This is a genomic window from Longispora albida DSM 44784 (assembly GCF_000379825.1).
In the GTDB taxonomy this organism is placed as follows: Bacteria; Actinomycetota; Actinomycetes; order Mycobacteriales; family Micromonosporaceae; genus Longispora; species Longispora albida.
Map to the genome: position 1 here is coordinate 1 of NZ_KB903821.1, position 56,615 is coordinate 56,615.

The window sequence follows — 56,615 nt, forward strand, 5'->3', positions numbered from 1 at the left end:
GAAAAAACTTTCCACCCCCAGCCATGCAGCCAGAAGTCGTATCCGGTATTAGCCACCGTTTCCGATGGTTATCCCGAAGTGAAGGGCAGGTTGCTCACGTGTTACTCACCCGTTCGCCGCTCGAGTACCCCGAAAGGCCTTTCCGCTCGACTTGCATGTGTTAAGCACGCCGCCAGCGTTCGTCCTGAGCCAGGATCAAACTCTCCAATAAGAATTCAATACCCGGCGATCAGACCGCTGACATCACTCAATGTGTTGCCATTGTCCGTATCACCAAAGGAATCCCGCCCTGAACAAATGCCAGGGCCGGGGTATCAATAACTTGGCACTAACTTTCAGACACCCTGTTGAGTTCTCAAAGAACAAAAACACACCATCGATGACCTTGAAGGCCACTTCTGGGGCTTATTTATGGCGACCTGCTCGGCCTCGCGATCACTTCCGTGACTCGCTTGCCCGTCTCGCTGGCGCCTCGGATTACTCTACCCGGTCGGTCTCGCTCCGCCAAATCGGCCTGTCAGCCGCCTTGCGGGCACCACCCGGGACCCGATCCCTCCGGCGAACCAGCCGGACCAGGTCACCAGCGCTTCCTGGTGGCTTCCCGGCTGTCCGCCTTGCGGCTTCTTTCCGTTCTGCCCCGTTCCTCGCTGGCAGAGAGAACATTACGTGGCCCCTGGCGGGGACTGCAAATCGGGGTCCCGTGTCCCCGGTCACCCAAGTGCCCGTTTCGGGAAACCTGCAGGTCATCGACTGTTTCCCGAAACGAGTGAGGCGGGGCGCCATGGCCCCGCCTCACCAGTTGATCACTGTTGGTTACTTCTTGCGTGCGGCCCGCTTCTTCGCGGGTGCCTTCGCCGCCACCGCAGCGGGTGTCGCCCCGAGCATGGGCTTGAGGAAGGAGCCGGTGTGGCTCTCCTCCACCGTGGCCACGTACTCCGGGGTGCCCTCCGCGACGACGTTGCCGCCCCGGCTGCCGCCCTCCGGGCCCATGTCGATCAGCCAGTCGGACGTCTTGATGACGTCGAGGTTGTGCTCGATGACGATGACCGTGTTGCCCTTGTCGACCAGGCTGTGCAGGACGAGGAGGAGCTTGCGGACGTCCTCGAAGTGCAGGCCGGTGGTTGGTTCGTCGAGGACGTAGACCGTGCGGCCGGTCGAGCGCTTCTGCAGCTCGGAGGCCAGCTTCACGCGCTGGGCCTCGCCGCCGGAGAGGGTGGGGGCGCTCTGGCCGAGGCGTACGTAGCCGAGGCCGACGTCGACGAGGGTCTTCAGGTGACGGTGGATCGCGGGGATCGGCTCGAAGAACTCCGCGCCCTCCTCGATCGACATGTTGAGCACGTCGGCGATCGTCTTGCCCTTGTAGTGGACTTCGAGGGTCTCGCGGTTGTAGCGGTCCCCCTTGCAGACCTCGCAGGGTACGTAGACGTCGGGGAGGAAGTTCATTTCGATCTTGAGGGTGCCGTCGCCTGCGCACGCCTCGCAGCGGCCGCCCTTGACGTTGAAGGAGAAGCGGCCGGGGGTGTAGCCGCGGACCTTCGCCTCCGTGGTCTCCGCGAAGAGCTTGCGGACGTGGTCGAACACGCCGGTGTAGGTGGCCGGGTTGGACCGGGGGGTGCGGCCGATCGGTGACTGGTCGACGCCGACGACCTTGTCGACGTGCTCGAGGCCGGTGATCCGGTTGTGCCTGCCCGGTACGAGGCGGGCGCCGTTGATCTGGTTGGCCAGGACGGCGTAGAGGATGTCGTTGACCAGGGTCGACTTGCCGGAGCCGGAGACGCCGGTCACCGAGACGAACTGGCCGAGCGGGAACGAGACGTCCAGGCCGCGGAGGTTGTGCTCGCGGGCGCCCTTGACGACGAGCTCGCGGCCCGGGGTACGGGGGCGGCGGATCTCGGGGATCGGGATCGCGGTGCGGCCGGAGATGTACGCGCCGGTCAGGGACTCCTCGTTGGTGAGGAGCTCGCCGACCGGGCCGGAGTGCACGATCTTGCCGCCGTGCTCGCCTGCCCCGGGGCCGATGTCGACGACCCAGTCGGCCGTGCGGATCGTGTCCTCGTCGTGCTCGACGACGATCAGGGTGTTGCCGAGGTTGCGCAGCCGGACGAGCGTCTCGATCAGGCGGTGGTTGTCGCGCTGGTGGAGGCCGATCGAGGGCTCGTCGAGGACGTAGAGGACGCCGACGAGGCCGGAGCCGATCTGGGTCGCGAGGCGGATGCGCTGGGCCTCGCCGCCGGAGAGGGTGGCCGCGGCCCGGTCGAGGGAGAGGTAGTCGAGGCCGACGTCGAGGAGGAAGGTCAGCCGGGCGGTGATCTCCTTGAGGACCCGCTCGGCGATCATCTTCTGCCGGTCGGAGAGCTCGAGGGTCTTCAGCAGCTCGACGGCCTCGCCGACGGAGAGCGCGCAGAGCTCGGCGATGTTCTTGCCGCCGAGGAGGACGGCGAGGACCTCGGGCTTGAGCCGGGTACCGCCGCAGTCGGGGCAGGGGACGTCGCGCATGTAGCCGGCGAACTTGTCGCGGCTCCACTCCGACTCGGTCTCCTCGTGGCGGCGCTCCAGCCAGGGCAGGACGCCCTCGAAGGTGGCGTAGTAGGAGCGCTCGCGGCCGTACCGGTTCTTCCACTTGACGTGGAGCTGGGTGTCGGCGCCGTACAGGATGGCTTTCTGTGCTCTGGCCGGGAGCGCGCGCCAGGGCTTGTCCATGTCGAAGGACAGCTGCTCGGCGAGGGCTGTGAGCAGGCGCGAGTAGTACTCGGAGGTCTGGCCGCCAGCCCAGGGCTGGATCGCTCCGTCGTTGAGGCTGCGCTCGGAGTCGGGGACGACCAGCTCCGGGTCGACCTCCTTACGGGAGCCGAGGCCGGTGCAGGCCGGGCACGCGCCGTAGGGTGCGTTGAAGGAGAAGGTGCGCGGCTCGAGGGCCTCGATGCTGAGCGGGTGGTCGTTGGGGCAGGCGAAGTGCTCGGAGAAGCGGCGCTCGCGGTTCGGGTCGTCTTCCTGCAGGTCGACGAAGTCGATGAGGACGATGCCGCTGGCCAGGCCGAGGGCCGTCTCGACGGAGTCGGTGAGGCGCTGCTTGGCGCTCTTCTTCACCGCGAGCCGGTCGACGACCACCTCGATGGTGTGCTTCTCCTGCTTCTTCAGGGTGGGCGGCTCGGTGAGGGCGTGGACGACGCCGTCGACGCGGGCCCGGGCATACCCCTTGCCCTGGAGCTCGTGGAAGAGGTCGACGTACTCGCCCTTGCGGCCGCGGATGACCGGGGCGAGGACCTGGAAGCGGGTGCCCTCCGGCATGGCGAGCAGGCGGTCGACGATCTGCTGGGGTGTCTGGCGGCTGATCGCCTCGCCGCAGGTCGGGCAGTGCGGCTCGCCGACCCGGGCGTAGAGGAGGCGGAGGTAGTCGTAGACCTCGGTGATCGTGCCGACGGTCGACCTCGGGTTGCGCGAGGTGGACTTCTGGTCGATCGAGACGGCCGGGGACAGCCCCTCGATGAAGTCGACGTCCGGCTTGTCCATCTGGCCGAGGAACTGCCGGGCGTACGCGGACAGCGACTCGACGTAGCGGCGCTGGCCCTCGGCGAAGATGGTGTCGAACGCGAGGCTGGACTTACCGGAGCCGGACAGGCCGGTGAAGACGATCAGCGCGTCGCGGGGCAGGTCAAGACTGACATCGCGCAGGTTGTGCTCCCGCGCGCCACGGATGATCAATCGTTCCAACACGATGCAACCCTCTGGTTGTTGCCCTCTGGTATTTGCCCCGATACGGGGGTTTTCAGCGCCGGGTAGAGCGCCAGTCCGCCACTGTATCCGTGGCGTCTGACATTTTCCGTCTGGGCAGCTGGCGCGGCACGGACCCGGTGTCCGGCCCGCCGCCCGGCGGCGGTTCGGGTTGCTGGATCTCGAGGACGGCCCCGCCGTGCGGGAGGACGATCAGGCCCTCGTCGGCGAGGGGCTGGATGTCGGTGAACTGGGCGGTGCCGACACCGAGCAGGCCGAGCGTGAAGCCGGGGGTCAGCGGGCCGGGCGGGGCCGCGGTGAGGGCCGGGATGTCCTCGGGGTGCCAGTCGGCCGGGTTGGCCAGGAGGACGGCGTCGAGGTTGGCGGCGAGGGTACGGGAGGCCGAGGGCCAGCGCCACGCGGAACGGCGGGGCAGGACGGTCTCGATCGTGACGGGGCCGTCGGGCCACGTGCGGAGCACCACCCAGTCGCCGACACACGGGAGGGCCTGCGGGGAGCGGGCGCCCCGGGCCAGCATGCCGCCGCCGAGGGTGGCCCGGCTGGTGCCGGTGGCTGTGAAGATCGTGTAGACGCCCTGGTCAGCACGCAGTACCCGGCCGGGCCGCTGGCCACGCCGGTGGTGAGGGCGGTAGGCGGCTGCCAGGTCGGCGCCCCAGCCCAGGGAGACAAGATCAATACTCATCAGGGGATCCACGCTAGGTTCATCGGTCCCCGTGTTCCAGCACATTATTCTCTGTCACATGACCTCTGACCCACTGGCCCTGCTGTCAGACCTCGACCGGGCCACCGCCAGGCTGCTCCGTACCGTCGGCGGCCTGACCGACGCCGACGTCGCCGCGCCGTCGCTGCTGCCCGGCTGGAGCCGTGGCCACGTGCTCGCGCACATCGCCCGGAACGCCGACGGGCTGGGAAATCTGCTCACGTGGGCGTCGAGCGGGGTGGAGACGCCCATGTACCCGGGTGGCAGCCCGCAGCGCGACGCCGACATCGAGGCTGGCGCGCCGAGGCCTGCCGCAGAGCAGCTGGCGGACGTGAAGGCTTCGTCCGAGCGGTTCGCGGAGCTGGCGGACGGTGTGCCCGCCGACGGGTGGGGCGTGATGGTGTGGGGACGTGACGGCAAGCCGTTCCCGGCCGCGACGGCCGTGTGGAAGCGGCTGAAGGAGGTCGAGATCCACCATCTGGACCTGGCTGCCGGGTACGGGGCGCCGGACTGGCCGGAGGCGTTCACGCTGCGGCTGCTGCGGGAGTCGGCTCACGACTTCGGGGTACGGCGGGACGCGCCGCGGATGGTGCTGAACGCCACGGATCTGGGTGCGCAGTTCGCGGCCGGTGACGGCGAGGGCGCTCCGGTGATCAGCGGGCCCGGGCACGCGCTCGCGGAGTGGGTGATCGGGCGCGGGGTACCGAAGGCGCTCACCGGGCAGCAGCTGCCGGCCCTGCCGAGCTGGGGCTGAGCCGCGGTGCAGGTACACGAGGCCGCCGGGCTGACGATCACGAAGGTGTCGGTCGGGCCGATCGACAACAACGTTTTCCTGCTGCGCTGCCGCAGTACCGGGAAACAGCTCATGATCGACGCGGCGGCCGAGCCGGACCGCCTGCTGGAGCTGGTCGGCGATGGCGGGCTGGAGACGGTGGTGACCACGCACCGGCACGCTGACCACTGGCAGGCGCTGGCGGCCGTGGTGGAGGCGACGGGTGCCGTCTCGCTGGCGCATCCGGTGGACGCGCCGGGGCTGCCGGTGCCCGCTGGTGATCCCGGGGAGGTCGTGCGGGTCGGTGAGGTGGAGCTGGAGGTCGTTCATCTCGCCGGTCACACGCCCGGGTCGATCGCGCTGGTCTATCGCGGGCCGGATGGTGACTGCCGGGTGTGGACCGGTGACTCGCTGTTTCCGGGCGGGGTGGGGAACACGCAGGGTGATCCTGAGCGGTTCGCCTCGCTGATCGGGGACGTAGAGACGAAGATCTTTGGCCGGCTGCCGGACGAGACGATTGTCTACCCGGGACACGGGCTGGACACGACGCTGGGGCGCGAGCGCCCGGAGCTGCCGGCCTGGCGGGCCCGGGGCTGGTGAGGTTCCGCCCGGCTCTCCGGTGCGTTCACGGTCTGTGGTGACAAGCAGGGAAGGTTAGGCTAACCTATGCCGCGTGCCTGACCTTCCTTCTGCTGCCGTCGCCAGCCTCCGCGTACCCGGCCGCCCGATGCTGACCGGGAACGGGCTGCGGATCGGGTACGGCGGGCGGACGGTGGTCGAGGGGGCCGGCATCCGCCTGCGGGCCGGAGAGGTCACGGTGCTGCTGGGGCCGAACGGGAGCGGGAAGTCCACACTGCTGCGTACCCTGGCCCGGCTGCACCGCGCTGACGGCGGGACCGTGGTGCTTGAGGACGAAGTGGACGCCCTCGGATTGCCGGCCAGGGAGTTCGCCCGGCAGGTGACGTTGCTGCCGCAGAGCCGGCCGGCGCCGGTGGGCGTGACGGTGCGGGACGTGGTCGGGTATGGCCGGCATCCGTACCGGGGCCGGTGGCGGGGTGGTGACCCTGACGGCGCCCGGGCGATCGAGCGGGCCATGCGGGTCACGGGTGTCGCCGGCATGGCGGAGCGACCGGTCGACGAGCTGTCGGGCGGGGAGGCTCAGCGGGTGTGGCTCGCGGCGTGCCTCGCCCAGGACACCGGCGTCGTGCTGCTGGACGAGCCGACGACGTTCCTGGACCTCAGGTACCAGATAGAGATTCTTGATCTGATGCGCGAGCTGGCCACCGAGCATGGCGTGGCTGTGGGTGTCGTGCTGCACGACCTGAACCAGGCCGCGGCGGTCGCCGACCACGTGGTGCTGCTGTCCGGCGGGGCCGTCGCGGCGGCGGGTACTCCCGCCGAGGTGCTGACGAGCGAGCGGCTGACCGCCGCGTACGGGATCCGGGTCGAGGTCGAGGTCCGTGGTGGGGCCGGGCAGGTGACGTGCCGGCCGGTCGGGCGGCTGGTCTCCGCCGGGTACTGAGTAATTGTCTTTTTTGAGTAGGTAAGGACTAATTTTGAGACGTGTGCTGGGCTTCGCCATGCCCTTTTTCGCTGTGGCCGTGCTGCTGGGCGGCTGCGGGACTTCGGAGAAGAAGGGCGCGGACGCCGCGCCCGCCGGATCCGCCGGGCCGGTGACCGTGACCGACAGCCGGGGCAAGGCCGTGAAACTGGACCGGCCTGCGAGCAAGGTCGTCGCCCTGGAGTGGGCCGAGGCGGAGATGCTGGTCACCCTGGGTGTCCAGCCGTCCGGGGTCGCCGACGTGAAGGGCTTCGCCACCTGGGACACGGCCGTGAAGCTCGCACCGTCCGTCAAGGACGTCGGCACCCGGACCGAGCCCAGCGTCGACTCGATCGCCGCGCTCCAGCCCGACCTGGTGGTAATGGAGGCCGAGCGGGACGCCCCGCTGGTCGGCCAGCTGGAGAAGTTCGTCCCGGTGATCGTCACCAAGGGCAGCGACGCCAGCCGCAACATCGACCGGATGCGTGAGGACTTCACGATGATCGCGACGGCGGTCGGCCGGACGGACGAGGCGAAGAAGGCTCTGGCGGGCTTCGACGCGGCGATCGCCGACGCGAAGAAGAAGATCGCGGCGGCCGGGAAGGCCGGGAGCGCGTTCGCGATCGCCGACGGGTACAAGGAAGGGTCGACCATCTCGATCCGGATGTTCGGGCAGGGGTCCTTCGTCTCGCAGCTCGCGATTCAGGTGGGGCTCAGGAACGCGTGGACGGGCAAGGTCGACGAGGCGTGGGGCCTTGGCGCGTCCGATGTGGAGGGCCTGGGCGTCCTGAAGGGCACTGACCTGGTGTTCCTGTACAACGCCTCGGACGGCAACGACGTCTTCGCCTCCGGGCTGGCCGGAAACCAGATCTGGGAGTCCCTCGGCTTCGTGCAGAAGAAGCAGGTCCGCAAGCTGCCCGACGGGATCTGGACGTTCGGCGGGCCGGACTCCGCCAGGCAGTACATCGAGCAGCTGGTGAAGGTCTACGCGCCTTGAGACCAGGCCGGATCTGGGTGATGAGCGGGGCGGCCGGGATAGTCCTGGCCGCCCTGGCCGCCGTCCACGTGACGCAGGGGACGTCCGGCGTCGGGTTCCTGGATCTGCTGGGGATGGACGACGAGGCCGCACGGGTGCTCGCCGCGTCGCGGCTCCCCCGGCTGCTGGCCGGCGTGCTGGTCGGGTTCGCGCTGGGGGTGGCAGGGGCCGCTTTCCAGTCGCTGGCCCGCAATCCGCTGGCCTCGCCGGACACGCTGGCGGTCAACGCGGGTGCGCACCTCGCGGTGGTCGTCGCGGCTGCCGCCGGAATTTCCCTGCCGGTACTCCCGTCCGGCGGCCTCGCGTTCGTCGGCGGGCTGGGCGCGGCCGGGCTGGTGATGCTGCTGTCGGCCGGCGGGGGCGGCGGGCCCGCCCGGCTCGTCCTCGCCGGGTCGGCCGTCGCGCTGGCCCTGAGCGCGCTGACCACCCTCGTGATGATCCTCTTCGAGCAGTCGACGACCGGGTTGTTCGCCTGGGGCAGCGGAACCCTGGTCCAGAGCGACCTGCGCGGTGTCACCCAGGTCGGGCCGGTGGTGGCGGCCTGCTTCGCGGTACTGCTGGTGCTCGGGCGGCGGCTGGACGTCCTCGGGCTCGGGGACGACTCGGCGGCCGTGATGGGTGTGCCGGTGCGGCGGGTGCGGTTGCAGGTGACGCTGCTGGCCGTGTTGCTGTCGGCTGCCGCTGTGACCGTCGCCGGGCCGATCGGGTTCGCGGGGTTGTGCGCGCCGGTGATCGTACGGCTGGCCGGGCGGGCTGCCGGGCTCGCGGCTGTGCACCGGCACCGGGTGCTGCTGCCGTTGTCAGGTGTGGCCGGGGCGGGGATCGTGCTGGCCGCCGATGTCGTACTGCGCGCTGTGATGGGCGGGCAGGCCGGTGTGGACATTCCGACGGGAGTCGTGACCACGCTCGCCGGTGCTGTCGTGCTGGTCGTGCTGGCGCGGAAGTGGACCGATGCTGGCGGGAACAGCCGCGGGGCCGGGTACGTGGCTGTCGTGCGGTCCCGCAGGTTCTTCGTGAGTGTTGTTGTGGTTTGTGGTGTTGCGCTGTGCGCGGCCGTGTTCGCGGGAATGCTGCTCGGCGACACGATGCTGCTGGCCGGGGACCTGTGGAACTGGCTGCACGGCGAGACCGGCCGCGCTCTGACCTATGTGCTCGATCAGCGGTACCCGAGGGTGCTGGCCGCCGTGCTGTCCGGGGCAGCCCTGGCCGTGGCGGGAACCGTGGTGCAGGCCGTGTGCCGCAACGCCCTCGCCGAGCCGGGACTCCTGGGAATCTCGGCCGGTGCCGGGGCCGGCGCGGTGACGATGCTGACCCTCGTTCCGCTGGCGGGCATCGGGCTGATGTCGGGCGCTGCGGGGCTTGGCGCGCTGGTCGCCTTCGGTGTCGTCTACGGGCTCGCGCGCGGTGTCCGGCGATCGGTGAGCCTGAGCTCCGACCGGCTGGTGCTGGTCGGGGTCGGAGTCTCGGCGGGGTGCGCGGCCCTGACCACGTTCATCATCGCGGCCACCGACCCGTGGAACACGGCCAAGGCGCTGACCTGGCTGTCCGGGTCGACGTACGGGCGGACCGCCGAGCAGGTCCTCCCGGTCGCCCTCGCGCTGCTGCTGGTCGCGCCGCTGGCGTTCGCCGGGCGGCGGGAGCTTGATCTCCTGGCGCTGGACGACGACACACCACGCGTGCTGGGTGTGCCGCTGGACCGGGTACGGCTGGTCGCGCTGCTCGGCGCGGCGCTGCTCACGTCCACTGCCGTCTCGGCGGCGGGAGTCGTGGGATTCGTCGGCCTGGTCGCGCCCCACGCCGCCCGGATGCTCGCCGGGTCGTCCCATGCCCGCGTGCTGCCGGTGGCCGCGCTGCTCGGCGCGATCCTCGTGAGCGTGGCCGACACGTTCGGGCGGACGGTGATCGCTCCGGCCCAGGTACCGGCCGGGCTGGTGACGGCGATGATCGGCACCCCGTACTTCGCCTGGCTGCTGTGGCGGTCGCGGGTGGCGGCGCGCGGGGCCCGGGTGCGGCGCGGGCGGCGGTTCGTGGTTCCGGGCTCCGGGTCCGGTTCTGGTTCTCGTTCTGGTTCTCGGTCTGTGGAGGGGAAGGCATGATTGTTCCTTGGCGGTTCTTCCGGGTCACGGTCGCTCGGCTTGAGGAGCTGAGCCCGTCGTTTCTCCGGGTCACGGTGACGGGCGAGGACCTGGCGTCCTTCGCCGACAACGGGTACGACCAGCGGATCAAGCTGGTCCTGCCGCTGCCGGGCAGCGGGCTGGCACACATGCCGGACGGGCTCGACTGGTTCGAGCAGTGGCGGCGGCTGCCGGACGGGCAGCGCAACCCGGTCCGGACGTACACGGTGCGCGCGGTGCGGCCGGAGGCGTCCGAGGTGGACATCGACATGGTCCTGCACCCCGGCGGCGACGGGCCCGCGATCCGGTGGGCCCGGGAGGCGGCCGCCGGCGGCGAGGTCATGCTGCTGGGGCCGGACGCCGGGTACACGGAGGGGCCGCACGGCGGGATCGACTTCCACCTGCCGGGCGGGACGCGGAAGGTGCTGATCGGCGGGGACGAGACCGCCGTACCGGCCATCGCCGCCATCCTCGAACGCCTGCCGTCCGATGTGGAGGGTGAGGTCGTGCTGGAGGTACCGTTCGCGGCCGACGTGCTCACGCTGGCCGCCCCGGAGGGCGTGCGGATCGGCTGGCACCCGAGGGACGGCGCCGGGCACGGGGAGGCACTCGTGCCGGCGTTCCAGGAGGCGGCCCGGCGGGTGCTGGGGTCCGGGGGCACGCGGGCCGAGGTGCTCGACGTCAACGTGGACGAGGAGATCCTCTGGGAGGTACCGGAGGAGGGCAGCAGCCTCGGCGGCACGGAGTGCTACGCGTGGCTCGCCGGGGAGGCCGGCGCGATCAAGACCCTCCGCAGGTACCTGGTGACGGAACTGGGCGCCGACCGGAGAGCTGTGGCGTTCATGGGCTACTGGCGCATGGGCCGCTCAGAGAACTAGCCATTCCCGGACCAGTACACCTGATTGGTTTTGACCTGCGGGTTTGATCTGACCCGAGGTGGGTCGGCACTACACGGGATACCAGGCGTCTAGTTCTGAGTCTTTGATGGTGAGCTTGCCGCCCGTGGCGTCGACGCGGGCGGCGAGGTCCTCGTGGGCCAGGGTGCCGTTGGTGGTGCCGAGGAGCCTGATCCTGAGGTGGCTGCGGCCGTAGATGAGCTGGGCCTCTGCCGGGCCAGCCGCGAGGGCCGCCTCGACGAGGCGGTAGGCGGAGACGTCGACCTCGGCTGGCAGCCGCCGTGGTTCGCCCTGGGTCGCGAACGTGACGCCGCTCGCCGAGCACAGGGCCGGGATCGCCGCTGCGGTCGGGGCCGGCCCGGAACTCGCTCCGGACGCGCCGGGCTGGCGCAGCACGCCGAGCAGCTCGCGCATCGAGGTCAGTGCCGCCCTGGCTTCGGTCGCCACTTCGGACAGTGCCGCCGGCTCGCCGCTGGTCGCGCGTTCGACGACGGCCGAGGTGTGGGCCAGGACGGAGCCCTGGAGGCCGTAGGCGATGCGGGCTCGTTCCTCCTGGGCGGCGAGCAGCACCGACTCGGCGGCCGCGGCCAGTGACACGGCCTCGCGGCTGACGAGCCTGCGGCGGCGGTGGCCGGCGATCGCCCCGATGATCCATATGATCAGGAGCGGGACGAAGTAGAACACAGCGCCTTCCAGCGCGACCACGGCCGGGAGCAGGTCCTTCTCCGGCCAGGGCTGGAAGAGGTACGCGCCGAAGATGGTCCCCGCGCTCAGCCCCAGTGCGCACAGCACCGCGCCGAGCCAGGTGAGCCAGACAGGCCGGGCGTAGGCGGCCAGGGCGTACACGGCGAAGGCCTCGGGGAGCGCTGCCATCGTGAACAGCCAGAAGCTGCCCGGGGTGATCAGGCCGAGTGCCATCAGGCCCAGCCACAGCAGCGCGGCCCCCGTGACCGCGCAGGCGGCCAGCCACGGGTACCGCCGCCGCCACAGCATCGGCAGCGCCCTCAGGAGCACGACCAGCGTGAGCAGCACACCCTGCGTCCAGGAGTAGACGACGTCGGGGGCCTGGGGGTCCTGCTGGGAGCCGACGATCATCAGGGCCGGCCAGAGCGCCGCGAACGACGCGAGGGCGATGTCCACGATCCGGTCGTCGCGGATCCGCCGCCACGGCCCGACGGGCGGCGGGGGCGGCGGGTCACCGGCCGGGCAGGGCAGCACGGCCCGCACCCGCCAGCCGCCGCCCGGCTGCGCGCCGGCCGCGAACTCCCCGCCGACGGCCATCACGCGCTCGCGCATGCCGGCCAGGCCACGGCCGCCGCCGAGCCCGGCTCCGGACGCCGTGCCCCGGCCGTTGTCCACGGTGATCTCGACGGCTTCCGGCCGGTACTCCAGCCTGACCAGCACCTGGGCGCCCTCGGCGTACCGGAGCGCGTTGGTGAGCGCCTCCTGGACGATCCGGTGCCCGGCTGCCGCGACCTCCCCCGGTACCTGCCGCTCGCCACCGACCTCGACCGTCACGAGCTGCCCGAGCCTGGCGAAGCCCTGGGCCAGCTCGCGGACCGCGCCGAGGGTGGCTGGCCCGTCGTCCTCCCCCACGTCCATGACCTCGACGAGCCTGCGGAGCGAGCCGAGGGTCTCCAGGCCCGTCGACGCCGCGAAGCTGAGCGCCTGGGGAGCCAGGGCCGGCACCCGCTCGGCGGCCTGGGCGTGCACGACGATCGTGCTGAGGTGGTGCGCGGAGATGTCGTGGAGTTCGCGGGCGAGGCGCCTGCGTTCCTCAGCGACCGCGTAGTGATGGTCGGCCTCCGCGCGGCCGAGCTGGGCGGCGACGGCCTCCCGCTGGGCCCGCCAGCGCCGCCGCACCCGCCCCAGCCCCCACACCAGGGCGTAGCAGCAGATCGAGAACAGTATCGACACGACGACCATCTGGAGGCCGATGTCCTGGAGCACGCACTGGATGGTCGTCTGGGTCAGGAAGATGCCCAGGGTCGCCGGGCCGGAGATCCGGACCGGACGGTGCACGGTGACCGAGAACAGCGCGATCGAGTCCGCGGCGCTGATGACGGCCAGGACCTCGGGCTGGGGAGCCGCGAGGTTCGCGACGAGGGTCAGCGGGGGCATGGTCGCCAGGACAGCCAGCGGGGCGACCCGCCGGAAGGCGAGAGCGGTGCAGGCCGCGGCGACGGCGAGGATCAGCACGGCCGCTTCGGTGATTGTGACGGGTTTGCCCGTCAGCCAGGGCCAGCCGGGCCAGACGGCGAGCTGCGCCAGGCACAGCGCGGCCGGCAGCCACAGGTCCCGGATCGGCGGTCGCACTGGCCGACGGTACCTGGTGACGTCCAGCCGCGCTGTCGTAAAAAGTTCAGCGCGGACGTGGCGGCCGTCACTGCGCGCAACCGTCCACACCGGACTACGAATAGACGAACCTGATCGCGGCGGCTGTTCCGGCCGCGATCACCAGCACCAGCAGGAAGGGCGCTCTGGCCAGCAGGGCGGCCGCCGCTGCCAGCAGCCCGCCGGCCCGGGCCGGGTCGAAGGCCAGCTCGCCACGCTCGGTCACTGTCTGTATCGCGATCAGCGCGGCGAGCAGCGCGACCGGGATGGCCGCCGCGAACCTGCCCACGGCCGGCCGGTCCAGCAGTCCCCTCGGCGCGGACAGCCCGGCCAGCTTCAGCGCGTAGCAGCCAATCCCCAGGACCAGGATCGAAACCCAGACACTCATTTCGTACCCTCACCGCCCAGCACCGTCGCGCCCACGGCGGCAGCCGCAGCCAGCAGCACCGGTACCCCGGACGGCAGGAACGGCGTCGCCGCCAGCGCGATCACCACCCCGGCCAGCGCCGTCCACCGGGCCCGCCAGCTCTCGGCCAGCCGCGGCCACAGGATCGCCAGGAACGCGGCCGGGGCGACCACGTCGAGCCCGAGCGCCGCCGGGTCGGCGAGGCTGCCGGTACCGAGGGCCCCGATCAGCGTCGTCAGGTTCCACAGCACGTAGAGGGTGGCGAAGGAGGTCCAGAAGCCGGCCCGGGCCGCGCCCCGGTCGGGCTGGCCGACCGCGATGGCCGTCGTCTCGTCGATCACGCCCTGGGCCGCGAGGAGCCTGCGCGGGCCGCGTTCGCCGAGGACGCCGGCCAGGCGCAGGCCGTAGAGGGCGTTGCGCCCGCTGAGCAGCAGCGCTCCGGCCGTGCCCGCCAGCAGGTTGCCGCCGGAGGCGATCACGCCGGCCAGGGCGAACTGGGAGGCGCCCGTGAACGCCAGCAGGCTCAGCGCGCAGGCCTGCCACACGGTCAGCCCCGACGTCACGGCCGTCGCCCCGAAGGCCAGCCCCGAGATCCCGACCGCGAAGCCGAGGCTCAGTGCCTGCCGGATCGCCGCCCGCCGGGTCTCCGTCGTATCCATGTCAGTCACGTCTTGCATGCGGCCGACGCTATGGGGCCGGCCCGGCTAGTTCTTGAACGTTCTTGCGCTCAGAGGATCGCTCACAGCCCGGAACTCCGCCGGTACTCCCCCGGCGGCACGCCCAGGTACTTCCGGAAGTGCCGGGTCAGGTGCGCCTGGTCGGCGAACCCGACCTCCGCAGCCACCTCAGCCGGACGCCGCCCGGCAGCGAGCAGCCCCCGGGCCCGCCGGACGCGTTCCTGCACGAGGTACGTGTGCGGGGGCAGCCCCGTCGCCGCCCGGAAGGCCCGGTGCAGCGCGTGCGGCCCGAGCCCGACCTCGCCGGCCAGCTCGGTGAGGGACGGCGGCTCGGCGATCCGCTCGTGCAGCAGCTCCCGGGCCCGCGCCACGGCCAGCGGGGCCGCGCGCCGCGGGGAGGACAGGCCCGCGTGCCGGGTCAGCACCGCGACCAGCAGCGCGTGCAGCGCCGAGGACGCGGCCAGGTCATCGCCGACCTCCGCCGCCCGGCTCGCCGTCCGCAGCAGCTGGTACCCGGCGGGGTCGGCCAGGATCGCCTCCGGGAACCACGGGGTACCGCCCCGCCAGCCCAGCTCCCGGGCGACGGCCGTCACGGCCTCGACGCTCGGGTAGATCGACCGGTACCGCCAGCCTTCCGGTACCCCGGCGTGGCCGGTGTGCGGGATCTCCGGGTTGACGAGGACGAGGGCGCCGGGGCCTGCCCGGTACGTGCGGCCCTCCGCCGTCCACTCCTCGACGCCGGCGCTGATCGCCGCGAAGGCGTACTCGGCGTGCGCGTGCAGGGTGAAGCTGTGCCGGACGAAGCGGGCGCGCAGCAGCTCGACGCCCGGTAGTGCCGGGTGCCGCCAGTACGTGGCCAGGTCCGCGCTCATCCTCTGATGAATAGCACTACTCCGACGCCGGCCGCCCACAGCATCGTGAGCAGGAAGCCGATCCAGGCGACCGGGGTCAGCATCGAGGCCGCCAGGACCAGGGTCACCCAGCCCAGCCACAGCGGCAGGACCCGGGTGTACAGAATGGCCAGCCCGGACGCTGCGAGCAGCAGGAACCCGCCGCCCACAAGCATGTAGAACAGCTCGTTGCCGAGCACGGTGAGGACCTGGGTGGCCTCGGGGGTGACCTTGCCGGCCGTGTCCGCGGCCGCGTAGGCCAGGCTCGCGAGGAGCAGCAGCGCTGTGGCCATGATCAGGGCGCCGGCGAACGCGATCGCGGCGAGCCGCCCGTCGCCGCCCTCAGCCCGGGACACGGTATGCCGGAGGCTCCCCGCGAACCAGACCAGTGCCAGTGCGCCCAGGCCCACCAGGTACGAGCCCGTGAGCTGGCTGGTGCGCTCCTCCGTCCAGAACCGGACGATCTCCTCCGGCGGGTCGTCGACTCCGGCTGTGTCACCCGAGACGAAGAAAGCCACGTAGACCAGCACGGCGAACACGACGCCGGCCAGCGGGGCGAGCCGGGCGATCCGCGCGGGTAGCTCAGGCATGGCAGCCCCCTTTCCGAGGACCACGCGCCAGGGCGCCGAGAACGAGTCCCAGCCTACTCGCACCCTTCCCATTGGTACCAAATGATGGGTTTTGACCGATCTAGCGGCCCGGAGCCGAGTGAGAATCGGCACCCGGCACCTGCCCGGCGGAGGGAACCAGGGACGATATACCCATGCCACTGCGCTCCGATCTCCGTAACTTCGCGATCATCGCCCACGTCGACCACGGCAAGACGACCCTGGTTGACGCCATGCTCAAGCAGGCGGGCGCGTTCCACGCCCGCGCAGAGGTCGCAGACCGGGTCATGGACTCCGGCGACCTCGAGCGGGAGAAGGGCATCACGATCCTCGCCAAGAACACCGCGGTGGCCTACACCTCCCCGGACGGCGAGCAGTTCACGCTCAACATCATCGACACGCCGGGCCACGCCGACTTCGGTGGCGAGGTCGAGCGGGGCCTGACGATGGTCGACGGGGTGGTGCTGCTCGTCGACGCGTCCGAGGGCCCGCTGCCGCAGACCCGGTTCGTGCTGCGCAAGGCGCTCGCGGCGAAGATGCCGATCGTTCTCGTGATCAACAAGGTGGACCGGCCAGACTCCCGGATCAAGGAGGTCGTGGACGACACCTACGAGCTGTTCCTCGACCTCGACGCGACCGAGGACCAGATCGAGTTCCCGATCGTCTACGCCTGCGCCCGCGACGGCATCGCCTCGCTGAACCAGCCGGCCGACGGCACCGTCCCGTCCGACTCGGACTCCCTCGCGCCGCTGTTCACCACGCTGCTGGAGACCATCCCGGCCCCCTCCTACGACGAGGGTGCCCCGCTCCAGGCGCACGTGACCAACCTGGACGCCTCGCCGTTCCTCGGCCGCCTGGCGCTGTGCCGGGTGAAGCAGGGCACGATCAAGAAGGGCCAGACGGTCGCCTGGTGCAAGACGGACGGCTCGAAGGAGAACGTCCGCATCACCGAGCTGCTGATGACCGAGGGCCTCGAGCGCAAGCCGGCCGAGGAGGCCGGCCCCGGTGACATCATCGCCATCGCCGGCATCGCCGACATCATGATCGGCGAGACCCTGGCCGACTCCGAGAACCCGGTCGCGCTCCCGCTGATCACGGTGGACGAGCCCGCCATCTCGATGACCATCGGCACCAACACCTCCCCGATGGTCGGCAAGGCCAAGGGTTCGAAGGTCACCGCCCGCATGGTCAAGGACCGGCTCGACAAGGAGCTGATCGGCAACGTCTCGCTCCGCGTCCTGCCCACCGAGCGCCCCGACGCGTGGGAGGTGCAGGGCCGTGGCGAGCTGGCGCTGGCCATCCTCGTCGAGCAGATGCGCCGCGAGTCCTACGAGCTGACCGTCGGCAAGCCGCAGGTGGTCACCAAGAACATCGACGGCAAGGTGCACGAGCCGGTCGAGCGGCTGACGATCGACGCGCCCGAGGAGTACATGGGCGCGATCACCCAGCTGCTCGCGACCCGCAAGGGCCGGATGGAGCACTACACCAACCACAACACCGGCTGGCTGCGGATGGAGTGGCTGGTCCCGGCGCGTGGCCTGATCGGCTTCCGCACGGAGTTCCTGACCGAGACCCGGGGCACCGGCATCGCGCACCACGTGTTCGAGAAGTACGAGCCGTGGTTCGGCGAGCTGCGCACCCGTAACAACGGCTCGCTGGTCGCCGACCGGTCCGGCGTGGTCACGGCGTTCGCCATGACGAACCTCCAGGAGCGCGGCTCGCTGTTCGTCGAGCCGACGATGGAGGTGTACGAGGGCATGATCGTCGGGGAGAACTCGCGTTCCGACGACATGGACGTCAACATCACCAAGGAGAAGAAGCTCACCAACATGCGGTCGTCCACCGCGGACGAGACCGAGAAGCTGGTGCCGCCGCGCAAGCTGTCCCTCGAGCAGTCCCTGGAGTTCTGCCGCGAGGACGAGTGCGTCGAGGTCACGCCGACCGCCGTCCGCATCCGCAAGGTGAACCTCTCCGCGACCGAGCGCGCCCGCGCCACGGCCCGCCGCAAGCACCAGTAACACCCAGCGTTCGTCTCACGTCAGGCCCGGTGGTCCGCCGCCGGGCCTGACGTTTTTGTTTTGTCTGGTACGCCGTGATCCCGGCTCCGGCTGCCGTGCGGCATGCCCGGGCTGGGCGCTGCGCGGACCCTCCCGGCGCGGCTGATCGCGGGGTATGGTCGCGGGCGTGACGATCACCGAGGTCCGCCTGCATCGGCTCAGCACACCACTGCACACCCCGTTCGTGACTTCCCTGCGCACCGCGACCGAGATCCGCTCCCTCGTGGTCGAGCTGGTCGACTCCGACGGCTTCCGGGGGTACGGGGAGGCGCCGGAGGTGTGGCGGGTGACCGGGGCTTCGATCGAGGGCGCGGAGGCGTGCGTCCGGCTGCTCACCCCGATCCTGACCGGCGCGGACCCCGAGGACCTGGTCGCGCTGCTCGGCCGGGTACAGCGCGCTGTCGTCGGCAACGAGTCGGCGAAGGCCGCTGTGGACATCGCCCTGCACGACCTGGCGGCGCGGCGCCTCGGCGTACCGCTGGCCCGGCTGCTGGGCGGCACGACCCTGCGCGTGCCGACCGACGTCACGCTGGCGGCCGGTGAGCCCGGCGGGCTCGCCGAGGCCGCCGCCGCCCGGGTCAAGGAAGGCTTCACGGTCATCAAGGTCAAGGTCGGCACAGACGCCGCCGGGGACCTGGCCCGGGTAAGGGCCGTCCGCGAGGCCGCCCCGCAGGCGACGATCCGGCTCGACGCGAACCAGGGCTGGACCCCGCGCGAGGCCGTCCGGGTCATCGGGGCCATCGAGGACGCCGGCCTCGGAGTCGAACTCGTCGAGCAGCCGACCCCGGCCCACGACATCGAGGGCCTCGCGTGGGTGTCGGAGCGCGTCAGCCTGCCGGTGATGGCCGACGAGAGCGTCTTCGGCATCCGCGACCTCGTCGAAGTGATCCGCCGCCGCGCCGCCGACCTCGTCAACGTGAAACTCGCCAAGTGCGGCGGCCTCGCCCCGGCGCGTACCCTGCTGGAACTGGCCAGGGCACAGGACATGGGAACCGTGGTCGGGTCCATGATGGAGGGTCAGATCGGCGTGGGCGCGGCCGCCAGCCTCGTCGCCGCGTACGGGACCAGTGCCGTCAGCGATCTCGACGCGGCCTGGTGGCTGGCGGAGTCCCCGCTCGGCGGCGGTCTGAGGTATGACGGCGCGACGGTCGTGCTGCCGGCCGAGCCTGGCCTCGGTGTGGAAGGGATCTGGTAACTGTGGTGCTGTCCATCTACGGGGCGCGGCTCGGCGAACGCCCGTTCCTCGCGAGCAACGAGCACGTCACGCACAACGCGGCGAGCACCATGAAAGCCGCCGTCCTCGCCGCCCTGTACCGCAGCGGCACCGACCTCGACGCCGAAGTACCGGTCAGCAACGGTTTCCGCTCGGCCCTCGACGGCGAGATCTTCGACAGCACCCCTGGCTACGACTCCGACCCCGAGGTGTGGTCCAAACTGGACGGCACGGCCACGCTGCGCTGGCTGGCGTACCGGATGGTGATCTGCTCTTCGAACTTCGCCACGAACCTCTGCCTGGACCACGTCTCCCTCAACGAGGTGGCAGACGTCTGGCGGCAGGCGGGCGCCGAGCACAGCGTGACCCGGCGCGGCATCGAGGACTACCGCGCCCACGACGCCGGCATCATCAACGAGGTGACCGCCGCCGACCTGGCGAAGCTGTTCCTGTCCCTCGAACCGGAACTGCTGGACATCATGACGGCCAACGAGCACCGGGCCGACCTGGCCTCCGGGCTGCCGGAGGGCACCCGGATCTCGTTCAAGAACGGCTGGATCAAGGGCTGCCGGCACAGCGCGGGCATCGTCTACCCGCCGGACGCCCCGCCGTACGTCCTGGCCATCTGCTACACCGGCCCACTGGCCAGCGGGAACTCCACCGAGGACCCGGCGGCCCGGCTGCTCGGCCGCCTCTCCAGGGCCGTCTGGGACCGCCGCCACAAGCTGTAGTCCATGATCGTGGGACCCCTCATGTCGCTATAGCGACATGAGGGGTCCCACGCCCTAGCCCAGCAGGTTCGCCCGGAGTGCTCCGATGTCGACACCGAGCCCGTCCGTCACGTACACCTCGATGTCACCTGCCGCCTCGAAGGCAGCCTCCAGATAGGACGCCCTGGCCTCGATCAGCGGCGCGAAGAGCTCGACGTCGAGGCCCAGCCGGGTCAGCAGCTGCCGGGCGCCGGCCACGGCCTCGTTCGTGCGGAGATAGTCGGCGAAGACGGTCTCTCGGTCCACGCCGAGCGCCGTGAGCGTCAGCGCGGCCAGCCAGCCCGTCCGGTCCTTGCCTGCCGTGCAGTGGAACAGGACGGGCAGTCCCGCCGGGTCGGCCAGCATCCCCAGCGCGGCCCCGAACTGCTGACGCGCCCGCTGATCCGTGGCGAACCAGCGGTACATGTCGAGCATGATGCGCTCACCCCGCCCGTCCCGCAGCAACGCCGACGGGTCGCCGTTACCTGCGGCTGTCGCCATCATCGAGTAGATGTCGAGAGTCTCGTCGTAGACGGGCAGCGGGCACAGCCGCAGGCCGGGCGGCAGCCGGTCGGCGCCCAGCAGCTCGACCTCCGGCATGCCCCGCAGGTCGATGACCGACACGAGCGACAGGCCTGCCATCGTGACCAGGTCCTCGTCCGTCAGCCGGGCCAGCGCGTCGGCCCGCCACACCCTGCCGGTCAGCACCCGCACCCCGCCTGCGGCCCGGTGCCCGCCCAGGTCGCGGGCGTTGCGTACCCCAGTCAGCGCAGTCATGCCCCCATCGTGCCGGAACCAGCGGCTATCTTTGGCTCGTACCGGCATACCAGCCGCCCCATACCCCCTTTCCGTCAGGAGGAACCAAGCATGCGTGAGGCAGTGGTCGCAGTCGGGGTGGCAACCCTGTGGACGGCCCCGGAAGCGCCCCGGCCCGTGGACGCACCGGCCCTCGGCACCCCGGCCCATCCCCGCCACTGGCTCAACGCCATGACCTCCGGCGACCGCGCCGGGCTCAACGGCCGTACCCTCACCCAGATCCCGCTCGGCGAGGCCGTCCTCGTCGAGGAGGAACGCGAGGGCTGGAGCCGGGTGCTCGTGCCCAGCCAGGCCAGCGAGCTCGACGAGCGCGGATACCCGGGCTGGCTGCCGAGCGCCCAGCTGACGGGCGCGTCCGCCGTACCCGGCGACGCGTACATTGTGGACGCGACCAGCACCGCGCTGCGCGACGAGCCCAGCGGGGACGTGGCACTGCCCGCCGTCGTCCTCGGTACCCGGCTCGTCGCGGCCGGGCCGGTCGTGCGGGGCTGGGTGCCGGTGCACGTGCCCGGCCAGGCCGAGCCGCTGTTCGCCCGGCTCCGGGACCTGCGGGCTGCCGCGGCCGGCGCCGGTACGCCGCTGGCGGTGGCGGAGCGGCTCCTCGACGTGCCGTACATCTGGGGCGGCGTCTCCGCGTACGGCATCGACTGCTCCGGGCTCGTGCACCTCGCCTACGCCCGGACCGGCCAGCAGGTCCCCCGCGACGCCGCCGAGCAGCAGGCAGCGGCCACCCCGGTCGCCCTCGGCACCGAGCAGCCCGGCGACCTGTACTTCTTCGCCCGGCCCGGCCAGCCCGTGCACCACGTCGGCTTCGTGCTCGGCGAGCGCCGGATGCTGCACGCCTGCTACACGGGCGGCAAGGTCGTCGCCGAGGACCTCACCCCGGAACGCTCCGCGACCCTGGTCTCCGCCGGCCGCCTCTGAGCACGGGTACGCGAAAGGGGCCCGGGGTCAACCCCGGGCCCCTTTCGCACAACAGCGTCAGGGCTGCCTGTCTCGCGGCAGCGTCAGGGCTGGCCGGCGGCCGGCTTGGCTGCCGGGAGCTCGCCCCGGCGGCGGTCCCGGGCGGACTTCGCCAGGCTGAGCACCGTCGTGATGGCCAGGGTGCCGATGATGATGCTCAGCGACAGCCAGATCGGGATGTGCGGTACCCAGGTGAAGGGCTCGCCGCCGTTGATGAACGGCACCTGGTTGTCCGCCATCGCTTCCATGATCAGCTTGACGCCGATGAAGCCGAGGACGAGGGACAGGCCGATCGAGAGGTACACCAGCCGGTCGAGCAGGCCGCCGATCAGGAAGTACAGCTGGCGCAGGCCCATCAGCGCGAAGACGTTGGCCGTGAAGACCAGGTACGGCTCCTTGGTCAGGCCGAAGATCGCGGGGATCGAGTCGAGCGCGAAGATCAGGTCCGTCGTGCCGATCGCGATCATGACGATCAGCATCGGGGTGAACATCTTCCGGCCGTGGAACCGCGTGGTCAGGTCCGCGCCGTGGTACTCCCGCGTGACCGGCAGGATCTTCCGCGTCCAGCGGATCATGATGTTCTCGTGGTACTCGTCGTCCCCGGTCTCCCCGCCCTTGGCCAGCTTGATCGCCGTGTAGACCAGGAACAGGCCGAAGATGTAGAAGACCCAGTTGAACCGGCTGATCACCGCGGCGCCGGCCGCGATGAACGCGCCACGCATCAGCAGCGCTATCACGATGCCGACCAGCAGGACCTTCTGCTGGTAGATCCGGGGCACCCGGAAGTTCGCCATGATCAGGACGAAGACGAACAAGTTGTCGACCGACAGGCTGTACTCGGTCACCCAGCCAGCGAAGAACTCCCCGGCATACGCGCCGCCGGACGTGACCAGGATGCCGAGGCCGAACAGCACAGCCAGGCCGACGTAGAACACCACCCACAGCGTGGACTCGCGCATGGATGGCTCGTGTGGCCGCCGCCCGACGATCGCCAGGTCGAACAGGAGCAGGGCGACCAGCCCGACGATCGTCGCAGCCCAAACCCAGGTGGAAACATTCACTTCAGCAGCCTCCGGCAGACACCATGTATCACCGGAGGTCTCTTCCGCCGCGAACCAGCACCAGAGCTGGCAGGCGACCGGCGGCCCCGGGCTCCCAAGAGCCGTGCTGACGAGACCGCCACGGGGGAATACTCCCCTCCATGTGCTCCCTATTGTCGCCGGCGGAAAGCCCCGGCGCAGTTCAGGGGCTGTGATTTGACCCGCGCCACGCCGCGAAACCCTCGCGACACGCCAAAAACCCCATTTTGGTGCACTCGGAGCGAATGCCCCAAGGGTGTGCCCGCCGTGACACCCCGTGCGCATCCTAGGAGCCTGGGTATCCCATTCGCCTTGCGAGAATGTCCGATTGCTGGCAGGCTGCGCGCATGATTCTCGAAGTCGCCCTCATCGACGTGCAAGCCGGGCAGGAAGACGCTTTCGCCGAGGCATACGCCAAGGCCCTGCCGATCCTGGCCGAGACGCCCGGCTGCCAGACAGTCCGGATGACCCGCGGCATCGAATCGCCCTCCCGCTTCGTCCTCCTCGTCGAGTGGGACACCGTCGAGGCCCACCTGGAGAACTTCCGGGCCACCGAGCGCTTCGAACAGTGGCGCGGCATCATCGGCGGCTACTTCGCGGCTCCCCCGGTCGTCGAGCACTTCACCGACGTCCCGGCCTGACCGCCTGGCCCGACCGGCCTCCCCGTCCGACGGCTCGGTCCGACCATGCGGCGCTGATCCGGCTGACCGCTCGGTCAGACCGGCCGGCAGGCGGTGGGCAACGGCCACCGACGCGGAACGGGCAGCAGGCAGCAGGCAGCAGGCAGCAGGCAGCAGGCAGCAGGCAGCCGCTAACCTCGGCGGCCAGGTCCGGCTACGGACCACTGCCAGCGGCCGGAACCGGCCACCAGGCATCTCGCGTGCGCACCATCCACGTGCACGCCCTCGCGCAGCCTGGCCGCCCTGGCGCCGGACAGCCAGTACCCACCGTCCTGCTCCCGCCCAGCTGAGCGGGAGCAGGACCGCACGTCAGGCGCCGGCCGCGTCCATCTGCCGGAGTTCCTTCTTCAGCTCCTTGATCTCGTCCCGGATCCTGGCCGCCAGTTCGAACTGGAGCTCGCGGGCCGCGCCGAGCATCTGGTCGTTGAGCTGCGCGATCAGGTCGGCCAGGTCGGCACGGGCCATCCCGGGCTCTGAGGTCAGCGAGATCCGCGGCGACTTCGACGCGCCGCCACCCGGCACCGGGGACTTGCCACGGGACAGCTGGCGGCCACCGCCGACCAGGGCCGCGTCGGTCTCCTCCGCCTCGCGATAGATGTCGTCGAGCACGTCGCGGATCTTCTTCCGGAGCGGCTGGGGATCGACCCCGTTCGCCTCGTTGTACGCGATCTGCTTGTCACGCCGGCGATTCGTCTCGTCGAGCGCCTTGGCCATTGATGGCGTGATCTTGTCCGCGTACATGTGGACCTCGCCGGACACGTTACGGGCCGCGCGGCCGATTGTCTGGATCAGCGAGGTCGCCGACCTCAGGAAGCCCTCCTTGTCCGCGTCGAGGATCGCCACGAGCGACACCTCCGGCAGGTCGAGGCCCTCCCGGAGCAGGTTGATGCCGACCAGCACGTCGTAGTCGCCCTTGCGCAGCTCACGCAGCAGCTCGACCCGGCGCAGCGTGTCCACCTCGGAGTGCAGGTACCGCACGCGGATGTCGTGCTCGAGCAGGTAGTCGGTGAGGTCCTCGGCCATCTTCTTGGTCAGCGTCGTGACCAGCACCCGCTCGTCCCGCTCGGTACGCAGCCGGATCTCGTGCATGAGGTCGTCGATCTGGCCCTTGGTCGGCTTGAGCACCACCTCGGGGTCAACCAGGCCGGTCGGCCGGATCACCTGCTCGACGAACTCGCCGCCGGTCTGGTTCAGCTCCCAGGGGCCGGGTGTGGCCGACAGGTACACCGTCTGGCCGACCCGGTCACGGAACTCGTCGAAGCGCAGCGGCCGGTTGTCCATCGCGGACGGCAGCCGGAACCCGTGGTCCACGAGGGTCCGCTTACGGGAGGCGTCCCCCTCGTACATGCCGCCGATCTGCGGGACCGTCACGTGCGACTCGTCGATCACCGTCACGAAGTCGGACGGGAAGAAGTCGATCAGGCAGTGCGGCGCGCTGCCCTCGCCCCGGCCGTCGATGTGCCGCGAGTAGTTCTCGATGCCGGAACAGAACCCGACCTGCCGCATCATCTCGATGTCGTACGTCGTGCGCATCCGCAGCCGCTGCGCCTCCAGCAGCTTGCCCTGCCGCTCCAGCTCGGCCAGCCGGATGCCCAGCTCGGCCTCGATGTCGTTGACCGCGCGCTCCATCCGCTCCGGGCCGGCCGCGTAGTGCGTGGCCGGGAAGATGAGCATGTGGTCGGTCTCCCGCACCACGTCACCGGTCAGCGGATGCAGATAGCTCAGCTTCTCGACCTCGTCGCCGAACATCTCGATCCGGATCGCCAGCTCCTCGTACGCCGGGATGATCTCGATCGTGTCGCCCCGCACCCGGAAGGTGCCGCGCGCGAACGCCACGTCGTTCCGGGTGTACTGGATCTCCACCAGCCTGCGCAGCAGCTTGTCCCGGTCGATCTCCTCGCCGACCTTCACCGCCGCCGCCCGCTCCAGGTACTCCTGCGGGGTGCCCAGGCCGTAGATCGCGCTCACCGTGGCCACGACGATCACGTCCCGCCGGGTCAGCAGGCTCATGGTCGTCTTGTGCCGCAGCCGCTCGACCTCCTCGTTGACCGAAGAGTCCTTCTCGATGTACGTGTCGGACTGCGGGACGTACGCCTCGGGCTGGTAGTAGTCGTAGTAGCTGACGAAATACTCGACGGCGTTGTGCGGCAGCAGCTCACGGAACTCCGTCGCGAGCTGCGCTGCGAGGGTCTTGTTCGGCGCGAGAACCAGCGCCGGGCGCTGCAGCTCCTCGATCAGCCACGCCGTCGTGGCACTCTTGCCCGTACCGGTCGCGCCCAGCAGCACCGAGTGCTCGTCGCCACGGCGGACCCGCCGGGCCAGTTCGGCGATCGCGGCGGGCTGGTCACCCGCCGGCTTGTACTCACTCACAACCTCGAAACGACCCGACGAACGGGTGATGTCCAGCGCCATGCCCCCACCGTACGCGGGGGGTACGACAAGCGCCGGCGGCGATGCGCCAACAAGCCCAAAAACCATTGTGTGCCCAAGATCCCGCCGATAGCCTCGACGATGCAGCAGGCGCGGCGCCTGCTCCCGGCGGCCGGCCAGCTAGGCCAGGCCCCGGGCACCGGTCGCAGCACCCAGCCCCACACGCTGGTGAGCGCGCCGGGTGCTGGGCGCCGCGCCTGCCCAAAGGGATCGTGGCCCCACCCGGCCACGATCCCTTCTGGTCTCTGCCGACCCGCTGAGAGCGAATCTGGACTGCGCATCGCGGTTTCCCACGTACAACACCGGTACGAGGGAAACCGCGATGCTTGCCAGCCTCGCTCTCAGCGGGCCACCTCGCCTTAGAGCAAGATCAAGGGCTTTTTCCTGGTACCCAGTTGGTGGTGGTGGCCCAGGATTCGGCTCGGGTGTCCATGCTGTCGAACCAGGGTTCCTTGGCTTCGGCGTAGTCGCTGGCGGTGAGGCCCTGGGCGGCGAGGGTGGCCTTGAGGGTGGCGTACTCGGTGACGGTCCCGGGGGTGGCGCGCAGCCAGTCGCGGAAGAGGAGCGCCCAGCGCCAGCTCGGCGAGCCCACGGTGCGGACGTGCAGGTGGACGACGATGCCGGGGTCTGCGCAGCCGTGCATGAGCTTGTGGTGGATCGGGCTGCCGGGCGGCTTCGGGTTGTCCCACCACTCGCCGTCCTTGGCCGGGAACCCTGCGGCGGCCAGCAGCGGGGCGATCTTGCGCCCGGTGTCCAGGTCCGCGACCCCGAGCTGGATGTCGATGACGTCCTTGGCCGGCAGCCCCGGTACCGAGGTGGAGCCGATGTGGTCGAGGCTGAGGACGGCGTCGCCAGCCGCGTGCCGGATCCGGGCGGCCAGCCGGGCGTACCTGGCTGGCCAGGCCGGGTCGGAGGGGACGATCGCCAGCTCTTCGGGGCGGCGGGAGTACCGGCCGGCGCGGAGGTTGGCCTCGTACCCGATCAGGCGGGGCCAGGCAGCGTCGATCTGGGCGTGGAGGGCTTCGAGGCTGCCGGAGTTGTCGAGGACGATGTCGGCGACGGCTGCCCGGTCCGCGTCGGTGGCCTGGGCGGCGATCCGCGCCTCGGCTTCGTCACGGGACAGGCCACGGGCGGTCAGCCGGCCGAGGCGGATGTGGTGGGCGGCCTGCACGACGAGTACACAGTGGAAGGTCGGGGCCAGGCCGACCTCGGTGAGCAGCGGGATGTCATGGACCACGACGGCGTCTGGCGGGGCCTGGGCCGCGAGTTCGTCGGAGCGGGCGCGGACCCGGGGGTGGATGATCGCCTCCAGCTTCTGCCGGGCGGCCGGGTCGCCGAAGACCTTGCCGGCCAGGGCGGGGCGGTCGAGCGCGCCGTCGGTGATCACGCCGGGGCCGAAGGTCTCCGCGATGGCCGCCAGGCCGCCGGTGCCGGGGCCGACCACCTCACGGGCCAGCACGTCCGAGTCGATGATCACGGCGCCCAGCGTCGCCAGGTGAGCGGCCGTCGCGCTTTTCCCGGCGCCGATCCCGCCGGTGAGTCCCACATGCAGCATCCCGCGAGCCTACCGGGGACAGAAAAGCCGGCAGCCCGGCACGCGAGTCGCGTGCCGGGCTTCCGGATGGGTCGTGCTGCTTAGCTCTTGCCACCCGCGAGCTTCTCGCGGAGGGCGGCCAGCGCCTCGTCGGTGGCGAGGGTGCCAGCGGGCTCCTCGGCGGCCTTGGCGGCAGCCGGGGTGCTGCTGGTGGTCACGCCGCCAGCGGCGGGAGCGACCGGACCGGCCTCGGCAGCCTCGGCCTCGGCCACGCGGGCGGCCTCGACCTGCTTGCCGTGGGCCTCCCAGCGGGCACGGGCCTCGGCGTACTGCTTCTCCCACAGCTCGCGCTGCGCGTCGAAGCCCTCGAGCCACTCGCCCGTCTCCGGGTCGAAGCCGTCCGGGTAGACGTAGTTGCCAGCCTCGTCGTAGGTGGCAGCCATGCCGTACGCGGTCGGGTCGAAGTGCTCGTCGCCCTCGACGAAGCCCTCGTTGGCCTGCTTGAGGGACAGCGAGATCCGGCGGCGCTCGAGGTCGATGTCGATGACCTTGACCAGGACATCGCCGTTGACCTGGACGACCTGCTCCGGGATCTCCACGTGGCGCTCGGCCAGCTCGGAGATGTGGACCAGGCCCTCGATGCCGTCGTCGACGCGCACGAACGCACCGAACGGAACGAGCTTGGTGACCTTACCCGGGACGATCTGGCCGATCTGGTGGGTCCGGGCGAACTGGCGCCACGGGTCCTCCTGGGTGGCCTTCAGCGAGAGCGACACGCGCTCGCGCTCGAGATCGACGTCGAGAACCTCGACCTCGACCTCCTGGCCGACCTCGACAACCTCTGACGGGTGGTCGATGTGCTTCCAGGACAGCTCGGAGACGTGCACGAGGCCGTCAACGCCGCCCAGGTCCACGAACGCGCCGAAGTTGACGATCGAGGACACGACACCCTTGCGGACCTGGCCCTTGGCGAGCTTGTTCAGGAACTCGGTGCGGACCTCGGACTGCGTCTGCTCGAGCCACGCCCGGCGGGACAGGACCACGTTGTTGCGGTTCTTGTCCAGCTCAATGATCTTGGCTTCGAGCTCGCGGCCGACGTAAGGCTGGAGATCGCGGACGCGGCGCATCTCGACCAGCGACGCGGGGAGGAAGCCCCGGAGGCCGATGTCGAGGATGAGGCCGCCCTTGACGACCTCGATGACCGTGCCGCGGACGACGCCGTCGTCTTCCTTGATCTTCTCGATCGTGCCCCAGGCCCGCTCGTACTGAGCGCGCTTCTTGGACAGGATCAGACGGCCCTCCTTGTCCTCCTTCTGGAGAACAAGCGCCTCGATCTCGTCACCCACGGAGACGACCTCGGCCGGGTCAACGTCGTGCTTGATCGACAACTCGCGCGAGGGGATGACACCCTCGGTCTTGTAGCCAATGTCGAGCAGGACCTCGTCCCGGTCGACCTTGACAACGGTGCCTTCGACGATGTCGCCGTCGTTGAAGTACTTGATGGTCTCATCGATGGCGGCGAGGAAGGCTTCCTCCGACGCGAAGTCATTGATGGCGACCTGGTTCGAGGAGACCTCGGTGCTGCTCGTCATGTGGGCAGGTGCTCCGGTGGGTTGTCGATCGTATGTTCGGCGCGTCGAGTGGGCCCATCCGGTGAATTCCTTCAGCGGCTGCGTGCCTGCTCCCTGCCGAGACTCGCGACCCACCAACGCGTCGTCCAGCCTACCCCGCCCAATACCACACGGTCCAACCGTCCCCCGGCATACTGTCACGCCGTGAGCGAGATCCACGCGGCCCGGGGCGCCGCGAACAGCGCGGTGAGCCGTGCCGCCAGCCGGTCCTGGTGGGACAGTGACGCCGATGACTATCAGGCGGAGCACGGGGAGTTCCTCGGCGACACCGAACTGCGGTGGTGCCCGGAGGGCCTGACCGAGTCCGAGGCCGGCCTGCTGGGGCCGGTGGCCGGGCGCAGAATCCTCGAAATTGGCTGCGGGGCTGCGTCTTCGGCGCGCTGGCTGCTGTCGCGTGGCGCCGAGGTCATCGCCTCCGATCTATCGGCCGGGATGCTGCGCCATGCGAGGACGATCAATGTCCGTACCGGACTCGACGTGCCGCTCGCGTTCGCCGACGCCGAGGCGCTGCCCTTCGCGAGCGGCGCGTTCGACATCGTGTTCACGGCGTTCGGGGCGGTGCCGTTCGTGGCCGATTCTGGGCTCGTGATGCGGGAGGCCGCGCGGGTACTGCGGCCCGGGGGCCGGTGGGTGTTTTCCGTCACACATCCCATGAGGTGGATCTTCCCGGATGATCCGGGCGAGGCCGGCCTGATCGCCATCAACTCCTACTTCGACCGGCGGCCGTACGTGGAGTACACGGATGGCAAGCCGAGCTATGTCGAGCACCATCGGACGCTCGGCGACCGGGTCCGGGAGATCAACGCCGCCGGGCTGGTTCTCCGGGACCTCGTCGAGCCGGAGTGGCCGGAGGGGCACACCCAGGAGTGGGGGCAGTGGAGCCCGGCGCGGGGGAAGATCTTCCCGGGTACGGCGATCTACGTGACGGAGAAGCCGGCCTGATCAGTTCCTGCGGGTCACCGGGTGGCACAGGGCGGCGATGACGACCAGGGCGAGGGCTGTGCCGCAGGCGACGCAGGCCGGGCCGGTACCGAGCCAGCCGGCCAGGGCTCCGAAGCCGGTCAGCGCGACCGGGACGAGGCCGACGCCCTGGAGGACGAAGATCGAGCCGATCCGGGCCCGGTACCCGGGGGCGGTCAGGCGCTGGATCGTGCCGCCCAGGAGCGCGGAGGTCACGCCGCCGGTGAAGCCGATCATGGCGACCGAGGCCGCGGCCAGCGCGACCGTGCCGGACAGGCCGAGCAGGATCGTGCCGAGCGGTTCGAGGATGACGATGGTCAGGCCGGCGAACACCGGGCGGGACCATTTCCTCGCGACCATGACGAGGAGCGAGCCGGCCACGGCCCCCAGGCCGAGCGCGCCGAACATCCAGCCGGGGCCCGCCGAGCCCCAGCCGCGCTCGACGGCGATCAGCGAGATGCCGATGTTGACCGGGCCGGTGATGAGGAACTCGATCGCCGTGAGTACGACGAAGAGCAGGCGCAGTGTGGGATGGCTGGCGACGTAGCGCAGGCCGGCGCCCACATCGGCGAGCAGGTTTTTCTTCTCGGCGGGTGCGGGAGGCTGTTCGGGCTCGTGGGCGGGGCGCAGGCGGGCCAGGACGAAGACCGAGATCGTGAACGTGACGGCGTTGACAGCGCAGGCGAGGACGAACCCGCCGGTCGCGGCGAGGAGGCCGCCGAGGGGCGCGCCGACGAGCAGGCCGGCCCGGATCGCCAGGCTGCGGGCAGCGGCGGCGGCCGGAAGCTGCTCCCCCGGCAGGATCTGCGCCGGGAACGCTGTCACGGCCGGCAGGTACGCGGCGTCGACGACGCCGAAGATCAGTGAGGCGGCCAGCAGCAGCCAGATCGGGGTACCGCCGATCCCGGCGAGCGCGGCGGCGAGCATGACAGCGGCGCGCAGCGCGTCGGCGGTGAGCATGAGCTTGCGCAGGCCGACCCGGTCGCCGAGCGCCCCGCCGAAGAGCAGGAGCACGGCGCGCGGCAGGGAGCTGGCCGCCGCGACGACGCTGGTCAGGAGCGGGTCGCCGAGCTGGGCCGCCGCGTACGCGAAGGCGATGAAGTAGATCTGGTCTCCGAGGAGGGAGACCCAGTAGCCGCCGAGCCAGCCGAGGAAGGCCGGGTTCCGGTACGGCTTGGCGGGGGCGGAGGTCTCCGCGAGCGTGGCGGTCACGGGACGTAGGGGAAGGCGTGGGCGGACAGGTACACGAACTGGCGGTCGTCGGACTCGTCGACCGGGCGGTCGCCCCACTTCGTGAACAGCGCCAGGAGCTCGGTGGTGAACTCGTCCAGCTCGTCTGGGGTGACGCGGATCCGGCTGTTGGTACTGAAGGCCCGGTCGCGCCACGCTGGCGGCCACGCCTCCTGGTCGCGCTGGTAGGTGTCGAGGAGGGTGAGGAAGCGGCGGACCGTGTCGGCCTTCACGGCCTGGGAGATGGCCCGGCCCTCGCTGCCCTCCGGGAAGGCCGAGTCGTCCCAGCGGATGCCGCCGGGCACTGACTGCCACCAGCGCTCGCGGCCGTCGGTGGCCAGCTCGGGCGCCTCGGCGACGAAGCCGAACCTGGCGAGCTGGTGCAGGTGGTAGCTGACCTTGGCGACGGCCTCGCCGACCCGGCCGGCCAGGGTGCTGGCCGTCGAGGGGCCGTAGGTGTTCAGCAGGCCGTACAGCCGCATGCGCAGCGGGTGCGTGACCGCTTTGAGGACCGCTGGGTCCTTGACGGGCTCTGTGCGCTGTTCCATGTACGCAAGATTAGTTGCGCAGTTTCAGTTGCGCAAGAAGTCTTGCGCAGTTTTCCTTGCACGATTACCGGAGCATCGCCTCGACCAGGTCGGTGCCGAGGCGGCTGACGGCGATCAGGTCCATGCGGTGCAGCGTGTACCGGCCGCGCCGGTCCTTCTGGACGAGGCCTGCCTTGTGCAGGACGGCCAGGTGCCGCGACACCTCCGGCAGGCTGAGCTGCCAGGCCGTCGCCAGCTCCCCCGTCGTGTGCGCGCCACGGGCCAGCAGCCAGCACAGCCGCAGCCTGGCCGGGTTCGCCAGGGCTTCGAGGCGGCGGGCCAGCGCGTCCAGGGGCAGGGTGCCGCCCAGGCGCTCGACCGGGTACTGGATGACGGGCCGCCAGCCCGGCTCGTCGGCGACCACGATGTGCGGCCAGCCGAAGGCCGTGGGCGAGAAGGTCAGGCCGAGGGTGGCCGCGCTCGCCGTGCTGTCCCGCATCTTGTCGATCAGGAGCTTGCCGTCCCTGACGGACAGTGCGGGCGACATGCCGGTCACCGCCTCCGCCAGACCCTTTTTCTTGTACCGCTCAGCGGCGTTGCGCGCCTCGTTGACCAGCTGCACGCGTACCCGCTGCCAGGCGTCGGCGAAGAACGCCTGCTCGCAGTCCTCGAACAGCCTGCGCAGCCAGGCCCTGACACCGGGCAGGTCCGTGGTGAGCCGGTCGACGAACTGCGCCTGGTGCGGCCCGCGCGCGGCGGCCAGGTCCCTGGCGCGCTCCGGGGTCAGGGCACGGTCGAGATTCGGCAGGTTGCGGCGGTCGGCCCCACAGGCCGGGAGAAGTGCCGCCCGGAAGAACCTGTCGTCGTCCAGCGCGTCGAGATCGTCGAGGTCCTCGGCGAGCGTCGCCCGGATCCGGGACGGCACGAGGAAGTCCGCCGTGCTGACCAGCCACAGGAAGCTCGCCGACTGGATGCGGTCGGCGAGGTCGGCCGGCAGCGCAGCCGTGACCGACGTGATCCACGCGTGCTGGGCCGGATGGTGGGCCGCCGCGCTCAGCAGGTGCAGCGCGGCCGTCAGCTCGCCCAGCGGCGAGGGGCCGAAGGCCAGGTCTGGCTGGGTACCGAGCTCGATCGTGAGGGTCACGCGGCCGATCCTCCCAGGTGGACGGCACCGGCCGGCCCTCGCTTGACGATCATCGTCAACTGGCGCGGGTCTCCGGCCACAACGGGTGCAGGGTCGCCGGCATGAGACTGAAGATGATGCTGGCGGTGGGCGGGCGGCCACGGTACTCGGCCGCGATCTTCGTGGACGCGCTCGGCGCCGGGCTGCTCCGGCCGTTCATGGTGCTGTACGGGCTCCACGTACTCGGGCTGGGGCTCACCGTGACCGGAGCCGCGCTGACCGCCGGGCTCGTCGCCGGGCTGGTCGCCATTCCGCTCGCGGGGCGGTGGATCGACCGGTCGGGCGGGCGGCCGCCGGTGGTGTTCGCGCTCGGGGTACGGGTGGCGGGGGTCGCGGTGCTGCTGGCGGCGGAGGGCGTGGTCGGGTTCGCGGCTGCCGCTGTGCTGATGAGCATCGGCACGCAGATGTGGCCGGGTGCCCATGCGGCTCTCGTCGCGGCACTCGTACCTGGCCGGGAACGCGATGTCGCGCTGGGCGCTGGCCGGGCACTCCGCAACGCCGGGCTCGGGGCCGGAGCGCTGCTGGCGACCGTCGCGCTCGCGGCTGGCGGGGAGGCGCTGCGGGTGCTGGCCGGGCTGAGCGGGGCCGGGTACCTCATCGCTGCCGTGCTGGTGTGGAGCCTGCGCGTGCCCGAGCTGGTGGTGGCGGAGCGGGCGCCCGGTGCGGAGGTTGCTGGTGTACCGGGAAAGGCTTTCCTGGTTCTGTGCCTGCTCAACCTGCCCTTCGCGCTGATGTTCGACGTGCTCGAAGTCGCGCTGCCAGCGGTGTTCCTGGAGCAGCTGAAGGCGGGAGCCGGGTGGCCGGGGGCCGTGTTCATCGCGAACACCGTGCTGGTGATCGCGCTGTCGGTGCCGCTGGTACTGCGCTTCGCGAACTGGCCCCGGCGGTGGGTGCTCGGGCTGGCCGGGCTCGTGCTGGCCGCCTCGTACCTCGGGTTCCTGTGGACGGCCGGTGCCGGATCGGCGGCCGGAGTCGCGCTGGTGTCGCTCGCGTTCACGGTCGGCGAGATCCTCTACGCGGGCAGCGGCGTCGCGCTCGTGATCGCCACCGCCCCGCCCGGGCAGCTGGGCCGCGCTCTGGCCCGCTGGGAACTGTCCACGGGCATCGGCAAGGCCGCAGCGCCGATCGTCCTCACCGGACTCCTGGGTGCGGCCCCGGCGGCCCTGTGGATACCGCTGGCAGTCGTGACGGCCGCCGCCGGGCTCGGCATCGCGCGCTGGGCGCCGAGGGACACCGCGCCTCAGGTACCGAGGCTGGCCACGAGCGCGGCGTAGGCCTCGTCCTCCCGGCCGTGGACAGTCGTGAGGACCAACGCGCGCGGCCGGGACGGCAGAAGCTCGGCCAGCCGGTCGTACATCGCGGCCACCTCGTCCGGCGGCAAGGGCGGCGACGCCGGCCGGGCAGCGAACCGGTACACCGCGTCGTCCCTGGTGGTGAACAGGACGATCTCGTGGAAGGCCGCCCCGGTCTCCGCGGCCAGCGCCTCAGCCTGCTCCAGGAACTGCGGCCTGCCCAGGAACTGCGGCACCACCACGTCGTGCCCGGCCAGCAGGTGCACCCGGGCCGCCGCGAGCGCCGCCGCCCGCGTGAGCAGACCAGCGTTGTGCGGATCGCCCTCCCAGTCACCCAGCAGATCCCGGATCCGATCGAGATCGAGATTGAACGTGAGCCGGTGCGCATCCGCATACCGCCGGGCCAACGTCGACTTCCCACACCCAGGCGGCCCATTAAGAACGATCAGCCGAGGCACAACACACACACCCCCCATTGCTCTTGATCTACCGCTCTTGATCTAAGACGAAGTGGCCCGGTGAGCGGAAATCTGACAAGCAAAGCGGAAGCCCGTGTACTGGTTGTACACGGGCTTTTGCTTTGCGCAGCTCAGATTTCCGCTCACCGGGTCCAAACGGTCAGTGGCCGGCGGCGGCCCAGGTGGTGCCATGTCCTACGGAGACCTCAAGTGGCACTGCCAGGTCATACGCCGCCCCCATCTCCCTCCGCACCAGCTCCTCCGTCGCCGCCAGCTCGCCCGGCGCCACCTCGAAGATGAGCTCGTCGTGGACCTGGAGCAGCATCCGCGAGGCCAGGCCGGCCTCCTGGAGCGCCTTGTCGACCCGGAGCATCGCGACCTTGATGATGTCGGCGGCGCTGCCCTGGATCGGGGCGTTGAGGGCCATCCGCTCGGCCATCTCGCGGCGCTGGCGGTTGTCGCTGTTGAGGTCCGGCAGGTAGCGGCGGCGGCCGAGCACCGTCTCGGTGTAGCCGTCCTTGCCTGCCTGGCGGACGATCCGCTGGAGGTAGTCGCGGACCCCGCCGAACCGCTCGAAATACCCGTCCATGAGGACCTGGGCCTCGCCCGGGGTGATGCCGAGCTGCTGGGACAGGCCGTAGGCCGACAGCCCGTACGCGAGGCCGTAGGACATGGCCTTGATCCGGCGGCGGTGCTCCGCGGTGATGTCCTCGGTCTCGAAGACGCGGCGGGCGACCGTGGTGTGCAGGTCCTCGCCGGAGTGGAAGGCGGCGATCAGGTCGGCGTCCTCCGACAGGTGGGCCATGATCCGCATCTCGATCTGGCTGTAGTCGGCGGTCAGCAGGGTCTCGTAGCCCCCGCCGACGACGAAGGCCCGCCGGATCCGCCGGCCCTCCTCCGTGCGGATCGGGATGTTCTGCAGATTCGGGTCCGTGGACGACAGGCGGCCGGTCGCGGCGACCGTCTGGTTGAGCGTGGTGTGGATGCGGCCGTCGTCCGACACGCTCTTCAGCAGGCCGTCCACTGTGGTCTTCAGCCGGGACACGTCACGGTGCCGGAGCAGGTGCTCCAGGATCGGGTGCTGGGTCTTCTCGTAGAGGCCCTGGAGCGCGTCGGCGTCCGTCGTGTACCCCGTCTTGATCTTCTTGGTCTTCGGCAGGCCGAGGTCCTCGAAGAGCAGCTGCTGGAGCTGCTTGGGCGAGCCGAGGTTGAACTCGCGGCCCGCCACCGCGTACGCGGACTGGGCTGCGGCCTTCACCTCGGCGGCGAAGTGCGCCTCCAGCTCCGACAGGTAGTGGGTGTCGGCGGCGATGCCGGAGCGCTCCATCGTGGCCAGCAGCACGCCGAGCGGCTGCTCCAGCTCGGTCAGCAGCGTGGCGGCCTCGCCCCGGCCTGCCAGCTCCTCCTCCAGGGCCACGGCCAGCTCGCGGGTCGCGGCGGCGCGGAGCATGAGGTGGTTCGCCTTCTCCTCGTCGCCGCCGCCGAGGCCGTCGAGGGTGAGCTGGCCGTTGCCAGCGTCCTCGGTCTTCAGCTCGCGGCCCAGGTAGCGGAGGGTCAGCTCGCCCAGCTCGTACGAGCGCTGGTCGGGGCGGGCCAGGTACGCGGCGAGGGCCGTGTCGGTCCGCAGGCCGGCCAGCGCCCAGCCGTGGGCTGCCAGGCCCCACAGGGCTGGCTTGGCGTCGTGCAGGGTCTTCGGCCTGTCCGCGTCGGACAGCCACGCGGCCAGGGCCGCCTCGTCTGCCGGGTCGAGCTGCTCGGTGGCGAACCAGGCCGAGCGCTCGGGGCCGGAGATCGCGATGGCCTCGATGCTGCCAGTACCCCGGGCGAAGGTGCCGGTCAGCGCCAGGCCCGCTGGCTCGGCGCCGAGGCCGGACAGCCAGCCGGCCAGCTCGCCGGAACCGAGGACGGTGCCGTCCACCGCGTCCATCGCGTCGCCCTGCGGGGCAGCGGTGACCGAGGAGCCGGTGATCTGCGCCCAGCGGTCGCGGAGCACCCGGAACTGGAGCGTGTCGAAGACCCGCTCGACCTCGGGCGCGTTGCCGCCGGACCAGGCCAGCTCGTCGACGGCCACCGGAAGAGTCAGGTCGTTGAGCAGCCTGTTCAGCGTGTGGTTGCGGATGACGCCCGGCAGGTGCTCGCGGAGGCTCTCGCCGGCCTTGCCCTTGATCTCGTCGGCGCGGGCGACGATGTTCTCCAGCCCGTCGTACTGCGTGATCCACTTCGCGGCGGTCTTCGGGCCGACACCGGGCACGCCGGGCAGGTTGTCGCTGCTCTCGCCGACGAGGGCGGCCAGATCCCTGTACCGCTCCGGTGGCACGCCGTACTTCTCCTGCACGGCGGCCGGGGTCATCCGGGCCAGGTCGGAGACGCCCTTCTTCGGGTAGAGGATCGTGACCCGGTCGGTGACCAGCTGGAGCGCGTCACGGTCGCCGCTCGCGATCAGGACCTCGTCGAAGCCGGCCGCGCTGGCCATCGTGGCCAGGGTGGCCAGGACGTCGTCGGCCTCGAACCCCGGCATCTCGACGAACGGGATGTTCAGCGCGGTCAGCACCTCGTGGATCAGGCTGACCTGGCCCTTGAACTCGCCGGGGGTCTCCGAGCGGCCGGCCTTGTACTCCGGATACTGCTCGGTGCGGAACGACTGGCGGGACACGTCGAAGGCCACGCCGACGTGGCTCGGCTTCTCGTCACGGATCAGGTTGATCAGCATCGAGGTGAAGCCATACACCGCGTTGGTGGGCTGGCCCGTGGTGGTCGCGAAGTTCTCCACCGGCAGGGCGAAGAAAGCCCGGTATGCGAGCGAGTGTCCGTCGAGGAGCAGCAGCCGATTCACGCAGTGAAGCCTAGTGGCTGGGTACGACAAAACCACTCATGGGGCCACGGGGGCGTGCGGGACGACTGCGCCCGGAGGGCGCGGGGCTCCGCCGCACGGGGGCACACGGGAAGTGGCCGCGAACTGGGTTCGCGGCCACCGGTACAAAATGAGGGGTTTTACAGCACTTTGGAGAGGAAGGCCTTGGTGCGCTCGTGCTGCGGGTTGGCGATCACCTCGCGTGGCGGGCCGGACTCCACGACCACCCCGCCGTCCATGAAGACCAGCGAGTCGCCGACCTCCCTGGCGAAGCCGATCTCGTGCGTCACGACCATCATCGTCATCCCGGAACGGGCCAGGTCACGCATGACGTCGAGGACCTCGCCGACGAGTTCCGGGTCGAGCGCGCTGGTCGGCTCGTCGAAGAGCATGACCTTCGGCTCCATCGCGAGCGCGCGGGCGATCGCGACGCGCTGCTGCTGGCCGCCGGACAGCTGCACCGGATAGGCGCCGCCACGGTCGCCGAGGCCGACCCGGTCGAGCAGCTCCTGCGCGCGGGCCTTCACGGCGGCCCTGGATTTGCCCAGCACCTGCACCGGGCCCTCCATGACGTTCTCCAGGGCCGTGAAGTGCGGGAACAGGTTGAAGCGCTGGAAGACCATGCCGATGTCACGGCGCTGGGCGGCGATCTCCTTCTCGCGCAGCTCGTAGAGCTTGCTGCCGCGCTGCTGGTAGCCGATGAGCCTGCCGTCGACCGAGATGCGGCCGGCGTTGACCTTCTCCAGGTGGTTGACGCAGCGCAGCAGAGTCGACTTGCCGGAGCCCGACGGGCCGAGGACGCAGCAGACCTCGCCGGTCCTCACCTCGAGGTCGATGCCGCGCAGCACCTCGTTCGTGCCGAAGCGCTTGTGCACGCCCTCGATCTTGATCATCGCGGTCATCGCTGCACTCCCCTGACCCGGCCGGCCGAGAACTTCCGCTCGAGGAAGTACTGGAACACCATCAGCACGCTCGCCAGGAACAGGTAGTAGAGCGCGGCGGCGATCAGCATCGGGAACACGTTGAACGTCCGGTGACCGACCGCGCTGAGCTGGTAGAACAACTCGACGGTCAGCGGGGCGAACGCGAGCAGGGACGTGTCCTTCAGCATCGCGATCGTCTCGTTGCCGGTCGGCGGGATGATCACGCGCATGGCCTGCGGCAGGACGATCCGGCGGAGGATCTGGCCCCGGGTCATGCCCAGCGCCGAGGCCGCCTCGCCCTGGCCCTCGTCGACCGACTGGATGCCCGCCCGGACGATCTCGGCCATGTACGCGGCCTCCGACAGCCCCAGGGCCAGCATGCCCGCCACGAACGCCGTGAGCACGGTGTGCGCGTCGAAGCCGAACAGCCGGGCCCTGAAGTCCTCGATCCCGAACAGCCAGCCGAGCTGCTCGTCGAACGGCAGCCCGAACTCGATCCGCTTCCACAGCGTGCCGAGGCCGGCGAACAGGATGATCAGCACGACCCGGGGCATCGCGCGGAACACCCAGGTGAAGACCCAGGCGGCGCCGGACAGCACCGGGTTCGGCGAGAGGCGCATGATCGCGACGATGACGCCGACGACGATGCCGATGGTCATCGCGATCACCGTGCCGGCCAGGGTGCCCTTGAGCAGGCCCTCGATCACCGGCGGCCGGAAGGCGTTGTCGATCATGAACGGCCAGTCGAAGGCCGGGTTCGTCGCGGCCAGGTGGACGAACTGGGCGGTCAGCACCGCCAGCACGGCGACTGCCACCCACCGCCAGGGGTGCCGGACAGGCACCACCGTCATCGGGGCCTGCGCCTCCGGTGACGACGGTGCCGGATCCGGGTTGAGCTCCTTGCTCATCAGGGGTTGATCCCCGGCGTGCCGCTCAGAGCGCCGTCCTGCACGTTCCACTTCTTGAGGATCTCCGTGTACGTGCCGTCGGCGATCAGGGCCTTCAGCGCGCCCTGGATGGCCTCAGCGAACTCCTTCTGGTCCTTGTTCAGGACGTAGCCGTACGGCGCGGAGTCGTAGACCTTGCCCAGCAGCTCCAGCTTGCCGCTCGTGGCCCGGACGGCGTCGACGCACACCGGCGAGTCGGCGAGCATCGCGTCGTGCTTGCCGGAGGCGACGGCGGCGGTGGCCTCGGACTGCTTCTGGTACGGCGCGACCTTGATCTCCGGCTTGCCGGCGTCCTTGCACGCCTTCTGCTTCTTCGGCAGGTCCTCGGTCTCCTGGACCGTACCCGTCTGCACGGCGATGCTCTTGCCGCACGCGTCGTCCGGGTTGATCTTGTTCGGGTTGCCCTTGACGGTCACCCACTGCGTACCGGCGCTGAAGTAGCTCACCATCAGCGAGTTCTTCTTACGGTCGTCGTTGATCGTGAACGACGACACGCCGGCCTCGTACTTGCCCGACTGCACGCCGGGGATGATGTCGTCGAACGCGCTCGTCGTCCACTCGGTCTTCAGCCCGAGCTTCGTGGCCACCGCGTTGAACAGGTCGACGTCGAAACCGACCACCGTCTTGCCGTCGGTGTCCAGGAACTCGTTCGGCGGGTACGTCGAGTCCACGCCGATCGAGATCTTGCCGTCTTCCTTGATCTTCGCCGGTACCTTGCCGGCCAGCGCGTCGTCCTTCGTCACCTGCTTGACGGAAGCGCTCGGGTTCGGCGCTGCCGAGTTCGAGTCCTCCTTCTTCTCGCCACACGCGGCGAGCCCGGCGGCCAGCGCCACGGCGCCCATGATGGCCAGTGCGGTACGTCCCTTGCCCACGTCGCTCTCCTCCTCCACAACGGGTACGCCACCCGGCAGGGGGTCCGGGCAGCGTGACCGGATGCCCCGGTCATGACAGCACAACCGGGGCATCCGCTGGTTCAGGCCACGCCCAGGTACGCGTCCTTGACCTTCGGGTCGACGAGCAGCTCGGCGCCCGTACCGGTCTTGACGATCTGACCTGTCTCCAGCACGTACGCGCGGTGGGCACGCGAGAGTGCCTGCTGCGCGTTCTGCTCGACCAGCAGGATCGTGGTGCCCTGCTGGTTGATCTCTTCGATGATGGTGAAGATCTGCTGGATGAGGAGCGGGGCCAGGCCCATGCTCGGCTCGTCCAGCAGCAGGAGCTTCGGCCGGGCCATCAGCGCGCGGCCGATGGCGAGCATCTGCTGCTCACCGCCGGACATCGTGCCGCCGACCTGCTTGCGCCGCTCGGACAGCCGGGGGAAGAGCCCGAAGACGCGCTCCAGGTCCTCCTTGATCCCGGCGCGGTCCTTGCGGGTGTAGCAGCCCATGTCGAGGTTCTCCAGGACCGTCATGCCGGGGAAGATGCCCCGGCCCTCCGGCGACTGGCTGATCCCCCGGACCACCCGGCGGTCGGCGCGTTCCCTGGTGATGTCGTGCCCCGCGAACCGGATCTTGCCGGACGAGGGCATCCGCAGCCCGGAGATGGCCCGCATCGTCGTGGACTTGCCGGCCCCGTTCGCGCCGATCAGCGCGACGATCTCGCCCTCGCCGACCTCGATGCTGATGCCGTGCAGGGCCTGGATCCGGCCGTAGTGCAGCGACAGGTTCTCGATCTCAAGCAGCATCTTGCGGCACCCCCAGGTACGCGGCGATCACCTTCGGGTTCTCCCGGACCTCCGCCGGGCTGCCCTCGGCGATCTTCTTCCCGAACTCCAGCACGACCAGCCGGTCGGTGACCCCCATGACCAGGCGCATGTCGTGCTCGATCAGCAGCACGGTCAGCCCGAGGTCACGGATCTTGCGGATCAGCTCCAGCAGCCTGGCCTTCTCCGCCGGGTTGAAGCCGGCGGCCGGCTCGTCCAGGCAGAGCAGCTTCGGCTCGGTGGCCAGCGCGCGGGCGATCTCCAGCCGGCGCTGGTCGCCGTAGGAGAGGTTCTTGGCCTGCGCGTCGGCGTGACCCTCGATGCCCACGAAGGACAGCAGGTCGAGGGCCTTGGCCCGGGCGGCACGCTCCTCGGCGATGTGCCGGGAGACGCCGAACGTCAGGGCGAAGGTCCGCCGCCAGCCCGACTCGGGCAGGGTGTGTGCCTCCGCCTTGACCCTCGGCAGCCGGAACAGCGCCCCGACCACGCTCGTCTTGTGCCGGGCGTCGGTGCCGACCAGCACGTTCTCCAGGGCTGTCATCTCGGGGAACAGCCGGATGTTCTGGAACGTCCTGGCGATGCCCAGCCGGGTGATGGCGTACTTCGCCCGGCCGCTCACCCGCTCCCCGTCGAAGGTGACCTCGCCGGCGGTCGGCTTGAACACGCCGGTCATCACGTTGAAGCAGGTGGTCTTGCCTGCGCCGTTCGGGCCGATCAGGCCGAGGATCTCGCCCCGGCGCACCTCGAAGTCCACCCCGTCGAGGGCTGTGACGCCGCCGAACCTGAGGGTGACGTTGTCGACCTTGAGGAGAGTGTCCGACATGGTCATACGGGCACCTCTTCCTTGGCAGCCGCGGGCGGCTGGGAGCTGCGATACCGCTTGGGCAGCAGGCCCTGTGGCCGGAAAGTCATGATCACGATGAGGGCGAGGCCGAACAGCAGCAGCCGGTACTCGGTGAAGTTGATCCGCTCGCCGTCGATCGTGATGTTGAAGTCCTGCAGCTTGAACGGCAGGTACCACACCAGGATCGCGCCCAGCGTGACCCCGGCCAGGTTGCCGGAGCCGCCGATCACGACCATCGCCACGAACAGGATCGACGTCATCAGCTCGAAGCTGCCGGAACTCATGAAGTTCTGCTTGCCGGCGAAGATCGCGCCGGACAGGCCGCCGAGGGCAGCGCCGATCGCGAACGCCCACAGCTTGAACCGGAACGCCTGCACGCCCATGATCTCGGCGGCGTCCTCGTCCTCCCGGATCGCCAGCCACGCCCGGCCGACCCGGCTGTGCTCGATCCGGCGGGCCGCCCACATGCAGACGATCACCAGGACGAGGGTCAGCCAGTACCAGCCGAGGCTGGTCACCGGGCCGAACATGTCCAGGCCGGTCCACTCGGAGTTGACGCCGGCCGGCCACTTGCCCGGCGGGTACGGGATCTCGGCGATGCCGCGCGGCCCGTTCGTCAGGGCGTCGCCCTTCTCGGCGATGAGCCGGATGAGCTCACCGAAGCCGAGGGTCACGATCGCCAGGTAGTCGCCGCGTACCCGCAGCGTCGGCCAGCCCAGCAGCACGCCGGAGAGCATCGTCAGCGCGATGGCGATCGGCACGCACACCAGCCACGGGTACTTCGTGGCCAGCACGGACTGCGGCGAGCCGAACAGCGCCACGCTGTACGCCCCGACCGCGAAGAAGCCGATGTACCCGAGGTCGAGCAGCCCGGCCAGGCCGATCACGACGTTGAGGCCGACGGCGACGAGCACGTAGATGGCGACCGTCCACAGCACGGTGGTGAAGTCGGTCTCCACGGTCCGGAAGAACGGGATGTTGATCCGGGGCAGCGCGAAGAGGAAGACCACGAAGGCCAGGCCGAACGCGATCCGCCACGGCTTCGGCAGCGCGTGCCACCGGTCGCCGATCCCGCTCAGGAAGCCCAGGCGCCTGTTGTCGAGGGCCCGCAGTTTGCTCATCATGCCCGCGCCCTCCCCAGCGACTCACCGAGCAGGCCGGTCGGGCGGAACATGAGGATGACGACCAGGACCACGAAGGCCGTGGCGTCGATCCACTTGTCGCCGATGAGGCCGGCACCCCAGTTCTCCACGACACCCAGCAGCAGGCCGCCGAGCAGCGCGCCGCGCAGGTTGCCGATCCCGCCGAGGACGGCGGCCGCGAAGGCCTTGACGCCGAGCAGGAAGCCGGCGTCGTACTTCGTCGAGCCGACCTTGATCATGTAGAGCAGGGCAGCGCCGCCGGCCATGATGCCGCCGAGCATGAAGATCATCAGGATGATCCGGTCCCGGTTGACACCCATCAGCGCCGCGGCGTCCGGGTTCTGGGCGACGGCACGCACGCCACGCCCGGCCCGGGTCCTGTTGATGAACTGGTCGAGCAGCAGCATCATGCCGATCGCGGCCCCGACCACCAGGAGCTGCACGTTGTCGACGGAGGTACCGAAGATCGTGAACACCTCCTTCGGCTGGATCAGGGTCATCGCGCCCATCGGCTTGCGCTTGACCAGCAGGCCGACGGCCTCGGAGAGGACCACGGAGGCACCGATCGCCGTGATCAGGAAGATCAGCGACGGCGGGTTCTTCGGCCGCAGCGGGCGGTAGGCCACCCGCTCCACCAGCATGGCGGTGGCTGCCGAGGCCAGGGCGGCGGCGATCAGGCCGACCGCGAAGAGGAGCACCACCGAGCCGAGGCCCGAGGGGTGCGCGTCGCGACCGTAGCCGATCGCGGTCCAGGCGATCGGGACCGCGAAGGTACCGATCATGAACACTTCGGAGTGCGCGAAGTTGATCAGCCGCAGCACGCCGTATACGAGTGTGTAGCCCAGCGCGACCAGGGCGTAGATGGCGCCCTGGGTCAGCCCCCCGACCGTCAGGCTCCAGAAATTGTCCAGCCAATACTCAAACTGCACAGCGAGACCCCCACCGGATCGTTCTATGGACCGGCCGGGGGCACCGAGCCCCCGGCCAGCCTTTCCGTACCTAGTTACCCCCTGGGTCAGGGCTTCGGGATCTCCTGCTTCGCGACGATCTTGCCGTCCTTGACCTCGTAGGCCCAGACAGCCACCGCGGACAGGTCGATCTCGCCCTTGTCGGTGAACTTGAAGGTGGTGGTGATGCCCTTGCCGTTGTAACCGTCGACGAAGGCCTCCATCTTGGCGCGGGTGGTGTTGCCCGCCTTGATGCCCTCGATGAAGATGTTCGCGGCGTCGAAGGCCTCGGCGCTGTACGTGCCGGCCTCCTGGCCCGTCGCCGCCTTGTAGTCGGCGGCGAAGTTGCCGGCCTTGTCCGGCGGGACGCACGGGCAGGTCACGACGGTGCCCTCAGCGGCTTCCTTGCCCGCGCCCTCGATCAGGCCCGGGTCCTTGAGGCCGTCGCCACCGACGAAGGTGGCCTTGACGCCCTGGCCGCGCAGCGCCTTCAGGAACGGGCCGCCCTCGGCGTAGTAACCGCCGTAGTAGATGGCGTCCGGACCGGCGGCCTTGATCGCGGTGATCAGGGCGGAGAAGTCCGTCTGGCCCTTCGAGGTGGTGCCGGTGGCGACCGGGGTGACGACCTTCTTCACCTGGTCGGCGAGGCCCTTGCCGTACTCGGAGGTGTCGTCGATGACGAACACCTTCTGAGCCTTGAGGACGTCCTTGATGTAGCGACCGGCGGCCGGGCCCTGCGCCGCGTCGTTGCCCAGGGCGCGGTGGAAGGTCTTCCAGCCCTGGTCAGCGAGCGTCGGGTTGGTGGCCGACGGGGTGATGATCGTGACGCCGGCGCCCGAGAGCTTCGGGTTGGCCGCCTTCGACTCGCCGGAGAAGGCCGGGCCGACGACGCCGATGATCGAGGAGTCGCCGATGATCGCGTCGGCGATGGCCGGGGCCTGCTTCTCGTCGCCCTGCGAGTCCTTCTGGACCAGCTCGATCTTGCAGCCGTTCGGGTTGGCCTTCGTGTACTGGTCGATCGCCAGCTTGGCGCCGTCCTTGATGTTGATGCCGAGGTTGGCGTTGCCGCCGCTCAGGGCACCGAAGAACGCGATCTTGACCTTGCAGTCGCTACCGCTGCTGCTGTTCTTGGTGTCGTCCGCACACGCGGCGCTGGCGCCCAGGGCGAGGGCGAGGACCGCCGCACCGCCGAACGCCCGTACGAATTTCTGCCTCAAGGCTCCGAGCCCTCCTCCGTCGTAAGCCCGGGGTGTGACGCGCGTCTGTGAACGGCGACACACACCAGTCCGTGCGGCGGAAAGCTACTCCGTTTTCGGGCGAGATGGAAACACTTCCGGCCCGAAGCATGTTCAAACTGTTATTTATTTTTTCGTCAGGCGGGGGAACCTGGCTCCTCCGAACCCGTCTGATCAGCGATGATGCGGTCCGCGACCTGCCGCATGCTCATCCGGTGATCCATCGCGGCCGACTGAATCCAGCGGAAAGCCTTGGGCTCGCTCATGTTGAATTGGGCCATCAGCAGCCCCTTTGCCCGTTCCACCACCTTGCGGGTCTCCAGCCGGTCGGTGAGGCTGGCGACTTCGGACTCCAGGGCATGCAGCTCCGCGAACCGGGACAGGGCGATCTCCACGGCCGGAACCAGGTCGGACTTCTGGAACGGCTTCACCAGGTACGCCATGGCCCCGGCAGCCCTGGCCCGCTCGACCAGGTCCCGCTGGCTGAAGGCGGTCAGGATGACCACCGGCGCGATCCGGGCGCCGGCGATCTTCTCCGCCGCGGCGATCCCGTCCATGATCGGCATCTTGATGTCCATGATCACGAGATCGGGGCGCAGCTCCTCGGCGAGCCGCACGGCCGTCTCGCCGTCACCGGCCTCACCGACGACCTCGTAGCCCTCCTCGGTGAGCATCTCGGCGAGATCGAGCCGGATCAGCGCCTCGTCCTCGGCGATCAGAACCCGGCTGGCCTGTGCTTCGCTACTCACGATCCCGAACCTCCTGCGGGTCTTTACTGACGCCACCAGGGTAGTGGGTATGCTGGACCGGCTTTGCGCCCCTGTAGACCAATCGGCAGAGTCACGGTGCTCAAACCACCGCCAGTGTGGGTTCGAATCCCACCGGGGGCACAACCACGCGAAGGAGTCACGCCGGTCAGGCGGGGCTCCTTCCGGCTTTCCAGCCCCTTGCCGCCGGGCTCACAACCCTTGCCAACCCCTTTGTCTGTTACCTGCTGCCAGCCGCACACCTCCCGGCAGGCTCACCGGCTGCCCGGCCCGCCCGCCTCCACTGCGGAGCCACGGAAAGCCCGCGCCACGCGGCCCGGTCACTCCTCTTAGTTCAGTCTTCCCGCCGGTGGATCTTCACACCCCGATGTCGTACCCCGCCGCTATGGTCCGCCCGTGCCTCTCAACGCGACTTTCCTCGTTTCGGCCGGCGCGGCGGCCGCGAGCCGGGTAGCCAGGCTGCTGCCGGAGCGTTCCCTGTCCCCGTACTCGGCCGGCGTGCTGGTCAGGGGTGGCCGTGAGGGGCTGACCCTGCTGGGTACGGATGGTGAGCTGTCCGCCGAGGCCCGCATCGAGGCTGCCGTCCACGAGGACGGCGAGGTGATGGTGTCGCGGCGCGGGCTCGCCGCTCTGCTGGCGGCGCTCGGTGAGGGCGACGCGCACCTCTCGGCCGAGGGTTCGCGGCTGACGGTGCGCACGCCGGGCGGCCGGTTCACGTTGCCGGCGCTGTCTGGGGTTTCCGGCCTGCCAGCTCTGGGTATGCCGCCGGCCGTGGGCACAGTGGATGGCCGGGCCTGGCGGGCCGCGCTGGCTCCGGTGGCCGGGGCGGCGTCCCGCGAGCACGCGCTGCCGATCTTCACCGGGGTGCGGATGTGGTCCGGGGGCGGGAAGCTGCGGCTCCTGGCCACGGACCGGTTCCGGCTGGCCAGGGCGGCGCTGCCCTGGGAGGCGGCCGGGGAGGTGGACGTACTGGTCTCGGCGCCACTGCTCGTCGAGCTGGCGAAGCAGGGCGCGGGGAACGTCACTCTCCATTCCGGAGCTGGCCGGTTCGGCCTGTCGTGGGAGCGGGACAAGGAGAATGGCTGCTCCGTGGCCGGCCCCGTACTGGGAGCGGCTTTCCCGCACGCCCAGGCCGAGAAGCTGCTCGCTCCCGACCCGTCCTGTGTGGCCGAGGTGGATCCGGGTTCCCTGGCTGCGGCGGTCACCCGGGCCGCACTGTCGTCCGGCCCGCATGGACGGATCACCGTGGAGACGGAGGACGGCGAGCTCGTCGTACGTGCCGCCGACGAGCAGGGCGGCGAGTCCCGCGAGTCCGTGAAGGCCACAGTGCACGGCGACCGCCTGACCCGCACATACCAGGCCCGGTACCTGCTGGACGCGCTCCGGGCCTTCGGCGGCGAGCCGGTCCGGGCCGCGATCCAGCCGGACCTCCGGCCGACAGTGTTCACCACAGCCCAGGAGAACACTGTGGACCTTACTTATCTGGTTGTGCCCATGCAGCAGCGTCCGAGCTAGGACTTGCGCCGTTCGATGCTGGCTTGCATCGCATCACGGAGCCGGCGGGCGCGTTCCTCGTACTCCTCGATCTGGGCCTCGACCGCGGCGACGATCTCGGGATCTGTGTGGGCGGACCGTGCGTGCAGCAGGAGGGCGTAGGCAACCTCGTCGGCGTCTTCGGGATTGAGCGGAAGGTTCCACCGGCGAACGAACGCCCCGAGTGCCACCGTGGCTCGCCGCAACTCAAGCCGGGACAGCTCGCCATCGTCGGTCACTGCCGGCTCCCTCCACCGCATAGCGTTCGGTGCACAACGTCTCCTGACCAGTACTAAGGCGCTACCAGGCCTGTGATGCCGGCGACTGCTCGGACGTGGGCGACGAAGAGTTCGTCGCGGACGGCTGGTTCCATCCAGTGGAAGTGTCCGTGGGCTTCGAGTGCGACGAAGCCGTGCAGTGCGGCCCAGGTGACGAGCATGCCCTGGTAGATCTCGGGGGTCATCCCGCCGCCGCCCATCTCGGTGTGCGCCTTGCGGCCGGCCAGCTCGGCGAACTGCTCGCTGACCTGCGTCACGGCTGGTGGCCGGAGGCGGCCGGCCCGCGCGGTGTCCAGGACGAGCCCCGCGAGGTTGCTCATGGCCCGGTGCGCGGCCTCCGTGGTCGGCCCCTCGTGCGGCGCCGTGTACCCGGGCACGGGCACCCCGAAGATCAGGGCGAACCGTTCCGGGTCTCCGGCCGCCCAGTGCCGGTACGCCTGACAGGCGGCGAGGAGCCGCCCGCCGAGGTCGTCGGGGGCCACCGAGGCGCGGGCGGTGTCGAGTGTGGCCGCGAGGTCGTTGAACGAGTCCGCGACGAGGGCGGTGAGCAGCTCTCCCCGGTCGGCGAAGTACCGGTAGAGCGCGGGAGCCGTCAGGCCCATCGCCCGGGCGATCGCCGTGAACTGGATGTCGACGGTGCCGGTCTCGCGGATCAGGTCGAGCGCGGTCCGCTTGATCTCCTCGATGGTGGCCGCGCGGACACGCTCGCGGCGGTTCGGTGCTGCCGGAGGGGTGGCGGCGGCCGGGGTCATCCAGTGTCCTTCCAGGACGGTCGCGTCCAGTTCGGCTAGGTCGATCCGGGTTCGGCGGGAGTGCTCAGTGGCCCGGGTCACATGGCGTTGACAACGTTACTCGCGATCATAACAGTTATGAGGCGTAACTTTTCTTAATCAGGTTCACTCTTATCGGGAGCACCTCGATGGCTCACCCCCTGCTCGACGATCCCCCGGCCGCCGCGGCGCCGGCCCCGCACCGGCCCGGGTTCCTCGGCCGCCTGGCCGGATGGAGCTTCCGCCGCCGCGGCACGACCATCGCCGCGTGGATCGTGGCCCTCGGCCTGGCCTTCGGGCTGTCCTCGATGGCCGGCGGCGACTACAGCGCCGACTACTCGGCACCCGGTTCCGACTCGACTGCGGCACAGGACCTGCTGAAACGGGAGTTCCCCGCCGCGTCCGGCACGACGATCAGCGTGGTCTTCCAGGCGCCGGGCGGGCTCGCGGCCGCCCAGGGCGATGTCGAAGCGCTGCTGGCGAAGATGGACGACGTGCCGCACGTGCGGAGCACCGAGTCGCCGTTCGCCGTCCCCGGCTCGATCGCCCCCGGCGGCACGACCGGCCTGGCCAAGCTCCGGCTCGACGAGTCCAACCCGGCTGACATGCCGAAGGAGGACACGAAGAAGCTCCTCGACCTGGCCAAGGCCGCGCCGGCCGGGCTCAAGGTCAGCCTGAGCGGGCAGGCGGTGGAGTTCGCGGAGCAGGGCGCGATCGGTTCCGAGGGGATCGGCATGGCCGCCGCGGCGATCATCCTGCTGATCACGTTCGGCTCGATCGTCGCCGCCGGGCTGCCGCTGCTGACCGCTATCGCCGGGCTGGGGGTCAGCAGCCTGCTGATCCCGGTGCTGGCGGCGCTCATGCCGGTACCGGACTGGTCCACCTCACTGGCCGCGATGATGGGCATCGGCGTCGGCATCGACTACGTGCTGCTGCTCGTCACCCGGTACCGGGAATGGCGTGCCGAGGGACTGGACCCGGAGGCCGCGACGGTGGCCACGCTGGACACGGCAGGCCGGTCGGTCCTGGTCGCCGGGCTGACCGTGGTGACCAGCATGCTGGGCCTGTTCGCGATGGGCCTGTCCTTCATGCGGGGAGCGGCGTTCGCCGCGATCCTGTCCGTCCTCGTCGTCCTGGTGGCCTCGGCGACCCTGTTCCCGGCGCTGCTCGGCTACCTCGGCAGGCACGTCGACAAGCTCCGCCTGCCCGGCATGCGCAAGCAGCGGCGCGCAGCGAACGAGATCAGCCCCGGCTGGCTGCGCTGGAGCAAGCTGATCGAGCGGCACCGGGTGGCGGCTGCCCTGCTGGGTGCGGTCGCGCTGCTGGCGCTGGCCGCGCCGTTCCTCGGGGTGCGGTTCGGCTTCCCCGACGAGGGCAACAACGCCACTGACCGGTCGACCCGGCAGGCCTACGACGCGATCGCGCAGAGCTTCGGCCCGGGTGCGAACGGCCCGCTCCTCGTGGTCGCGGAGCTGCCCAATGGCGACCAGAGCGGCCTGCCGGCCCTGTCCAAGGCCATCGGCGACATCCCGGGTGTGAAGGCGACCCCGCCGCAGGTGAGCCCATCGGGCAAGACCGCGATGCTGACGGTGTTCCCGCCGTCGGGTCCGCAGGCGAAGGCCACCGAGGACCTGGTGCACGACCTGCGGGACAAGGTGATCCCGAGCGCCGGGGTCGGCGGGAAGGTGCACGTCGGCGGGTTCACGGCGGTGGCCATCGACAGCACCGAGAACATCGTCAAGCGGCTGCCGCTGCTGGTCGGCGGCGTGGTGGCCGTGTCGATGCTGCTCCTGCTGGTGTCGTTCCGGAGCATCGCGGTCGCGGTGAAGGCCGCCGCGATGAACCTGCTGTCGGTCGCCGCGGCGTACGGCGTCGTCGCCCTGGTCCTGGAAGGCGGCTGGGCCGGTGAGCTGATCGGCATCCACGAACCGACCCCGCTGCCTGCCTTCGTGCCGGTGCTCACCTTCGCCGTCCTCTTCGGGCTGTCGATGGACTACGAGGTGTTCCTGGTCAGCCGGATGCGCGAGGCGTGGCTGGCCACGAGGGACAACGGCCAGTCGATCGTCAGCGGCCTGGCCACCACCGGCCGGGTGATCACGGCGGCCGCCGCGATCATGGTGGCGGTGTTCGCGGCCTTCGTCCCGGCCCCCGAGATCCCGATCAAGGTGATCGGCGTCGGGATGGCCTCGGCGATCCTGATCGACGCGACGCTGGTCCGGATGGTCCTCGTCCCCGCTGTCATGCACCTGATGGGCAGGGGCAACTGGTGGCTGCCCGCCTGGCTCGACCGCCGGATGCCGCAGCTGCACCTGGAGGGCAACCCGGAGAAGTACACGCCGGCGAGAGGTTAGATTCTCCCCGGCGCTGGGTAGTCCAAAGGCATGGAACTCGTGCTGTGGATCCTCGCGGTGGTCCTGGTGGTCGCTGGAGTGCTCGCCCTGTTCAGGCGGCAGATCCTCTGGGGGGTCGTGCTGATCATCGTCGGGCTGCTGGTCGGCCCGGGCGGAGTCAGCATCTTCACGTGACACCGGGTACCGCGACATGCGGACAACTGAACACAGGCAACCGAAGAGACCGGGAACGGGTGAACCCCGTTCCCGGTCTTTCCTCACTCCGGTTCCGTGCTGGACTCGGTGGTCCGGCCGCTGAAGGCCGGATCGTCCGGCGGAGCGCTGAGCACCTCGGCGGCTTCCTCTTCCTCCCCGGTTGATTCTTCCTCGGGTACTTCGTCCTTCTCCGGTTCGGTCATCTGCTGCTCACCCCCTGCCTCCAGTGTCGTACTCAGGAGGGGACGGGGAGCTGGTACACGGCGTACGCCTGCCTGATGACCGGGTGGGCCACGTTGCGGACCCGCGCGCCGCCCGGGGTGGTGCCGCGTTCCGTGCCGGCGTGGGCGTGCCCGTGGACGGCCAGTACGGCGCCGGCCTTGTCGATGGCCTGGCCGAAGAGGTACGAGCCGAGGAAGGGGTACAGCTCGGGCGGCTCCCCCGCGAGCGTGTCCGGTACCGGGGCGTAGTGGGTCAGGGCGATCCGCACGTCGCAGTCCAGCCCGGTGAGCGCCTCGCGGAGCCCGTCGGCGGAGAGCTGGGTGTGCCGGATGAAGTTCTTCATCTCCGGCTCGCCGAACTCGGAGGCGCACTTGCCCGCGAAGCCGCCGCCGAAGCCTTTCGCCCCGCCGATGCCGACGGTGGTACCCCGGACGCCGAGGACGGTCCCCGACTGTTCCAGCACCTCGATGCCTGCCATGACCAGGATCTCCGTGAGCTCTTCCTGGAGGTCGGAGTGGTAGTCGTGGTTGCCGAGGACGGCGATGACCGGTACGCCCAGCCCGCCGAACTCCTCGGCGACGCAGCGGGCCTCCGCCCGGGTACCGTGCCGGGTCAGGTCCCCGGCCAGCAGCAGGAAGTCGGCCAGGGCCGGCAGCTTCTCCAGGGCGGGGCGGAACCGGCCGGCCACGTCGGAGTCCATGTGGACGTCGCCGACGGCCGCGACCCGGATCATGTCAGGTCCTCCGCTTCCAGCGGCGGCGGAGCGTTGCGGACGATCCCGAGGTCGTTGTCGACGTTCACCTCGGGGAAGGCCTCCCGCACCACGAACTCGATCATGAGCCGGCGTTCCTCGCTCTCGACCTCCCCGTAGAGCACGATCCGGTCGTCACGGAGTTTCACCCGGACGGCCTGCTCGCACAGCCTCGGATCCTCGGCCAGCAGGCGGCGGATCGCGCTGTCCAGATAGGTGTCCATCATGGAGTGACCTCCAGCAGGCCGAGCAGCACGAGGAAGGCCGTGGCGTACGGCGAGCCCGCGGTCTCCTTCGCGACCCGGTCCCAGTCGATCTGCTCGCGCAGGGAGCGCGCGGTGGGCAGCGCCCGGCCGAAGTCGCAGACGTTCTCGGAGAAGGTCCACAGTGTGTGGATCATCAGCTCGGTCGCCGACAGCACGGGGATGCGCACGCCGTACACCGGCAGCTGGTCGCTGTCGGCGAGGGTCCCCTCGGTGACCGGCCGGTCGACCGGCCGGAAGATCAGATCAACGAGCCGGTCATCCTCGTACACCTTGACCAGCCAGTTCTCGGGAGGGCGCTCGGCACGGAAGCCGGCGTCGGACAGCGCGTCGAGCGCGCGGTCGGCGTCCTTCTCCTGGATCAGGAAGTCCACGTCGTGCTCGGACAGCGGCCCGCCCCGCGCGTGCACGGCGAACTTCCCCGCCAGCACGAACGGGATGCTGGCTTCCTGGAGCACAGCCGCCGTCCGTTTCAGGGTGCTGATCAGCAGTTCAGATTCGGCCTCGGCCATGCGTCATCCCTCCACAGGGAGAAATACCCGCCACCCCCGGCCCCAAAACCAGGGTCAGCCCAGCTCGGCGCGGGTTTCCAGCGCCACGTCCGCCGCCACGGCCCGCTCTCCTTCCCCGGTACTGAGGACGCGCCGCTGCCGCTGGGCCGACGTCCCCCGGCGCAGCAGCGCGTCGAGCCCGCCCGAGATGGCCTCGTCATCGCCGAGCTCGGCCAGGGCTGGCTGGCAGTGGGCGAGCAGGCGGCGCAGCAGCTCGGCCGCCGGTACGGACTCACCGGCCGTCACGTCCACCAGCCGGTCGCGCAGTCCCGAGCGGGCGGCACGCCAGAGCGCGCCGCGCAGCAGCTCGTCAGGGCAGTCCAGCTGGGGTACGCCCTCCTCGTCCTCGCGGATCGCCGTGACGACGAGCGCCCGGCACAGCCCGGCCAGCACGAGCACGTCGTCCAGCCGTGGCATCGCGTCGGCGATCCGGATCTCCACGGTCGGGTACCGGTGGGAGGGCCGGATGTCGTAGTAGACCATGCCGTAGTCGGAGATCACTCCACTGTGGATGAGCCGGTCGACGGCCTGCCGGTACCCGGCGTAGTCAGCGAACACCGGCGGCTGCCCGGCCGTGGGCCAGCGGGAGACCTCGATGGCTCGGTACGACTCGTAGCCGGTGTCGACGTGCTGGAAGTACGGGGAGCTGGCCGACAGGGCGAGCAGGGCCGGCAGCCAGGCCCGGATCCGGTTGATGACCCGGATGGCCTGGTCGGGATCTGGCACCCCGACCTGCACCTGGCACGCGCACACCGTCTGCTCGGCCGCGATGTGCTGGTACTCGTCGGAGATCGCCCGGAACCGCTCGTCGGGGAAAGCTGCGGAGTTGCTGGCGCCGCAGTCCGGCACGGTGCCCGAGGCCGCCACCAGCAGCCCGAGCTGGTCGGCGGCCGTGACGAGCAGCGACCTCCGGGCGACGAGCGCCTCCCGCAGCTCCGGCAGGCTCGCGCAGACCGGCGTCGAGGTCTCGACCATCGACACCCGGAACTCCTTCTCGACCCAGGACTTCACCGGCTCGGTCCAGAACGGGACCGGCCCCGGCTCGACGGACTCCAGCAGCAGGTGCGCGCTGGGCGACAGCCGCCCGGTACCGGCGTCGAGAAGGTGGAACTCCTCTTCCACGCCGAGCGTCCAGCCCGGAGGCAACTCCATCGCGATCCCTCAGTCCGCCGGGGCCAGCGGCTTGACGGCCGGGCCGTGGATGACCTGCCCGTCCGGCTGGTACCGGGAGCCGTGGCACGGGCAGTCCCACGTCAGGTCACCGGAGTTCCACTCCACCGTGCAGCCCTGGTGTGTGCACACGGCCGACACGGCGTGCGCCTGGCCATCGGGCTCGGTGTACACAGCGACGGGTTTGCCGTTCCGCTGGATGACGCCGGCCTCGCCAGGCCCCGGCAGGCCCCGGCTGGCGGGGCGGCGGAGCATGGCCCGGGCGGTCGCCAGGTTCGCGGTCACGAACCGCGCCGCGCTGCGGATGGGCGTGAACCTGTTGCTGTCGTACAGGGAAATGAAGGGGTTGACCCGGCCGAGAATCCGGTCGGCGACGGCCAGCGCGCACGCCGTGCCGTTGCTCAGCCCCCACTTCCGCAGGCCGGTGATGACCTGGACGTGCTTGTTCCACGGGGTGACCGGCCCGGCGTAGGGAATCCCGTCGAGCGGTACACCGTCCTGTGTGGACCAGCGGTAGGCGGCGCTTCCCGCGCCCAGCCGGTCGGTGGCGTACGCCGCGAGCCGCCGGTACCGCTCGGCCTGGTCGGTGACCGCCTCGGAGACCGGATGCCCCTCGCCGCCCGCGAGCACGTAGTTCTCGCCGTCGATCCGCGTCGTGAGGATCGACCTCAGCGGCTCGTCGGCGCTGATGAACGTGCCGTCCCACAGTTCACCGGCGAGCGGCGCGGCCACGAGATACGACCGGTGCGGGTGGCAGCGGAACATGAACAGGCCCTGTTTCGTGAACGGCATGTTCGTGGCGACCACGACATCCTTCGCGTACACGGCGCCCTTCTCCGTGACCACGCGGCCATCGCCGAAGCTGGACACCGTGGTGTTCTCGAAGATCCGGCCGCCAGCCCTGGTCACAGCCTTGGCGAGCCCGTGCAGGTACCGGACGGCGTGGATCTGCGCCTGCCGCTGGAACTTCACCGCGCCCCGCACCGCGAACGGCAGGGGAACCTCGGTCGTGAAGCTCGCCGGCAGGCCGAGGCTCGCCGTCAGCTCGGCTTCCCTGCGTACCCGGGCGAGCCCGGCCGCGGACTCCGCGAAGGTGTAGTTGTCCACCTCGCGGAGCCCGCAGTCGATGCCCTGGTCACCGGCGAGCGCCGTCACGTACTCGACGGCGAGCTGGTTCGCCCGCCCGTACAACGCCGCCGTACCGGCCGGCAGGTCCTGGTACGCCAGCCGGTGCAGCGATGTCACCTTCCCCGTGGTGTGCCCCGTGACGCCAGCGCCGATCCGGCCGGCCTCCAGCAGCACCACGGACTTGCCAGCATTGCTCAGTACCCATGCCGTGGTCAGCCCCGCGATCCCGCCGCCGATGACCGCCACGTCCGCGGCGTCGTCACCGGCGAGTTGCGGGTATCCGTCGTCGGCGGCCGTGGCCGTCCACAGCGAGGTGGGCTGACCTGGCAGGGTGGCAGGCATGGTGGACCACCTGTCTCACTTCACTTGGTGGGTTCCGCGGCGCTGATCGTGCCGAGGGCCGACTTCGGCTCGCGTTCGACGGCGAGATCGCCGAGCGAGACGATCCCGACCGGCCGTCCGCCGTCCTCACAGACCGGCAGGCGGCGGACCCGGTGCTGCGTCATCAGCCGGACGGCGTAGTCCACCGGGTCCTCCGGGCCGAGCACGGACGGGTGGTCCGTGGCCAGTTCCCCGATCATCACTTCGGGCCCCATGCCCTCCGCGATGCCCCTGACGATCAGATCGCGGTCAGTGACGATGCCAGTCAGCCGGCCCTCGTCGACCACCAGCACGTCACCGATGTCGTGATCGCGCATCGCGCGCGCCGCGTCCGCCAGCCGGGTGGTACCCGGCAGGCAGACGGGGTGCCGCGTCATCATGCTCCGGACCAGCTCGGCCATGCGCCTACCTCCTCTTCCCAGTACTCCTTATCCGAGCGTTACCCAATGGCGACCGGGTCCATGCGCTCGCGGAGCACCGCCAGTGACCGGCTGATCAGCCGGGACACGTGCATCTGCGACAGGTGGAGCTGCTCGGCGATCTGCGACTGGGTCAGCTCCGAGCCGAACCGCAGCGCGAGGATGCGCTGTTCCCGCGGCGGCAGCTCACGCAGCAGCGGGAGGAGGGTCTGGCGTACCTCGACGAGTTCCATGCCGGGGTCCGGCATGCCGAGCGTGTCGGCGATCTGGGTACCCGACTCGGCCGGGGCCTGGAGGGACACCGCGCTGTAGGCCGCGGCGCAGCTGCGTCCCTCGTGGACGGACGACTCGGCGACGCCCAGCTGGGCCGCCAGGTCCGCTGTGGTCGGAGTCCGGCCCAGCTCCTGGCTGAGGGCGGGCTCAGCGGTGTTCAGCGCGAGCCGGACCTCCTGAAGCTGCCGGGGTACCCGGACACTCCAGGTCTTGTCCCGGAAGTGCCGCTTGAGTTCCCCCGCGATCGTGGGTACCGCGTAGCGGGTGAAGCCGCCGCCCTGGCTCGGGCGGTAGCCGTCGACGGCGCGGATGAGTGCCAGCCTGGCCACCTGGGCCAGGTCCTCGGCGGGCTCGCCCCTGCGGTTGAACCGGCGGGCCAGCCGGTCGGCGAGCCCGATGGCCCGTTCGACGATGGCGTTGCGCAGCTCGACCCGGGCGGGATCCTCTTCGGACATCGCGGCCAGC

52 protein-coding genes, 1 tRNA gene and 1 rRNA gene (1 of these 54 running past the window's edge) are annotated in these 56,615 nt (G+C 70.4%); 17 read left to right on the forward strand and 37 right to left on the reverse strand.

The features are described 5' to 3' along the window. The 3 genes from A3G1_RS0112595 to A3G1_RS38495 form a co-directional block, all read right to left on the reverse strand. A 16S ribosomal RNA gene (locus A3G1_RS0112595) occupies positions 1-211 on the reverse strand; the annotation flags it as partial. Positions 212-813: 602 nt separating this feature from the next. Continuing rightward, positions 814-3,714 carry an excinuclease ABC subunit UvrA gene (uvrA, locus tag A3G1_RS0112600; RefSeq protein WP_040478261.1) on the reverse strand — a complete coding sequence of 967 codons (2,901 nt, stop codon included), beginning with the start codon at positions 3,712-3,714 and terminating at the stop codon, positions 814-816. 52 nt (positions 3,715-3,766) lie between these two features. Beyond that, positions 3,767-4,414, reverse strand: a complete 648-nt coding sequence (locus A3G1_RS38495; RefSeq protein ID WP_157641099.1) for a ribosome small subunit-dependent GTPase A — start codon at positions 4,412-4,414, stop codon at positions 3,767-3,769. A gap of 58 nt (positions 4,415-4,472) precedes the next feature. Between A3G1_RS38495 and A3G1_RS0112610 the strand changes: the two genes are divergently transcribed. From A3G1_RS0112610 to A3G1_RS0112635, 6 genes are all read left to right on the forward strand, one after another. After that, a complete protein-coding gene (locus A3G1_RS0112610; RefSeq protein WP_018349833.1) occupies positions 4,473-5,186 on the forward strand; it encodes a maleylpyruvate isomerase family mycothiol-dependent enzyme in 714 nt (237 codons plus the stop codon). Between the two features lie 6 nt (positions 5,187-5,192). After that, the gene (locus A3G1_RS0112615) at positions 5,193-5,804 is read left to right on the forward strand and encodes an MBL fold metallo-hydrolase (protein ID WP_018349834.1); all 612 of its coding nucleotides are present in this window, start codon (positions 5,193-5,195) and stop codon (positions 5,802-5,804) included. 127 nt (positions 5,805-5,931) lie between these two features. Further along, positions 5,932-6,726 (forward strand): ABC transporter ATP-binding protein, encoded by a 795-nt coding sequence (locus A3G1_RS0112620; protein WP_018349835.1) that lies wholly within the window; start codon positions 5,932-5,934, stop codon positions 6,724-6,726. 43 nt (positions 6,727-6,769) lie between these two features. Then, positions 6,770-7,741: an ABC transporter substrate-binding protein gene (locus tag A3G1_RS0112625; RefSeq protein WP_018349836.1), complete on the forward strand. Its 972-nt coding sequence runs from the start codon at positions 6,770-6,772 to the stop codon at positions 7,739-7,741. Further along, the gene (locus A3G1_RS34625) at positions 7,738-9,876 is read left to right on the forward strand and encodes an iron ABC transporter permease (RefSeq protein ID WP_245563492.1); all 2,139 of its coding nucleotides are present in this window, start codon (positions 7,738-7,740) and stop codon (positions 9,874-9,876) included. The genes A3G1_RS0112625 and A3G1_RS34625 overlap by 4 nt, the downstream gene beginning before the upstream one ends. After that, positions 9,873-10,772 (forward strand): siderophore-interacting protein, encoded by a 900-nt coding sequence (locus tag A3G1_RS0112635; protein ID WP_026212086.1) that lies wholly within the window; start codon positions 9,873-9,875, stop codon positions 10,770-10,772. Before A3G1_RS34625 ends, A3G1_RS0112635 begins: the two co-directional genes overlap by 4 nt. Before the next feature lie 69 nt (positions 10,773-10,841). On the opposite strand, the gene A3G1_RS38500 is transcribed toward A3G1_RS0112635, so the two are convergent. The 5 genes from A3G1_RS38500 to A3G1_RS0112660 form a co-directional block, all read right to left on the reverse strand. Beyond that, positions 10,842-13,106: a sensor histidine kinase gene (locus tag A3G1_RS38500; protein WP_018349839.1), complete on the reverse strand. Its 2,265-nt coding sequence runs from the start codon at positions 13,104-13,106 to the stop codon at positions 10,842-10,844. 94 nt (positions 13,107-13,200) lie between these two features. Then, the gene (locus A3G1_RS0112645; RefSeq protein WP_018349840.1) at positions 13,201-13,512 is read right to left on the reverse strand and encodes an AzlD domain-containing protein; all 312 of its coding nucleotides are present in this window, start codon (positions 13,510-13,512) and stop codon (positions 13,201-13,203) included. Continuing rightward, a complete protein-coding gene (locus tag A3G1_RS0112650; protein WP_211216298.1) occupies positions 13,509-14,207 on the reverse strand; it encodes an AzlC family ABC transporter permease in 699 nt (232 codons plus the stop codon). Before A3G1_RS0112650 ends, A3G1_RS0112645 begins: the two co-directional genes overlap by 4 nt. 62 nt (positions 14,208-14,269) lie before the next feature. After that, positions 14,270-15,079, reverse strand: coding sequence for an AraC family transcriptional regulator (locus tag A3G1_RS0112655; protein ID WP_018349842.1), 810 nt, complete (start codon positions 15,077-15,079; stop codon positions 14,270-14,272). After that, positions 15,076-15,687: a hypothetical protein gene (locus A3G1_RS0112660; protein ID WP_018349843.1), complete on the reverse strand. Its 612-nt coding sequence runs from the start codon at positions 15,685-15,687 to the stop codon at positions 15,076-15,078. Before A3G1_RS0112660 ends, A3G1_RS0112655 begins: the two co-directional genes overlap by 4 nt. A 173-nt stretch (positions 15,688-15,860) precedes the next feature. Between A3G1_RS0112660 and typA the strand changes: the two genes are divergently transcribed. From typA to A3G1_RS0112675, 3 genes are all read left to right on the forward strand, one after another. After that, positions 15,861-17,723 carry a translational GTPase TypA gene (typA, locus tag A3G1_RS0112665; protein ID WP_018349844.1) on the forward strand — a complete coding sequence of 621 codons (1,863 nt, stop codon included), beginning with the start codon at positions 15,861-15,863 and terminating at the stop codon, positions 17,721-17,723. A gap of 166 nt (positions 17,724-17,889) precedes the next feature. Next, positions 17,890-18,957 carry a mandelate racemase/muconate lactonizing enzyme family protein gene (locus tag A3G1_RS0112670; protein ID WP_026212087.1) on the forward strand — a complete coding sequence of 356 codons (1,068 nt, stop codon included), beginning with the start codon at positions 17,890-17,892 and terminating at the stop codon, positions 18,955-18,957. 2 nt (positions 18,958-18,959) lie between these two features. Next, positions 18,960-19,706 carry a serine hydrolase gene (locus tag A3G1_RS0112675; protein ID WP_018349846.1) on the forward strand — a complete coding sequence of 249 codons (747 nt, stop codon included), beginning with the start codon at positions 18,960-18,962 and terminating at the stop codon, positions 19,704-19,706. Between the two features lie 54 nt (positions 19,707-19,760). Here A3G1_RS0112675 and A3G1_RS0112680 read toward each other — a convergent pair whose 3' ends face one another. Further along, positions 19,761-20,501, reverse strand: a complete 741-nt coding sequence (locus tag A3G1_RS0112680; RefSeq protein WP_018349847.1) for a tyrosine-protein phosphatase — start codon at positions 20,499-20,501, stop codon at positions 19,761-19,763. A gap of 90 nt (positions 20,502-20,591) precedes the next feature. Here A3G1_RS0112680 and A3G1_RS0112685 point away from each other — a divergent pair, with 90 nt between their 5' ends. After that, positions 20,592-21,464, forward strand: a complete 873-nt coding sequence (locus tag A3G1_RS0112685; protein WP_018349848.1) for a C40 family peptidase — start codon at positions 20,592-20,594, stop codon at positions 21,462-21,464. Positions 21,465-21,547: 83 nt separating this feature from the next. Here A3G1_RS0112685 and A3G1_RS0112690 read toward each other — a convergent pair whose 3' ends face one another. Further along, positions 21,548-22,564, reverse strand: a complete 1,017-nt coding sequence (locus A3G1_RS0112690; RefSeq protein ID WP_018349849.1) for a TerC family protein — start codon at positions 22,562-22,564, stop codon at positions 21,548-21,550. Positions 22,565-22,929: 365 nt separating this feature from the next. Here A3G1_RS0112690 and A3G1_RS0112695 point away from each other — a divergent pair, with 365 nt between their 5' ends. Beyond that, the gene (locus tag A3G1_RS0112695; protein ID WP_018349850.1) at positions 22,930-23,223 is read left to right on the forward strand and encodes an antibiotic biosynthesis monooxygenase family protein; all 294 of its coding nucleotides are present in this window, start codon (positions 22,930-22,932) and stop codon (positions 23,221-23,223) included. Between the two features lie 348 nt (positions 23,224-23,571). Here A3G1_RS0112695 and uvrB read toward each other — a convergent pair whose 3' ends face one another. The 3 genes from uvrB to rpsA form a co-directional block, all read right to left on the reverse strand. Further along, positions 23,572-25,674, reverse strand: coding sequence for an excinuclease ABC subunit UvrB (gene uvrB, locus A3G1_RS0112700; protein ID WP_018349851.1), 2,103 nt, complete (start codon positions 25,672-25,674; stop codon positions 23,572-23,574). 388 nt (positions 25,675-26,062) lie between these two features. Further along, positions 26,063-27,247: a dephospho-CoA kinase gene (gene coaE, locus A3G1_RS0112705; RefSeq protein WP_018349852.1), complete on the reverse strand. Its 1,185-nt coding sequence runs from the start codon at positions 27,245-27,247 to the stop codon at positions 26,063-26,065. A gap of 80 nt (positions 27,248-27,327) precedes the next feature. Continuing rightward, entirely contained in the window at positions 27,328-28,818 is a 1,491-nt protein-coding gene (rpsA, locus tag A3G1_RS0112710; protein WP_018349853.1) for a 30S ribosomal protein S1, read from the reverse strand. Between the two features lie 183 nt (positions 28,819-29,001). Here rpsA and A3G1_RS0112715 point away from each other — a divergent pair, with 183 nt between their 5' ends. Then, positions 29,002-29,799, forward strand: coding sequence for a class I SAM-dependent methyltransferase (locus A3G1_RS0112715; RefSeq protein WP_018349854.1), 798 nt, complete (start codon positions 29,002-29,004; stop codon positions 29,797-29,799). On the opposite strand, the gene A3G1_RS34635 is transcribed toward A3G1_RS0112715, so the two are convergent. The 3 genes from A3G1_RS34635 to A3G1_RS0112730 all read right to left on the reverse strand — a co-directional run bounded on the left by A3G1_RS34635 (position 29,800) and on the right by A3G1_RS0112730 (position 32,718). Beyond that, positions 29,800-31,029, reverse strand: a complete 1,230-nt coding sequence (locus tag A3G1_RS34635) for an MFS transporter (RefSeq protein ID WP_018349855.1) — start codon at positions 31,027-31,029, stop codon at positions 29,800-29,802. It abuts the gene before it with no gap. Next, entirely contained in the window at positions 31,026-31,595 is a 570-nt protein-coding gene (locus A3G1_RS0112725) for a winged helix-turn-helix domain-containing protein (RefSeq protein ID WP_018349856.1), read from the reverse strand. The genes A3G1_RS34635 and A3G1_RS0112725 overlap by 4 nt, the downstream gene beginning before the upstream one ends. 64 nt (positions 31,596-31,659) lie before the next feature. Then, entirely contained in the window at positions 31,660-32,718 is a 1,059-nt protein-coding gene (locus A3G1_RS0112730) for an ArsR/SmtB family transcription factor (RefSeq protein WP_018349857.1), read from the reverse strand. A gap of 101 nt (positions 32,719-32,819) precedes the next feature. On the opposite strand from A3G1_RS0112730, the gene A3G1_RS34640 reads away from it, so the two are divergent. Then, entirely contained in the window at positions 32,820-34,031 is a 1,212-nt protein-coding gene (locus tag A3G1_RS34640; protein WP_157641100.1) for an MFS transporter, read from the forward strand. Here the strand turns inward: A3G1_RS34640 and A3G1_RS0112740 are convergent. The 11 genes from A3G1_RS0112740 to A3G1_RS0112790 form a co-directional block, all read right to left on the reverse strand. Then, the gene (locus A3G1_RS0112740) at positions 33,998-34,525 is read right to left on the reverse strand and encodes an AAA family ATPase (protein WP_281167835.1); all 528 of its coding nucleotides are present in this window, start codon (positions 34,523-34,525) and stop codon (positions 33,998-34,000) included. The two genes, A3G1_RS34640 and A3G1_RS0112740, sit on opposite strands and share 34 nt — an antisense overlap. Positions 34,526-34,667: 142 nt before the next feature. Continuing rightward, positions 34,668-37,340: a DNA polymerase I gene (polA, locus tag A3G1_RS0112745; RefSeq protein WP_018349860.1), complete on the reverse strand. Its 2,673-nt coding sequence runs from the start codon at positions 37,338-37,340 to the stop codon at positions 34,668-34,670. Between the two features lie 158 nt (positions 37,341-37,498). Further along, entirely contained in the window at positions 37,499-38,260 is a 762-nt protein-coding gene (locus A3G1_RS0112750) for an amino acid ABC transporter ATP-binding protein (RefSeq protein ID WP_018349861.1), read from the reverse strand. After that, entirely contained in the window at positions 38,257-39,189 is a 933-nt protein-coding gene (locus A3G1_RS0112755; protein WP_018349862.1) for an amino acid ABC transporter permease, read from the reverse strand. Before A3G1_RS0112755 ends, A3G1_RS0112750 begins: the two co-directional genes overlap by 4 nt. After that, on the reverse strand, positions 39,189-40,100 hold the full coding sequence (locus A3G1_RS0112760) for a transporter substrate-binding domain-containing protein (protein WP_018349863.1): 912 nt from the start codon (positions 40,098-40,100) through the stop codon (positions 39,189-39,191). Before A3G1_RS0112760 ends, A3G1_RS0112755 begins: the two co-directional genes overlap by 1 nt. Before the next feature lie 101 nt (positions 40,101-40,201). After that, positions 40,202-40,912 carry an ABC transporter ATP-binding protein gene (locus tag A3G1_RS0112765; protein WP_018349864.1) on the reverse strand — a complete coding sequence of 237 codons (711 nt, stop codon included), beginning with the start codon at positions 40,910-40,912 and terminating at the stop codon, positions 40,202-40,204. Further along, a complete protein-coding gene (locus A3G1_RS0112770) occupies positions 40,902-41,759 on the reverse strand; it encodes an ABC transporter ATP-binding protein (protein ID WP_018349865.1) in 858 nt (285 codons plus the stop codon). Before A3G1_RS0112770 ends, A3G1_RS0112765 begins: the two co-directional genes overlap by 11 nt. Then, complete coding sequence (locus A3G1_RS0112775) at positions 41,756-42,898, reverse strand: branched-chain amino acid ABC transporter permease (protein WP_026212091.1); 1,143 nt, start codon at positions 42,896-42,898, stop codon at positions 41,756-41,758. The genes A3G1_RS0112770 and A3G1_RS0112775 overlap by 4 nt, the downstream gene beginning before the upstream one ends. Then, positions 42,895-43,845 carry a branched-chain amino acid ABC transporter permease gene (locus A3G1_RS0112780; protein WP_018349867.1) on the reverse strand — a complete coding sequence of 317 codons (951 nt, stop codon included), beginning with the start codon at positions 43,843-43,845 and terminating at the stop codon, positions 42,895-42,897. The genes A3G1_RS0112775 and A3G1_RS0112780 overlap by 4 nt, the downstream gene beginning before the upstream one ends. Before the next feature lie 86 nt (positions 43,846-43,931). Next, entirely contained in the window at positions 43,932-45,080 is a 1,149-nt protein-coding gene (locus A3G1_RS0112785) for a branched-chain amino acid ABC transporter substrate-binding protein (protein ID WP_018349868.1), read from the reverse strand. A gap of 155 nt (positions 45,081-45,235) precedes the next feature. After that, complete coding sequence (locus tag A3G1_RS0112790; RefSeq protein ID WP_018349869.1) at positions 45,236-45,847, reverse strand: ANTAR domain-containing response regulator; 612 nt, start codon at positions 45,845-45,847, stop codon at positions 45,236-45,238. Between the two features lie 67 nt (positions 45,848-45,914). Between A3G1_RS0112790 and A3G1_RS0112795 the strand changes: the two genes are divergently transcribed. Then, positions 45,915-45,988: transfer RNA gene (locus A3G1_RS0112795), tRNA-Leu, on the forward strand. Positions 45,989-46,261: 273 nt separating this feature from the next. Beyond that, on the forward strand, positions 46,262-47,380 hold the full coding sequence (locus A3G1_RS0112800) for a DNA polymerase III subunit beta (RefSeq protein WP_018349870.1): 1,119 nt from the start codon (positions 46,262-46,264) through the stop codon (positions 47,378-47,380). Here the strand turns inward: A3G1_RS0112800 and A3G1_RS0112805 are convergent. Together A3G1_RS0112805 and A3G1_RS34645 are read right to left on the reverse strand one after the other, a co-directional pair. Continuing rightward, complete coding sequence (locus A3G1_RS0112805; RefSeq protein ID WP_157641101.1) at positions 47,377-47,637, reverse strand: hypothetical protein; 261 nt, start codon at positions 47,635-47,637, stop codon at positions 47,377-47,379. The genes A3G1_RS0112800 and A3G1_RS0112805 overlap by 4 nt on opposite strands. Before the next feature lie 53 nt (positions 47,638-47,690). Further along, positions 47,691-48,509, reverse strand: coding sequence for a TetR/AcrR family transcriptional regulator (locus A3G1_RS34645; protein WP_018349872.1), 819 nt, complete (start codon positions 48,507-48,509; stop codon positions 47,691-47,693). Positions 48,510-48,595: 86 nt separating this feature from the next. Between A3G1_RS34645 and A3G1_RS0112815 the strand changes: the two genes are divergently transcribed. After that, a complete protein-coding gene (locus A3G1_RS0112815; protein WP_018349873.1) occupies positions 48,596-50,797 on the forward strand; it encodes an MMPL family transporter in 2,202 nt (733 codons plus the stop codon). A 30-nt stretch (positions 50,798-50,827) separates the two neighbouring features. Next, positions 50,828-50,971, forward strand: a complete 144-nt coding sequence (locus A3G1_RS41145; RefSeq protein ID WP_018349874.1) for a GPGG-motif small membrane protein — start codon at positions 50,828-50,830, stop codon at positions 50,969-50,971. A gap of 83 nt (positions 50,972-51,054) precedes the next feature. On the opposite strand, the gene A3G1_RS40530 is transcribed toward A3G1_RS41145, so the two are convergent. The 8 genes in view from A3G1_RS40530 to A3G1_RS0112860 are tightly spaced (at most 54 nt apart) and all read right to left on the reverse strand, a layout consistent with a single transcriptional unit that may run on beyond the window. Then, the gene (locus A3G1_RS40530; RefSeq protein ID WP_018349875.1) at positions 51,055-51,195 is read right to left on the reverse strand and encodes a hypothetical protein; all 141 of its coding nucleotides are present in this window, start codon (positions 51,193-51,195) and stop codon (positions 51,055-51,057) included. Between the two features lie 32 nt (positions 51,196-51,227). Next, positions 51,228-51,947: a metallophosphoesterase family protein gene (locus A3G1_RS0112830; protein ID WP_018349876.1), complete on the reverse strand. Its 720-nt coding sequence runs from the start codon at positions 51,945-51,947 to the stop codon at positions 51,228-51,230. Then, positions 51,944-52,192: a BON domain-containing protein gene (locus A3G1_RS0112835; protein ID WP_026212093.1), complete on the reverse strand. Its 249-nt coding sequence runs from the start codon at positions 52,190-52,192 to the stop codon at positions 51,944-51,946. Before A3G1_RS0112835 ends, A3G1_RS0112830 begins: the two co-directional genes overlap by 4 nt. After that, the gene (locus tag A3G1_RS0112840; protein ID WP_018349878.1) at positions 52,189-52,740 is read right to left on the reverse strand and encodes a nucleotidyltransferase family protein; all 552 of its coding nucleotides are present in this window, start codon (positions 52,738-52,740) and stop codon (positions 52,189-52,191) included. The genes A3G1_RS0112835 and A3G1_RS0112840 overlap by 4 nt, the downstream gene beginning before the upstream one ends. A 54-nt stretch (positions 52,741-52,794) precedes the next feature. Further along, the gene (locus tag A3G1_RS0112845) at positions 52,795-53,931 is read right to left on the reverse strand and encodes a carboxylate-amine ligase (RefSeq protein ID WP_018349879.1); all 1,137 of its coding nucleotides are present in this window, start codon (positions 53,929-53,931) and stop codon (positions 52,795-52,797) included. A gap of 9 nt (positions 53,932-53,940) precedes the next feature. Beyond that, the gene (locus A3G1_RS0112850) at positions 53,941-55,419 is read right to left on the reverse strand and encodes an FAD-dependent oxidoreductase (RefSeq protein WP_018349880.1); all 1,479 of its coding nucleotides are present in this window, start codon (positions 55,417-55,419) and stop codon (positions 53,941-53,943) included. Positions 55,420-55,439: 20 nt separating this feature from the next. Continuing rightward, positions 55,440-55,859, reverse strand: coding sequence for a CBS domain-containing protein (locus A3G1_RS0112855; protein WP_018349881.1), 420 nt, complete (start codon positions 55,857-55,859; stop codon positions 55,440-55,442). Between the two features lie 38 nt (positions 55,860-55,897). Beyond that, positions 55,898-56,615: the 3' portion of a SigB/SigF/SigG family RNA polymerase sigma factor gene (locus A3G1_RS0112860; protein ID WP_018349882.1), read on the reverse strand. The gene runs 68 nt beyond the window's last position; only the last 718 of its 786 coding nucleotides appear in the window; its start codon lies beyond the right edge, outside the window — the gene reads right to left on this strand; it ends in the stop codon at positions 55,898-55,900.

What these genes read in the sequence shown, in the direction of transcription:
- A3G1_RS38495 (WP_157641099.1), bottom strand. Translation starts at nt 4,414, where the DNA reads ATGAGTATTGATCTTGTCTCCCTGGGCTGGGGCGCCGACCTGGCAGCC.
- A3G1_RS0112610 (WP_018349833.1), top strand. Translation starts at nt 4,473, where the DNA reads ATGACCTCTGACCCACTGGCCCTGCTGTCAGACCTCGACCGGGCCACC.
- A3G1_RS0112620 (WP_018349835.1), top strand. Translation starts at nt 5,932, where the DNA reads ATGCTGACCGGGAACGGGCTGCGGATCGGGTACGGCGGGCGGACGGTG.
- A3G1_RS0112635 (WP_026212086.1), top strand. Translation starts at nt 9,873, where the DNA reads ATGATTGTTCCTTGGCGGTTCTTCCGGGTCACGGTCGCTCGGCTTGAG.
- A3G1_RS0112645 (WP_018349840.1), bottom strand. Translation starts at nt 13,512, where the DNA reads ATGAGTGTCTGGGTTTCGATCCTGGTCCTGGGGATTGGCTGCTACGCG.
- A3G1_RS0112650 (WP_211216298.1), bottom strand. Translation starts at nt 14,207, where the DNA reads ATGCAAGACGTGACTGACATGGATACGACGGAGACCCGGCGGGCGGCG.
- A3G1_RS0112655 (WP_018349842.1), bottom strand. Translation starts at nt 15,079, where the DNA reads ATGAGCGCGGACCTGGCCACGTACTGGCGGCACCCGGCACTACCGGGC.
- A3G1_RS0112660 (WP_018349843.1), bottom strand. Translation starts at nt 15,687, where the DNA reads ATGCCTGAGCTACCCGCGCGGATCGCCCGGCTCGCCCCGCTGGCCGGC.
- typA (WP_018349844.1), top strand. Translation starts at nt 15,861, where the DNA reads ATGCCACTGCGCTCCGATCTCCGTAACTTCGCGATCATCGCCCACGTC.
- A3G1_RS0112680 (WP_018349847.1), bottom strand. Translation starts at nt 20,501, where the DNA reads ATGACTGCGCTGACTGGGGTACGCAACGCCCGCGACCTGGGCGGGCAC.
- A3G1_RS0112685 (WP_018349848.1), top strand. Translation starts at nt 20,592, where the DNA reads ATGCGTGAGGCAGTGGTCGCAGTCGGGGTGGCAACCCTGTGGACGGCC.
- A3G1_RS0112695 (WP_018349850.1), top strand. Translation starts at nt 22,930, where the DNA reads ATGATTCTCGAAGTCGCCCTCATCGACGTGCAAGCCGGGCAGGAAGAC.
- uvrB (WP_018349851.1), bottom strand. Translation starts at nt 25,674, where the DNA reads ATGGCGCTGGACATCACCCGTTCGTCGGGTCGTTTCGAGGTTGTGAGT.
- coaE (WP_018349852.1), bottom strand. Translation starts at nt 27,247, where the DNA reads ATGCTGCATGTGGGACTCACCGGCGGGATCGGCGCCGGGAAAAGCGCG.
- rpsA (WP_018349853.1), bottom strand. Translation starts at nt 28,818, where the DNA reads ATGACGAGCAGCACCGAGGTCTCCTCGAACCAGGTCGCCATCAATGAC.
- A3G1_RS0112725 (WP_018349856.1), bottom strand. Translation starts at nt 31,595, where the DNA reads ATGGAACAGCGCACAGAGCCCGTCAAGGACCCAGCGGTCCTCAAAGCG.
- A3G1_RS34640 (WP_157641100.1), top strand. Translation starts at nt 32,820, where the DNA reads ATGAGACTGAAGATGATGCTGGCGGTGGGCGGGCGGCCACGGTACTCG.
- A3G1_RS0112740 (WP_281167835.1), bottom strand. Translation starts at nt 34,525, where the DNA reads ATGGGGGGTGTGTGTGTTGTGCCTCGGCTGATCGTTCTTAATGGGCCG.
- A3G1_RS0112750 (WP_018349861.1), bottom strand. Translation starts at nt 38,260, where the DNA reads ATGACCGCGATGATCAAGATCGAGGGCGTGCACAAGCGCTTCGGCACG.
- A3G1_RS0112755 (WP_018349862.1), bottom strand. Translation starts at nt 39,189, where the DNA reads ATGAGCAAGGAGCTCAACCCGGATCCGGCACCGTCGTCACCGGAGGCG.
- A3G1_RS0112765 (WP_018349864.1), bottom strand. Translation starts at nt 40,912, where the DNA reads ATGCTGCTTGAGATCGAGAACCTGTCGCTGCACTACGGCCGGATCCAG.
- A3G1_RS0112770 (WP_018349865.1), bottom strand. Translation starts at nt 41,759, where the DNA reads ATGACCATGTCGGACACTCTCCTCAAGGTCGACAACGTCACCCTCAGG.
- A3G1_RS0112775 (WP_026212091.1), bottom strand. Translation starts at nt 42,898, where the DNA reads ATGATGAGCAAACTGCGGGCCCTCGACAACAGGCGCCTGGGCTTCCTG.
- A3G1_RS0112815 (WP_018349873.1), top strand. Translation starts at nt 48,596, where the DNA reads ATGGCTCACCCCCTGCTCGACGATCCCCCGGCCGCCGCGGCGCCGGCC.
- A3G1_RS41145 (WP_018349874.1), top strand. Translation starts at nt 50,828, where the DNA reads ATGGAACTCGTGCTGTGGATCCTCGCGGTGGTCCTGGTGGTCGCTGGA.
- A3G1_RS40530 (WP_018349875.1), bottom strand. Translation starts at nt 51,195, where the DNA reads ATGACCGAACCGGAGAAGGACGAAGTACCCGAGGAAGAATCAACCGGG.
- A3G1_RS0112830 (WP_018349876.1), bottom strand. Translation starts at nt 51,947, where the DNA reads ATGATCCGGGTCGCGGCCGTCGGCGACGTCCACATGGACTCCGACGTG.
- A3G1_RS0112835 (WP_026212093.1), bottom strand. Translation starts at nt 52,192, where the DNA reads ATGATGGACACCTATCTGGACAGCGCGATCCGCCGCCTGCTGGCCGAG.
- A3G1_RS0112840 (WP_018349878.1), bottom strand. Translation starts at nt 52,740, where the DNA reads ATGGCCGAGGCCGAATCTGAACTGCTGATCAGCACCCTGAAACGGACG.
- A3G1_RS0112845 (WP_018349879.1), bottom strand. Translation starts at nt 53,931, where the DNA reads ATGGAGTTGCCTCCGGGCTGGACGCTCGGCGTGGAAGAGGAGTTCCAC.
- A3G1_RS0112850 (WP_018349880.1), bottom strand. Translation starts at nt 55,419, where the DNA reads ATGCCTGCCACCCTGCCAGGTCAGCCCACCTCGCTGTGGACGGCCACG.
- A3G1_RS0112855 (WP_018349881.1), bottom strand. Translation starts at nt 55,859, where the DNA reads ATGGCCGAGCTGGTCCGGAGCATGATGACGCGGCACCCCGTCTGCCTG.